The organism is Desulfitobacterium sp. (genome assembly GCF_035539115.1).
GTDB lineage: Bacteria > Bacillota > Desulfitobacteriia > Desulfitobacteriales > Desulfitobacteriaceae > Desulfitobacterium_A.
Window position 1 is genome coordinate 57,672 of sequence record NZ_DATLJA010000043.1, and the last position, 57,671, is coordinate 115,342.

The following is a 57,671-nucleotide window of genomic DNA, read 5'->3' on the forward strand; positions in this document are numbered from 1 at the left end:
AGGATTTTTTCGGGGAAAATAGAATAGTATAAGATTATGTGGGCTGGAAAATCTGGGATGGAGGAGATTTTGTGAATATATTTGATATTCTGATCCTCGGTTTTCTCATTCTAGGGGCTTTGCAAGGATATCGGAAAGGCTTGATTTCCGGACTTGTCAGTCTATTGGGGAGTCTTTTGGGTTTCTATATTGCGGTCAAAGAATACCTTAACGTGCTTGGATGGGTAGAACAGCATACACCTCTCAGGCAGTGGCTGGAACCTGTAGTCTATCGTTTTGTGCTTCCGTCGGTTCAATCTCAGGCCCAAACCACACAACAACAGGCGATAGATCGTATCTTTTCGATGATTCCTAAAGAACTTCAAGGCTTAATCGGGTCGGGTACCGTGCCGGACTTCCAATCGTATACTCAAAATATGGTGAAAACGATTACCCAGAATATGGCTGGAGTTTTGACGGATAATTTGATGCGGATCCTAGCCTTTTTCGTAACCTATTGCGCCGTGGTCCTTATCCTTCAAATCTTAGCGACCATTGTACTCACTCCTTTGGCTTTTTTTGGTGGTACAGTCAACCGCGGAGGAGGATTCCTATTCGGTGCCTTGGGTGCATTGGTGGGGATCGCCGTCATCGTTGGTTTAATTTCACCCTTTTTAACGATTTTCGGTGAAAATGGTTCTCTTGCTCTTTTGCAGCAAGCCTGGTTTTATCCTTACCTCGTTCAAATCTTTGAGGGATTAAAATCGATCTTCCGTTTAGAACTCACTCAGGTGAACTTGCCTTTGAATCTGATGCAAGGAATCGGAATCGCAAATTAGTTTTTAGGTTAATCTACTGAAAAGCGGAAGGGCGAGGTCTAGAATTACGATGAATTCACTGCTAGAAATCATAAACTTCAACTGGCAACAGACGGGTTCATTTTTGCTTCAAACTTTAATCTATATCATTGAAGTGCTTTTTGTCGCCCGAGTTAGCTATATGCTTGTCGTCTATTTTTTGCGTGGGGTGCTCCTCAAGAGAGAAAGAAAAGTTCTTTTCGATCAACGTAAAGCTAACACCTTATTCCCTCTTTTGCGAAGTATTGCCTTTTATGTGATAACGTTTACGGTCATAGTTCATATCTTGCAAAAAGTTTTTCCGAGTTTCGATACCGGAACCTTGCTTGCTTCTGCTGGCGTCCTAGGTGTCGCCTTGGGCTTTGGTTCGCAGAGCTTGGTGAAGGACATTATTGGTGGCTTTTTTATTCTTTTCGAAGACCAATTCTCCGTAGGTGATTTTATTAAAGTAGGTTTATTTTCCGGAACGGTTGAAGAGATCGGACTCCGCGCGACTCGCTTACGCGATTCGGGTGGCGAACTCCATATTATCCCTAATGGGGGTATTACTGCTGTAACGAACTATAACCGGGGGAAAATGAGGGCTTTGGTGGACATTCAGGTCCCCTATGCTGAGGATCTGGATCGGGCTATGGAGGTCATGCATAAAGTTTGCAAGGAGGTTCAGACTGAATATGGAGAAAAAATTATCGAACCTCCGGAGGTTCAAGGGGTAATTGAGTTCGGAGAACTGAATGTTGTTCTTCGTGTGATTGCATATACAGTAGCCGATGAGCAGTGGGGTCTGGAACGTGAACTTAGAAGAAGGATCCATAAAGCTTTTTTGGCGGAAGGAATTCGGATTCCACAATCGAACCTTGTCATCACCAAGAAAAATAGTGACGTTAGTTAGGAGGAGTGAAGAATGATCCCCTTACAAGTTGGAGATATCATTCGACTACGTAAACCGCACCCCTGTGGCAGCACAGACTGGAAAGTTATGCGTACGGGCATGGATTTTAGAATTCAATGTTTGGGTTGTCAGCACCAGGCCTGGATCCCACGGGTAAAACTTGAACGCCAAATTAAGGAGATATTGCAAAAGGTGGAGAAACCACCTGAAATTTAAGACAGACTAGATAAGATTCAAAGTGATGGAGGATATAATATGACATTACATGCAGGAATTGTGGGGTTACCCAATGTGGGAAAATCTACGTTATTTAATGCGATTACCCAAGCAGGTGCAGAGGCTGCCAATTATCCCTTCTGCACGATTGATCCGAATGTCGGAATTGTCCATGTTCCTGACTCCCGACTTGGGGTGTTAGCAGATATGGTTCATCCGGATCGCATTGTTCCGGCAACGGTTGAGTTTGTGGATATTGCGGGCTTAGTTAAAGGAGCAAGCAAAGGCGAAGGACTGGGCAATAAGTTTTTATCACATATTCGGGAAGTTGATGCCATCGTGCATGTCGTTCGTTGTTTTGATGACAGTAATGTCGTCCATGTTGAGGGGAGCGTTGATCCCGAACGAGATATCGAAACGATTCAACTGGAACTTATTTTTGCGGATATGGAGAGTGTAGAGAAGCGTTCCGAGCGAGCGACAAAGCTTCTTAAATCAGGGGATAAAAGGGCCCAGGCCGAAGTTGAGTTATTAACTAAGCTGAAAGAAGCTTTTGATGAGGGCCATGCAGCACGCAGCCTGAGCTATACGGATGAAGAAAAAGAAATACTTAAAACGTTTTCTCTTCTCTCGCTGAAACCCATATTGTATGTGGCAAATGTGAGTGAAGAGGAGCTAACCCACAACGAGGAAAATTCATATGTCCAAAAGGTGCGGGAAATTGCGACCAAGGAAGATTCGGAAGTGGTTGTGGTCTGTGCCAAAATTGAATCAGAAATTGCCGAGCTTGAGGAAGAAGAGAAAAAGATTTTCTTAGAAGATTTAGGATTGGATGAATCGGGCCTTGACCGCTTGATTCGGGTTGCTTTCCATCTTCTTGGGCTCATGACCTTTTTCACGGCAGGACCGATGGAGGTCAAAGCCTGGACAATTCACCAAGGGACAAAGGCTCCTCAAGCGGCAGGTACAATTCATACGGATTTTGAACGTGGGTTTATTCGGGCTGAAGTGGTTTCTTATGCGGATTTTGTTGAGCTGGGTGGCCAAAATGCTGCTAGGGATAAGGGCCTTGTCAGGCTGGAAGGTAAAGATTATGTCATGGCTAATGGGGATATTGTTCATTTCCGATTTAATGTGTAACTATTAAACAAGGGCGTCGTCAGTTTGCAAATCTTTGGCGATGATGCTATAATATTTAATCGGTAGTCTATTAAGACTATGTATCCCTGCCCCGTTCATGCGGGGCCGCTTAGTCCGAGGGGAGGTGCTATTATGAAAGCGTACGAATTACTTTACATCATCCGTCCTGATACGGATGATGAGGCTATTGCCGCTACAGTGGACAAGTATTCTGATGTTGTGATTAACAACGGAGGAGCAGATGTTGTTGTAGATAAATGGGGCAAACGCCGTCTAGCTTATGAAATTGATGATCTTCGGGAAGGATTTTACATCCTGATGAACTTCAATGGAGAAGGACGTACGGCACAAGAAGTTGAGCGGGTCATGAAGATATCCGACAATGTTGTGCGTTTCTTAACCACGAAAAAAGAAGAGTAGTATTGGAGGGGTTGCGAATGTTGAATCGCGTCGTTTTAATTGGCCGTTTAACGAAAGACCCCGAGTTACGTTATACCCCGAGTGGGGTTGCGGTGGCAACCTTCACTCTAGCCGTTGATCGCAATTTTAAGAATTCGAACGGTGAAAGGGAAACGGACTTTGTCCCGTGTGTCGTTTATCGACAACTGGCTGAGTTGTGTGCTAACTTTTTATCTAAAGGTAAATTGGCCTCTGCTGACGGACGTCTTCAAATCCGATCTTATGAGGGCCAAGATGGTCAACGTCGGTGGGTTACGGAAGTAATCGCTGAGAATGTCCAGTTCTTGAGTCCGAAGGAAAATGGGAACTCAGGGAGTGGGACAGTCGGAAATGCCAGCGATGTGGGAACTTATGGTCATGAAGTGAGTTTAGATGACGATATCCCATTCTAAACAGGAAGGGGAGTGAACGTATATGAAACGCGAACGCGGACGCCGTCCAAGAAGACGGGTATGCAGTTTCTGTGTAGATAAAGTTGAGTCTTTAGATTATAAAGAGACTCACAAATTGCGCAAGTATGTTACTGAGCGCGGCAAAATATTGCCTCGTCGTATTTCGGGTAACTGTGCAAAGCATCAACGCCAAGTTACGATTGCGATTAAAAGAGCCCGGCACATTGCGCTGTTGCCTTATATCGTAGATTAGCAAAAAAGGGAGCAGGAGCTCCCTTTTTTTATATTCTTTATCTATTAAGTGGGTTTGCCTTGCAGGAAATAGACTAAAGTCAGCGAACATTTCCTAGATACGGCTCAAACAGCTGTTTAATTAATTATTAGAGATACCGGAGGGCGTCCACGATGGAAGTTGACGTAGTTAGAGGGCTAAAAGCGATTGATGAATTAAAAGTTGAACTGTTAAAATCCTTATGGATTTTTGAGCGTGGAGCAATTGAGGGCTCAGATACGGCATTGATGCAGGGTTTAGCGGATATAGTCGGTATCAGTTATTTACTGACCCGTCGCTTAGGCTTTGATTATACGAGACTAGACCGAACTTTAATTCAGGGTTTGGTAGAATGGAAAGATAATGATACTATGAAGTTGGAAAGTCAGTGGGGGGATTTAAGCCTCTTGTTAAGCTATCTTGCCCCCGAAGAATAGATAGGAGCAGTTGAATGTACGTTAGTGACCAGAAAATGACTCATGGGTTAGCGATCTTTGTACTTTTAGCAGGCCCGTGGTTGGGGATCTCCAGAGGAATCGGAGGTTGGATGCTAGAGGTCGCACTGCTCATAGCAGCTCTCTGGGTAGGGCGTAGTATGGGCTTCAGGTTAACGACCTTATGCTTATTTTGGGGTTATGGTGCCGCACTTCTTGCCGGGGGTGGATTGGCTTCACTGGCCAATATCGGGTTCCTACCATGGGTCAGCTTGCTTATGGTATGGGGAACAGAGCATACTTGGCCACAAAAATCGAATTTTTTCTGGTGCTTAGTTTTGTCCGGAATCTTAGGTATTCTGCCGATTATCCCAACCCTTCAAAATGGAATGAGTTCAGATGTTATGCAAGAACTCATACGCTCGATGATGGATCAATACCGACAATCCGGTATGCTGGCAGATTTAACTCAGCGAGGGATTAGCGAAACAGATATCCAAAATTATTTACAACAATTCTTCCATTATCTCTTTCTAGTTGTTCCTGGATTAGCCGCCTTAGGGGCAATGATTAAATATAGCGTGGTTTACAATTTCTTTGCCCGCTGGCTGCCGCAAGAAGATCAACCTTTTCCCTTATTTAGTTCTTTCAGGTTGCCGTGGTTTGCAATCTGGGGAGTGAGTCTTGGAATTGCAAGTTATTTGGTTGGAGATCAATGGAATTATCTTGCATTGCGTGTCTTTGGGATTAATCTTATGTTCATTTATGCATGTTTGGCGCTTGTCTTAGGAAGCTCTATTTTCCTATACTATCTACGTTCTCCGCTTTTATCAGGATTTGTTAAATGGATTTTAATTGTTACGGGTTTTATTTATTTTCAAGTAATGATAATCGGTTTAATCTTACTTGGACTTTTTGATTTAGTCTTGAATATCCGCCGTATACCGGAGGATAACCAGTGAATTAGGGGGTATTTTCATGAAAGTAATTCTCACAATGGATGTGAAAAGTCTCGGTAATAAAGGTAAAGTCTGTGAAGTATCGGATGGTTATGCCCGAAATTTTCTTTTCCCTAAAGGGTTAGCGCTTGAGGCTACACCAGGAAATATGCATGATTTAGCATCTAAAAAGGCGAATGAAGACAGAAAGAAAGCTAAAGAAAAGGAAGAAGCACAATCATTAGCTGCAAAATTATCTTCAATCACGGTTGAAGTGCATACGAAAACTGGAGAAGGTGGACGGCTTTTTGGGTCTGTAACTAATAAAGAGATCGCCGAAGCGCTTAAAAGTAAGCATGGTATCGAAATTGATAAACGTAAATTGGATGTCAAGGAACCAATTAAAGCGTTAGGAACCTACACCATTCAGACCAAACTTCATCCTGAAGTTTCCGCGCAGCTCCAAGTCCAAGTCAAAGCAATCGAATGTTGATTTATTTTCTTAACGTTGAAAGGGGAGCCCGATGAAAGGGTTTTTAGCAAAGTGGCTGAAAGAGGATAAGACTCAAGATGCTAAAACGAGCGGGGAACAATTGAAACTTGAGATTGATGCCTACTATCATTTGTTATCGAATATCCATGGGTCTGATAAGCTGGTGCTTAAGGCCGTTCGCCTAGATGCTTTAAGCTTAATGCGATCCGAGAATCAGTTGGATCGTATCAAAGCTTTACAAAAAATCGTCTTTGAGGATCCAACTGATCCGCCTATCTCTTCTCCAGAGAAATTACCGCAGATTTTAGCTGAAATTGAAGAACAGCTTGTAGAACTTCAAGCTCGACGCATGGTTGAAGAGAAATTGGATAAAGCGGTTGCTGAAAAAATTCAAGAACATCATGAAGACTATGTGAAAGAAATAAAAAATCAGGTTCTAAGAGATTCTACGGGTCCAGATAATGCCCAAACTTTCAAAAAGCTGGCCCAGATCGAAAAAATGAACACTATCAAACTTGCTAATTCTGTGACTGAAGTACTTCGGCCTCAAACTGTGGAGGAGATCATCGGTCAAGAAAATGCATTCCAGTCTTTACTGGCTAAGCTGGCAACATCTTATCCCCAGCATCTCCTAATTTACGGACCTCCCGGAGTAGGGAAAACTTCTGCGGCACGAGTCGCTCTGGAAACCGTGAAACAGCATCCGCATTCACCATTCTCCCTAAATGCTCCCTTTATTGAAGTTGATGGAACAGCCTTACGTTGGGATCCACGGGACGTTACGAATCCTTTGATAGGATCAGTCCATGACCCAATTTATCAAGGCGCGAAACGGGAATTAGCGGATACAGGAGTTCCTGAGCCGAAGTTGGGATTAGTAAGTGATGCTCATGGCGGAATCTTGTTTATTGATGAGATAGGAGAAATGGATTCTCTCCTTTTAAATAAACTGCTAAAAGTTCTAGAGGACAAACGGGTTTATTTCGATTCATCTTATTTTGATTCTTCTGACCCGCAGGTTCCACTCTATATTAAAAAATTATTCGAAGAAGGCGCTCCTGCTGATTTCGTATTAATTGGAGCAACAACACGCGACCCAAGAGAAATTAATCCCGCTTTGCGGTCGCGCTGCGCCGAAATCTATTTCAGCCCTTTAGAACCCCAAGATATCCAGCAGATCATCCGACAAGCTGCCGAAAAATTGGATGCTGAGATCGAGGAAACTGTCCCGCAAATCATCAGTGAATATGTAACTGAAGGACGAAAAGCCAATAGTATTTTAACGGATGCCTATGGGTTGGCCCGCTTCCGCCATCCAGAGCAAAAGGAAACGAAAGTTGGTCCGGAAGAAGTCTATGAGGTCCTTCGTTCGGCCCGTTTGAGTCCTCCTGTTTCCCAAAAGGCTCAGGAGACTGTAGAAATCGGGCGTATTTTAGGTTTGGGTGTCCTCGGATTCGTCGGTTCTGTCCTGGAAATTGAAGCGATCGTTTTCCCTGGACAAAGTGGCAAAGGAACGATCCGTTTTAATGAAACGGCGGGTAGTATGGCTCGGGATGCGGTTTTTAATGCTGCTGCTGTGCTGCGCACGATTACAGGGGAAGATCTTCGAGATTACGATGTCCATGTCAATGTGGTTGGCGGTGGTAATATTGATGGCCCTTCAGCGGGGTTAGCGACCACTTTGGCGCTGTATAGTGCACTTAAGAACAAACCTCTCCACCAAGATGTTGCGGTTACCGGGGAAATTTCCATCCAGGGAAAAGTGCGACCAGTTGGGGGAATCGCCGAAAAGCTTTTTGGTGCAAAACAGGCAGGGGTTAGAACCGTTTTAATTCCTAGAGGTAATCTGGCAGATGTGCCGTCGGGATTACAGGGAATTGAAGTGCAAACTGTCGAGACGATTCAGGAGGCCTTAGATTATATTGGCTAGGAGGAGAAAGTAGATGGAACTCACCAAAGTTCCTCCCCAGAATCTAGAGGCAGAACAGGCTGTGCTTGGGGCCCTGATGCTTGACCCAGATACGGGGAGTTCCGTTTTTGAAATATTACAGCCTGAGGATTTTTATCGAGATAATCATCGTTTGATTTTCCTTGCCCTACGGGATTTATTTGAACGTGGGGATCCGGTTGATTTGGTGTCTGTGGCCGAAGTCTTACGTCAAAGCGGGCGGTTAGAGCAGGTCGGCGGAATCGCTACTGTCTCCCAAATTGCTCGCTCTGTGCCTTCGGCAGTCAATGCTGAATTTTACGCTAAGATTGTTGCTGAAAAGTCTATGCTTCGGCAATTGATACGCGTGGCTGGACGAATTGCTGAAAAGGGCTATGAACCTGGGGAAGAAGCGACAGCCCTCTTAGCAGAAGCAGAGAAGTTAATTCTTGACTTAACCCAACGGCAAGTCAAAGATGGGTTTGAGCCCATCCGCAATATTTTACTAAATACGTTTGAAAAGATTGAAACTCTTTATGCGCACAAGGGAAATCTGACAGGCGTTCCCACCTTCTTTACAGAATTGGATAGAATGACTTCAGGATGGCAACCTTCGGACTTGGTTATTATTGCGGCGCGTCCTTCGATGGGTAAAACTGCTTTGGTTTTAAATATGGCTCAAAATGCGGCAGTCCGCGGTAAAGTGCCTGTAGCCATTTTCAGTTTGGAAATGTCTAAGGAACAGCTTGTGCAAAGAATGCTTTGTTCTGAAGCCATGGTTGACCAGCAACGAGTCAGAACAGGTGACTTACTCGATACTGATTGGCCTAAACTCACACGTGCTGTAGGTCCACTCTCTGATGCACCCATTTATATCGATGATACGGTCGGTATTTCCTTAGTTGAGCTTCGTTCAAAGGCACGCCGCTTAAAGATGGAACAAGGTTTAGGACTGATCGTCATCGACTACCTACAATTGATGTCGTTAGGACGTCGCGTCGAGAGCCGGCAACAAGAGGTTGCTTCCATTTCCCGAGGGCTTAAAGGGATTGCGCGGGAACTGTGCATACCAGTGATTGCCCTTTCTCAGCTCAACCGAGGGGTTGAACAACGCCAGGATAAACATCCAGTGATGTCGGATCTTTTGGAATCTGGGGGAATTGAAGCGGATGCGGATCTTATTGCTTTTATCTATCGGGATGAATATTACAATCCTGAATCTGAGAAAAAAGGAATTGCGGAAATTGTTATTGCGAAACACCGAAATGGTCCGGTAGGGGCCCTGGAGCTCGGATATATAAAAGAGTTTACCAAATTTGTAAATTTGGATCGCCAACATATATAGGCATAGAAAGATGAACAATCTCCATCAAATGTCGAATATTAGATACTGTATACAAGATGAATGTTCGAAAAATCCGTTGACATTATGGGCGATGGTTGTTAATATAAAACTGTTTGTGAAGTGTATAATTCCTGAATGAAGGAATCCTTGTTATGGGATAATAGAAACTTGAAACGGAAAAAAATTGTTCGGATTCAACCTTAATTTTTTGGTAGAGATCTAGGGGGTATTTTGTTGATAGATCGCTATACCCATCCAGAAATGGGTAAACTATGGCGCGAAGGTTATGAGTATGATCGTTGGTTGGAGGTTGAGCTGGCTGTAGCCGAGGTCATGGCTGAGCGTGGGGAGCTTCCTGCTAAGGCATTGCTTGAAATTCGTGAAAAGGCTAAAGTTAACCCGACACGAATTGCAGAAATCGAGAAGACTGTACGGCATGACCTTATCGCTTTCTTGCAAGCCGTAGTTGAGGAAGTTGGGGAAGCTGGAAAGTATCTTCATCTGGGCTTAACCTCTTCGGATGTCAAGGATACGGCTTTGAGCCTTGTCCTCAGAGACTCTGGCGAGCTTTTGCTTAAGGATTTAGCTGATTTGAGGTCTGCTCTAGTTAAGCGGGCATTGGAGAGCAAAGATGTTGTTATGGTGGGTCGTACTCATGGGGTTCATGCTGAGCCGCTTACGTTTGGTTTGAAACTAGTCTTATGGATCGCTGAAATCGATCGCCAAAGCGAGCGTTTGCAACAGGCGATCGAGTCTATCCGGGTGGGAAAGATTTCAGGAGCTGTCGGAACCTATGCGAATGTTTCTCCCGAGATTGAGGAAGAAGTTTGCGAACATTTGGGCTTAAAGCCAGCTTATGTAAGTAATCAAATATTACAGAGGGATCGGCATGCCCATTACGTGACTACCCTTGCCTTAATCGGGTGTACGCTTGAAAAAATGACAACAGAAATTCGCAACTTGCAACGGACGGATATCTTAGAGGTTGAGGAACCGTTTGCCAAAGGACAAAAAGGCTCTTCGGCTATGCCTCACAAGAGAAACCCTATTATAAGTGAGCAGGTAGCTGGTATGTCACGTTTGCTCCGGGGAAATGCGTTAGCAGCTATGGAAAATGTTGCGCTCTGGCATGAACGGGATATGACGCATTCTTCGGTTGAACGGGTTATTCTTCCCGATAGTAATATTTTATTGGATCATATGCTGAGGCAAATGACCTGGATCATTAATGGTTTGAAGATTCATGCAGACAATATGAAAAGTAATCTTCTCAAGACCTATGGGTTTACATCTTCACAGAGAGTGTTACTCGCTTTAGTGGACAAGGGTTGTATGCGCGAAGACGCATACAGTTGGGTTCAACAGGCTGCTTTTAAAGCGTGGGAAGAGGGGAAGGAACTGCGTCATGTCCTCCTGGAAATACCGGAGGTTATGAACTATTTAACCCCTGAGGACCTCGAGACCTTGTCTGATTGGAGCTATCATCTTAAGCATACTGATGATGTATTTAAACGGTTAGGGTTGATCAAAGCTTAAGAGCTTGTCCATTCATCAGTTCGTAAATATGATTTGGGGGAATGAAAATGGCAGCAGTCGTTTTGCTTGGTGCGCAGTGGGGAGACGAAGGAAAAGGTAAGGTTACGGACTTTCTCGCCGAAAAGGCGAATCTCGTTGTTCGTTATCAAGGAGGTAATAATGCGGGTCATACCGTTGTTGCCCAGGGCGAAGAATTTAAACTTCATTTGATTCCATCAGGAATTCTCTATGCGGATAAAATCTGTATCATCGGCAACGGAGTTGTTGTTGATCCGAAAGTTCTCTTAGAGGAGCTCGCCTATTTAACAGAGCGTAAGGTTAAGATGGGGAAATTATTCATTAGCAGCAACGCTCATATCATTATGCCTTATCATCGTTTACTTGATGAATTAGAAGAAATAGCGCGTGGCGATCAGAAAATTGGTACGACCAAACGTGGAATTGGTCCGGCCTATATGGATAAAACTGCCCGGACGGGGATTCGGATGATGGACCTCCTAGATCCTGAGGAATTTGCTGCCAAATTAAAACGGAATCTTGCCGAGAAGAATAATTTTTTGGTTAAGCTCTATGGTAAGAAGCCTTTAGATTTTGAGAGCATTTATCAGGAATATAGGGGCTATGCCGAAAAACTACGTGCTTTTGTCACGGATAGTTCCCTGACTATTGATAGAGCAATTAAAGCAGGCGAGAGGGTTCTCTTTGAGGGTGCCCAAGGAACTCTCCTGGACTTGGACCATGGAACCTATCCTTTTGTGACTTCTTCTCACCCAACTGCTGGAGGAGCATGTATCGGGGCAGGTGTCGGTCCAACACAAATCAATAAGGTAGTCGGGGTGATTAAAGCCTATACAACACGGGTTGGGGAGGGACCGTTCCCCACGGAATTGCTCGATGAGATGGGAGATCAAATACGTGAAGCCGGTCATGAATTTGGGACAACGACAGGGCGAGCCCGCCGTTGTGGGTGGTTCGACGCAGTCATTGGCCGGTATGCGGTTCGCGTAAGTGGAATTTCCGACTTTGCATTAATGAAACTTGATGTCTTGTCTGGTCTTGAAAAAGTGAAGCTCTGTGTAGGGTATCGGGTAAATGGGGAAGTTATCGATGAATTTCCCCAAAGTCAGAAAGTATTCAGAGCGTGTGAGCCCGTTTATGAAGAAATGCCCGGCTGGCAAGAGGATATAACTTCGGCCCAGACCTTTGAAGACCTACCAGAGGCCGCCCAAGCTTATATACGCCGGATTGAGGAACTTACCGTAACGAAGGTAACCTTGATTGCGGTAGGGCCAAGTAGAGAGCAAACGATTGTTCGCGGCGAGATTTTTTAATACTAACAGAAAGTATAAATTTTTGGCAGATAAACTCTAAGTGCAACCAGCGGTTTTCGCTTTCCTACGATGAATGCGGTTAAGTTCGGCAGGATAAGGCGACTAAGGCCACCGCTTTGGCGCTGACCAAGTCTTCTATATCGCAAAGCTCGGCGAAAAGCCGGGTTTTCTTTATACTAACAGAAAGTATAAGTTTTGGGCAGATAGCATAAGTGCAACTAAGGCTTCCGCCTACGCTAGAGGCTTGGCGCAAGCCAAGTTTTCTTTACATTTGAAGTCTTAGGTAAATAAAAAAGTTGACAAGATCCGAGGATTGCTGTAATATTTTAATTCGTGAGCGAGTAATGAGCCATTAGCTCAGTTGGTAGAGCACCTGACTTTTAATCAGGGTGTCCCGCGTTCGAGTCGCGGATGGCTCACCACAATGGCCCGTTGGTCAAGCGGCTTAAGACACCGCCCTTTCACGGCGGCTACATGGGTTCGAATCCCATACGGGTCACCATTTATCCTTACGTGCCTCGGTAGCTCAGTCGGTAGAGCAGAGGACTGAAAATCCTCGTGTCGGCGGTTCGATTCCGTCCTGAGGCACCATTTTAATACTCTAAGTATATTAAACCTTCGCTGGTGCGGAGGTTTAATTTTTTGAAGATAGTGTAGACTAAATTCGTTTTGCGTTACAGCTTGTCAACGTGCTATAATCAAAAAGGATTTCGAAGTGTGAGAGGAGGATGTTTTAAATGGCTAAACACATCCAAACGATTGTTAAAGCTAACTTAAGTGAGACGGTCAAAACGGGTGGCTGCGGAGAATGCCAATCTTCTTGTCAATCCGCATGCAAGACGTCTTGCACAGTAGGTAACCAAGTTTGTGTTAAGTAAGTACTTAATTTCTGAAAAGAAAATCGCACATAGGTTATCAAGAACCCACCTGATTCAGGCGGGTTCTGTTTCTGTATACGAAGGAGAGGAATTCCATGTTGAATTTAGACAACTATAAAATCGCCAAGAATGTTCATGCCTATCACCAAGGGGATATCAATGTTGCGTATGATATTAATTCCGGCTCACTCCATGTTTTAGATGATCTGACGTTTGCTATTCTGCAAATCATGAAAAAGCTGCAGAGCAATGGGAAAGTTCTCAAGGTGCAAGAAATTTTCTCTTTGCTTCAGGGTGAAGGTCAAAATTGTTCTGAGGAGGAACTGCGCGAAGTTCTCGGCGAATTTGGAGAACTTCAGAAAGAGGGCATCCTTTTTTCGCCAGAGGCTGAAGAATGGAATCCGGTCTATCCCGAGCGCCCGATTATTAAGTCTATCTGCTTGCATGTAGCTCATGATTGTAATTTGCGGTGTAAGTATTGTTTTGCTGGAACGGGAGCTTTTGGCGGTGACCGGGGTTTAATGAATATTGAGACAGGTAAAAAAGGAATCGATTTTGTCCTGGATGCATCGGCCCACCGCAAACATTGTGAAGTCGATTTTTTTGGAGGAGAGCCGCTCCTTAATTTTCAAGTTGTTCTAGAGCTGGTTCATTATGGTCGGCAGGCGGCAGCAGAACGTGGCAAAACCATAAAATTTACCTTAACGACCAATGCAGTACTTCTCACAGAAGAGGTCCAGAACTTTTTGGAGCAAGAGGATATCAGCGTCGTACTGAGTATCGATGGTCGGCCAGAGGTTCAGGACCAGATGCGTCCCTACGCCAATGGAAAGGGAAGTTACGATCAAGTCGTTCCGCGTATCCAGCAGTTTGCAGCGAAACGTCCGGAATCTTCGCCACACGCTGTCGGAACGTATTACTACGCTCGGGGAACCTATACCCATTTTAATCTCGACTTTGACAAAGATGTGGACCATCTCCTTGAATTAGGAATCAAACAGATCTCGCTCGAACCAGTTGTGGCCAAGCCGGATGAATCCTATGCTTTTCAAAAGGCTGATTTACCTAAGATCCTGAAAAGTTATGATCGCCTTGGGGAGGATCTTTTAGCACGCAAAATGAAAGGTGAAGAATTTAGCTTTTTCCATTTTAACGTTGCGCTGGAACAAGGCCCATGTTTGCCTAAACGGATATCTGGCTGTGGAGCGGGTCATGAATATGTCGCCATCTCTCCGGAGGGAGATCTTTACCCCTGCCATCAATTTGTGGGGCAAGAGGAGTTTAAGATGGGTTCTCTTTGGGATGAGCCAATAGAACTGAATCCCCATTTAATTCAAGCTTTCCGAAATGCTCATATTTATAAGAAAGCGTCTTGCCGAGATTGCTGGGCAAGGTATTCCTGTAGTGGGGGCTGCCACGCGGCAAACCATGCCTTTAGCGGTAAACTAGATGAAGTGTATACTTTAGGCTGCGAATTCCAAAGGAAGCGCTTAGAAGTCGCGCTTTATTTGCAAATCAAAGAGAAAAGTTTAAACTCTAGCTATGAAAAAGATTCGGCAACGAAATGAGTTAGGGCGTTAAAAGGGTCATCACTGTCTTAAGGGTCATTAGAAAAACTAAACGCAGAGCGGAGAGGATAAAATATGGCACTCAAGCGATCGGCTTGTCCGTTGAATTGTCCAGATAGTTGTGCCTTTCTGATAAATTATTCGGAAGAACAGGGACTGCAAGTCAGGGGGGAAAAAGAGAATCCAGTGACTCAGGGTTTTATCTGCTCGAAGGGGCAAGCCTTAGCTAAGCTGGTTTTCTCGCCGGATCGCCTAAAGTTTCCCTTGCTCAAGGATAAGCATAAAGGTAATTTCCAAAGAATCTCTTGGGATGAGGCTTATGAACTTTTGGCGCAAAAGATCCAGGAGACTCTGGATCAGACGGGTCCCTTAGGAATTCTTCACCATTATGATTATGCTCACAGTGGGGCATTACGAGCTTTGGATCAGCGTTTCTTTCAGGCTCTTGGGGGAATGACGGAGCCGGAGGGTAGTATGTGCTGGGGTGCCGGATATCGAGCTCAAGAGATTGATTTTGGCGGAGTGTATGAGAATGACTGGACAGAGCTCGTCCATGCCAAAGCCATAATCCTTTGGGGTAGGGATCCTGCCGTTACCAATATCCATCTTGTTCCGCATTTGTTGGCGGCCAAGCAAGAGGGTGCGCATCTCCTGGTGATTAATCCGACCCGGGTGAAAAGTGCTGACTTGGCTCAAGAATATCTCCGCGTTAATCCAGGTAGCGATGGGGTTTTGGCCTTAGGACTTGCGCATATAATTCTGCGTGAGGGCTGGCTTGATTGGGACTTTGTGCGGAATTACGTTCACGGCTTCGAAGAGTTTGCGCTTAAGGTTAAGGAATATGAGCCTGCGCAAGTAGCAGAGATAACCGGGATAAACGTGGAAAAACTGGAGGAGTTGGCTCGTTGGATTAGTCATTCAGGCCCGGTGAGTTTTATCCCAGGCTATGGCTTACAGCGTTATGTCCAAGGTGGGAATACGCTACGTGCGATTAATGCGTTAGCAGCACTGACCGGAAATATTGGGAAGCCGGGTGCAGGGGTTTATTACGCTCATCAGTATCACAAGGGGCAGCTCAATACGGTTACTTTGCCTGAGGAGCGGTATCGTGTACGAAGATTTCCTCATCCATTTTTCGCGGAGAGTATCCAAAAAGCCGAGCCCCCGATTCAAATGGCGGTGGTGACTCGTTCCAACCCCTTGCTTCAACAACCGAATTCCCTTCTCTGGAAGGAGGTCTGGAGCAGGATTCCTTTTAAAGTAACTTTGGACCTGGTTATGTCGGAGACGGCACGCCAATCCGATTTAGTGTTGCCTGTGACGACAATATTTGAAGAAGAAGATTTGATTGCGACTTCCTGGAGTCCGATGCTTCAAGTTACCGAAGAGATTGTTCCGCCTCAAGGTGAGGCTAAACCTGAACCCATGATCTTTAGTGAATTAGCTGAGCGTCTAGGTATTGGGCAGGAATTCCGCTTGACTCCGGCTGAATGGATTAGGGAGATTATCTCCCCCTTGCGTGAATACGGGATTACCCTGGAATCCTTGCGTCAAGGTCCTGTGCGAGCTCCCTATATTCCGAAGGTAGCCTGGGAGAATTTAAACTTTGCAACCCCAAGTGGGAAAATTGAATTGGCTTCGGATTTGGCACTGAAGGAAGCAGGGGAACGAGTCGCTTCGCCTCGGATTCGGCAGGCTGGGAAGAATACGACTCTTTCAGTAGACTATCCCTATCATTTGCTGACTCCGCATCCCCAACAGGCCATTCATTCTCAGTTCCAAGCGGATGAGGGATTCCAGATGCTTATCCACCCAGATTTAGCGGCGAAGTTCTATCTTTTCCCGGGTGACCAGGCCCTCGTGGAAACGCAATATGGTCAGCTCTTGGCTCGAGTTTATGTTTCCGAGGACATTCATCCACAAACCGTTGTGATTCCTGAAGGGAGTACGAATAGCGGTTTAGGGGTAAATCAAATGATTCAAGGCCAGTGCTCAGATCTCGGCAAATCGACTTCGTACTATGAGGTCGGTTGTCAAATCCGCAAATGGCTTGTGGACTAAATAAACTTGAGATGTTAAAATAAGGAAGAACAGAAAGACCAATTGTTCAGGAGGGATTAAGAGTGCATAAAAAGCATCGGACTACGGCAATCATTATTGTTGCTTTGGTTAGCCTAAGCATGATAGGGTCATCTTTCGCTCTTTTTTTCAGTGATACACCCGGGACTCCGACTGCAACAGCAGCAAATTCTAAGAATTCTGCAGATTCCCAAGTACAAAGCTTGCAGAGCCAGGTTGACGGTCTTAATCAAGCCGTTAAGGCGAATCCGCAAGATCCCAATCTTCACCTCAGTCTAGCAAATTCTTACTATGACTTGGGCATAGCTCAATTGAATAGTAAGCAAGATCAAGCGGCTACAGCCAGTTTGAAGCAGGCGACAAATGAGTACCAAGAGGTGCTCAAGAGTAAAAAGGATGATGTCAATATCATGGTGGATATGGCAACAGCAGCTTTTTATGGCGGGGATAATACTTTAGCCGAGACAACCTTTAAGCAGGCCTTAGCGATCAAACCAGACTTTTTAAATGCTTTACTTAATTACGGGATTTTTCTAATGGAGGCTAAAGGAGATTATTTGGGGGCTATTGCCGAGTTTAATCAAGCCTTAAGCACGAATCCCTCATCGACAGATGCAGATCGCATTAAAGGCTTAATCAGTACGGCGCAAGCTAAGCTTAACGGGAACGCTGGAAAATAAGGAAAGTCCTTTACTTTCACCTTTCAGATCCAATAAATTATTAGAGGCTGTTCACAAAATCTCCATTTCTTTGGAGATTTTCTTTTGCTATAATAGAAGTTACTGGGAAGAAGGTAAAGAATAGTGCATTTTGCGACGCTAGTGAGTGGTAGTTCCGGCAACGCAACTGTCGTCGGGCATAAAAATCGAAACTTTCTTATTGACTGTGGTGTTTCCCTTAAAGCCTTGCTTAATAATCTTGCTCTTTTAAATATTCCTGCCACGGAAATTGAGGGCATCATTGTGACGCATGAACATACCGATCATATTAAAGGAATTGGCCCTGTCGCGCGTAAACTTAAGATCCCGATTTTTGCGACAGCGGGAATTTGGGAGGAGATGACTCCTTCTCTCGGGAAAATTGATGAACAGCAAAGGATTATTATCAAAGATTCTTTTTCATGTGCTGGACTAAAGGTTCAAGTTTTTCCGACCTCACATGATAGTAGGGAAAGTTACGGATTTAGAATTCAAGGCCCTGTTATGGGATCTGCTAGGGAAAAAACGCTTGGCATAGCAACAGATACCGGGATAATTACTGAGGAAATGAATCATTATCTCAAGGGGTGTGATGCCCTCATTGTCGAGGCCAATCATGATGAAGAAAGATTATGGAATGGAAGGTATCCCTGGTATCTAAAAAAACGAATTAGTGGAAATCGGGGGCACCTTGAAAATAAACAACTGGCTGAGGGACTTTTGGAATGGATTCAAGGGAATACCGAACGTGTTGTCCTAGCCCACTTAAGTGAAGAAAATAATACTCCGGAACTGGCCCTTTCGACCGTTCTCAAAATTCTTAAGGATTCACACGTGGCGAAGGATAATCCAGACTTGCGTTTAAGAGTTGCACCACGTTATACGCCGCATGAACTTATTATTTTGGGAGAAGACTAAATTCAGAAATTGAGGAGGTCGAGGATTATGAGTTATTATAATAATCCCGGGAAATACCCCGAGTATTCACCCGGTTCTTCCAGACGTAGACCCGGAATTTTCTTTATCGTGGTCTTAGCCTTAGTTAGTGCGCTTGTGGGTGGACTGATTTCAGCTGCCATCGTCATCCCAAATGTCTATGGTAATCAAGTCGCTACCAATCAAGTGGTTTTAGGTCAAGGAACAACTACCCCGCCCGTTAATGTTACAAACCCTACCGGTTTTCCAATTGCTGAGGTTTCGAAGGCTGTAGGGCCAGCTGTAGTTGGGGTGGGTAACTTCCAGCAAAAAGGGCGTTTATTTGGGAATAGCGGCATGGCTGAAGTGGGAAGTGGTTCCGGTTTTATTATCGATGCTAAAAATGGCTACATCGCAACCAATAATCATGTTATTGAAGGGGCTAAAAAAATCGTTGTTAGTTTGGCTGATGGACGAAATGTCGATGCAACGCTTGTTGGAGCCGATACCCGTACGGATTTGGCAGTCATCAAAATTTCTGAAGTTAATAATTTAACGGGTGCTCAATTTGGCGACTCGGAGAAACTTCAAGTTGGAGAGCCTGTCGTAGCTATCGGTAATCCGGGAGGCCAGGAATTTGCCCGTTCGGTAACGGCAGGGGTGGTTTCGGCCAAAAACCGTGTTTTGGAGATTCAGGGGGAATCAAGTTTTAACCTGATCCAGACCGATGCGGCAATCAACCCAGGAAATAGCGGTGGGCCATTGGTTAATTATCAAGGACAAGTGATTGGCATTAATTCGGCTAAAAATGCTGAACCGGGCTATGAAGGAATGGGTTTTGCGATTCCCATCACTGATGCCCTACCCTTCATTCAACAGATGATTGAAAAGGGCTATGCTAGCCATCCTGGTCTGAACGTTTCAATCGATGAGCGTTATACAGAAGAATGGGCAGCTCAGCAAGGTTGGCCAGCTGGGGCTTATGTTGCCCAGGTAGCTACCGGTGGTCCGGCAGATAAAGCAGGAATTAAAGCAGGGGATGTTGTGACGAAGGTTAATGAGGCCACGATTAAGAATGCTTTAAATCTCACTCGTCAACTCTTTCGATTTAAGCCTGGGGATAAAATAACGGTCACATATTATCGGAATGGCGCGACCCAAGATGTATCGGTGACCTTGGCTGAGCTGAAGCAGTAATAAGGAACTAGGAACTTAGTGGCGGTTTGCCATCGGACAATGACTTAAGTGAGAGAAAGAAGTTAAATTAAGATACATGAAGAAGGGGAGAATACAAAGCAATTGTATCCTCCCCTTCTTAGAATTTGAGGTGAGAATATGTTGCAGGCTAAGGTCGTGGCCGTGGGTAAGGTGAAAGAAAAATTTTTACAGGAAGGGATAAGAGAGTACTCGAAAAGACTGAGTTCCTATCTGCGATTAGATATCGTCGAGGTTACGGATGAGCCTTGTCCGGAGAAGCTCTCCGAGGCGGAGGAAGATCGCGTTCGGGAGAAGGAAGGAGAGCGAATTCTTAAAGCTCTGAATTCCCAAGACTATGTTGTGTTGCTTGATCTTAAGGGTAAGGAATTGACATCACCGGAACTCGCCAATTTTATAGATGATTTGGCATTGTATGGACGAAGTAATATCGCCTGGGTGATTGGTGGATCACTAGGAGTTGCGGATTCGGTTCGCGAGCGCTCAGATTTTTGCTGGTCGTTTTCAAAATTAACTTTTCCCCATCTACTGATGCGGGTTATGCTTTTGGAGCAGATATATCGGGCTATGAAAATAAGTAAGGGAGAGCCGTATCATAAGTAGAGGCGGATCAAGGCTTCTTAACTTTTAAACTTCATTCCAATGGAGTAGGCTCGGTCCTAGTTACGATTTCACCGATGAACTGGGTGTGCAGACCAATATCGACCGTATGTATTAGTCGACATTCCAAAATCAGGGGGAATTCTCTAACATAAGGGGCATCAACAATTTCACTCTTAACTGCGGTTAAAAGTAATTATATTATGATAGCCGGGCTGCCATAAGACAAAAAATATTATGCTTGTGGCTGTTGTATTTTACAAACTATAATAAAAGAGAAAATTAACTACTTAGAGGGAATGCAAGCATGGAAAACCATACGTTTCGAGATTTGAATCCAAGAAATATTGTGGCCGGGATTGTAGCTGCCTTATTAGCGATTACAGGTCCACCTGCTCTGATTTTAGAAGCAGCTGCCAAAGGAAATTTCACGACAACACAAACAATTGCTTGGATGTTTTCTGTTTATGTATTCGGCGGGGTTTTTAGCATCCTCATGCCCTTACGTTATCGGATGCCGATCGTGGGGGCCCATTCGATTACTGGGGTAGCCTTTCTTGCCACAGTTACCGCGCAATTTACCTATCATGAACTCATCGGTTCTTATCTTTTGGCCGCTTTGCTGATGCTACTAATTGGGGTTCTGGGTATTTTTTCAAAGTTAATGGATTATGTACCCAAGGAAATTATCGCAGCAATGCTCGCGGGCATGATCACAAAATATATGGTTAATTTTGTGGTTTCGATAAGTCAGCTAGTATTCGTGGGTGGCTCTGCACTTCTTGCCTATCTCTTTTTTAGTAAAGGAAAGAAGCGGATTCCGCCTATGGTTGCTGGGGTTCTAACAGGAACTGTCCTCTTACTTTTAACCTATCCCCTGAGTAGTAAGGGGATGAAGGTCCCTTTTGTTTTTCCACACGTTCAAGTTCCTGAGTTTAGCTCCATAAGCTTCCTCTCAGTTTCCATTCCTCTTGCCCTGCTTATTTTAAGCAATGATGCGGCGGTCGGGATTGGGGCTTTAGAACAAAATGATTTTCATCCACCTGTCAATCGGGTCGTTACCTTGAGTGGTATTTTTTCGATCATTACGAGTTTCTTCGGCGGACAATCCGCAAATATTGCGGGAATGATGTCGGCGATTTGTGCAGGTGAAGAGGCTGGCCCGAAGGAAAAGAGGTATATGGGAGCTGTTGTTTCGGGAGTCATTATTCTGTTCTTTGGATTATTTTCCTGGAAGCTGGTTCCCTGGATTCAGGCTTTACCACCAGCATTTATTTCGATCCTTGTTGGCTTTGCCCTTCTTGGTGTGTTTGGCAACAGTCTACAGATTAGTTTTTCCCGACCGACGATGAAACTAAGTGTGGCTTTTGCTTTTGTGATCGCTTTATCGAATATTACGATCTTAAGTATAAGTGCCCCCGTATGGTCCTTATTAGTCGGGACATTGATTGCCCGCTACATTGAAGAGCAGACGAGTATTCCCAGTTGAGGAGAAGTTTAGCTGTTGCCCTTGATGGGTAATTTCAATGACTTTTGTGGGGGAATCCGTCATTTTCTGGGCAAAGGTTTTGGAGACCTGAAGATCATCGGCGAAATGCATGGGAATCAAGAACTGAGGATGAATTTCCTGAATAAAATGTTCGGCACCGGCCGAATAATTTTCCTCTAATCTTGGATCGACGGGAAAAAAGGCAATATCGATTTGTTCTCCCTTGAGTTTCTTGATTTCATCTTTAAACCCCTTTTCGGCTTTAACCATTTCTTCTGGAGTATCTCGCCAGTACCACCAATTTAGGTCACCGGCATGGAAGAGACGTAGGCCCTCACATTCGACGAGGAAGGAAACACCGATATCGGTAGAGTTATAGGCTTTAACTTTAAGGCCATCGACCGTGATCACTTCATTAGGAGCCAAGGAATGAACATGGTTGACCGTGGGGGGGACAGGAATATCGCTACTTAATATGTACTGGGTGGCAGGTCTCCTTTTCTGCCATTCGAAGATGACAGGATTAAAATGGTCAGGATGGCTATGCGAGGAAAAAATAAAAGTCACTTTGTCGTTGAGCTGGATTGGACCTCGATAATAATCAAAGACCAGAACATGATGCTCGGTTTCGACACTAAAACCACTATGATATAAATAATTAATTTTGATATTCAAATTCTCCATTGTTATCACCTCTTAATGATTATACAATAATTATGGATAATCCTAACGATTTTATGATCGAGATTTATTGATGATTTTGGGATATACTAATACAATAGATTGAAGAGGAAGGGATTCGAGATGAAATTTAAGTTTAACCATAACAATATCAATGTCTTTAATCTAGAGAAAAGCTTGGATTTCTATAAAGAAGCGTTGAAATTAGTCGAAATCAGTAGAATTGAACCGAAAGATGGGGATTTTGTTTTAGTTTACCTTGGAGACGGCGCTACGCAACATAAGTTAGAGCTGACTTGGTTAAAGAATAGAACAGAAACTTATAATTTAGGGGATAATGAATTCCACGTTGCCTTGACCGTGGATGATTTTGCAGCTGCTTATGAACATCATCAAAGGATGGGGTGTATTTGTTTCGAAAATAAAGAGATGGGAATCTATTTTATTAATGATCCCGATGATTATTGGGTAGAAATTTTACCCGCTCATTAAACTACTCTCAGAAATGGACGAAAATAATTAATAATAGCGAGGTAATCTCAAGAAGAGGAGATTACCTTTTATTTGAATAGGTGAAAACAATGATAAAATTTAAACCCTTGAGCTTAGAAAACCGAGATTTACTGCTAAAATATCTTAAAAATTATTCCTTTAAGACGTATGAATATTCCTTTTTAACTCTTTATCTCTGGAGAAAATATTGTAATGTTGAGTACGCAATTTTTCAAGATGGGCTGCTTCTGAAGAAAAACGAGGAAAAAATCGGGAGCTTTTTTATGCAACCGCTTGGCTTCCCCAAAGAAACTTTACCCGACGTTATTCAGGAACTTAATCAGCTAAAGCAAGAAGATATGGCTTTTAAGTATCTTTTCCGAGATATCGAAGAACCGTTCTTGAACCAGCTGCAAGAGATTTATGGAATCGATGTTCTTTATCTCGAGGATACGAAGGATTTTGATTATATCTACGAAACCGAGAAATTAATTAATTTGCCAGGTACTAAACTGCATAAAAGAAAAAATCTATACAATCAGTTTATCAAAGCTTATCAGTTTGAAATCAAAGATATTCATGATCAGTTGGTCCTTGAAGATTGTCTCGATTTCTCAAGAACGTGGTTCGAGAATCAGAGTGTTAAAACCAAGCAGATTACTTGTGAACTTGAAGGAATTCGCGAGGTCTTAACTCATTTAGAGCTGCTTAATGCCATGGGTATGGCGGTCTATGTTGATCATAAAATAGTAGGTTTTACAATTGGTGAAAAGGTTAATTCGCAAATGGGCGTGATTCATATTGAAAAAGGGGATACAAGGTATAAAGGAATCTATGCTTTCATTAATCGAACATTTGCCAAGAGATATCTTAGTGATACGATGTATATCAATCGGGAAGAGGATCTCGGAATTGAGGGGTTAAGAAAAGCCAAACTTGCCTATGACCCGATCAAACTTGAAAAGAAGTTTATTATCCAATCGATTTACAGTGAGGCGGATGCACAGAAAAAATTTGTGGCCAGGGGATAAGTGGGTCTCGAACATTCGGGAAATGGTAACACTAGGGAGCAATTAAAGAAGGAAACTCTAATTTGGCGTAGAATTTTATCATTTTAGGGTTGATGGGGATAGAAAGGTTGATATTAGTGGAAAACACGTCTTCAAATTTTTTACGCAATATTATCATTGAGGATTTAAAGACCGGTAAAGAGGATCATATTTTGACTCGTTTCCCACCCGAACCCAATGGTTATTTACATATTGGGCACGCAAAATCCATCTGCCTAAATTTTGATTTAGCGGATGAATTTAAGGGAAAAACCAATCTTCGCTTCGATGATACCAATCCAGTCAAAGAAGATACCGAATATGTGGAGTCGATTAAGGAAGATGTAAAATGGCTGGGGTATGAATGGGATCACCTTTTCTTCGCTTCAAATTATTTTGAGGAAATTTATAAACGGGCTGTTTTATTGATTCAAAAAGGGAAAGCATACGTTTGTGACCTTTCCGCTGAGGAAATCCGTAAATCACGGGGAACGTTAACTGAACCAGGCAGGGAAAGTGTTGATCGCAATCGGTCGATTTTGGAGAACCTGGATCTATTTGAACGGATGCGTAAAGGTGAATTTAAGGATGGGGAGAAGGTACTCCGGGCTAAGATTGATATGTCTTCCCCCAATATTAATCTGCGCGATCCGATCCTCTACCGGATTGCCCATACGACTCACCATAATACGGATGATCTCTGGTGTATCTATCCGATGTATGATTTTGCCCATCCGTTAGAGGATGCAATTGAAGGTGTGACCCACTCTATTTGCACCTTGGAATTTGAAGACCACCGTCCTCTTTATGATTGGGTGGTTCGTGAGTGTGAAATGGTTAATGTACCCCACCAATATGAGTTCGCACGTTTAAATATCACCAATACCGTCATGAGTAAGCGAAAACTCAAACTTTTAGTTGAGGAAAAGGTTGTTGACGGTTGGGATGATCCAAGAATGATGACGATTTCCGGACTTCGCCGGAAGGGTTATACGCCTGAATCGATCCGCAATTTTGCCCGGGAAATCGGTGTCGCTAAAGCGGATAGTATCGTCGATGAAAAGATGCTGGAGCATTTTATCCGGGAAGATTTAAAACTAAAAGCTCCCCGAACGATGGCTATTCTTCAGCCGTTAAAAGTAGTGATTACAAACTATCCAGAGGGGCAAGTGGAAATGCTTGAGGCTGAGAATAATCCCGAGAATCCAGAAATGGGAGTCCGGCAAATCCCGTTCTCTCGGGAAATCTATATTGAACAGGATGATTTTAGGGAGACACCGCCGCCAAAATATTTTAGACTTTTCCCTGGAAATGAAGTTCGGTTAAAGCACGCGTACTTTATTAAATGCCAAGAGGTTATTAAAGATGAATACGGAAACGTCATTGAGATTCACTGTACGTATGATCCGGAGACGAAAAGTGGCTCTGGATTTACGGGCCGAAAGGTGAAAGGGACGATTCACTGGGTCGAAGCGAGTCAAGCCCTTCCCGCGGAGTTCCGTCTTTATGAGCCGTTAATTCTTGATGAACAAATGAAAGAGAAAGAAGAGGAAGGGAAGACGTTCCTCGATTATATCAATCCGAACTCGCTCGAAGTTCAAGCAGGCTTTGTTGAGCGGAATATGGCAGAGGCTAAGATTCAGGATAAATTTCAGTTTTACCGCCATGGGTACTTTAATGTCGATCCGAAATATACGACTTCCGAGAAGCCGGTATTTAATCGGATTGTCTCATTGAAAAGTTCATTTAAAATCGACTAAAAAACAGTGGATGTGATTTAGAAACGAAAAAGAAGAAGGCTGTGGGGATTATTAAAAAATCCTTACAGTCTTCTTCGTGTTTTGATTTAGAAGGTGAGGCCTGTCAAAACGACCCCGTTTAACCTAAACTGTACATAATAAGAAAAATGCGACATAGCTAAGGATGTAGATTTTTTATACAATTTACCTTTCTGAAATTTACGCTTTATTTATCGTCATCAAATTCTTTTTCATACTTTTGACCTCTGCGCTGATTAAACTTATTTGCGATTAAAAAGATTGCTACATATAAAACTAAAAATATGAATAGGAAAACTACTGGGTTTTTCCAGTCATACACTGCTGACTTCTTCATCGAATCATAAATAAACACCGCTGATGCAACCACTAGGACTGCAATTGTTATAATCAGATTCTTTACCGATTGCTTATTCCCATGCTCACTGTAAATACTTATCTTCATCATGTGCATTCTTATAAACTGATACAGCGGGGAAAATATCAAAATTAAATATTCCGTAATACATTCCTTTAAATCCATTTTAAATACTAAAATTTTAACTGAAAATGATAGAGCTACGCCAAGTAAAATTATAATTGCTAGTTCACTCCATATTTTATTTTTTGCTTGTTCAATTCTTTCATCTTTCATTATCATCATCCTTCCAAAAAATATCATTCAATGTTTTACCTAACGTTTTGCATATAGCCATACACAAGTGTAATGATGGATTAAATTTACCCGCTTCAATCATTCCGATGGTTTGTCTTGTTACACCAACCGCTTCTGCCAATTGCTCTTGAGACATATCCAAAATAGCTCTTGCTGCTTTCAATTTAAGGTTCTTCAAATATCGCCCCTCCTTACATTACATATTATACATTTTGATATGCAATATGTAAATTATATATTACATTAATATTGTAAAAAAAGCACTATCTTAGTCATTTGTTGTAAGACATTGATAATGCTAATAATTATTCCTTGCTTCGTAATATCCTACAATTATACAGTTAACACCAATAGCCCCTATTTTGAATTAAGATTTTGGGTATAAAAAACAGTTGCGATTTTCACTGATATTTTTGGTTTTTACACCTCAAGAACTGAACCCGTTATGCTAAACGACCTTATCTTTTTTATCATAAGATAATGAAACTAAGCAGTGATTGCCCCTGTTTTCGCTTCTGTGACCTGGAGGAGATCTTCGGGTGCGATGAAGATCTGTAAGCCGCGCATTCCGGCGCTGATGGACAGGCCGTCAACTAAGTCTACTGTCTCGTCGAAAAATACAGGATATTTTTTCTTTGTACCGAGTGGGGACACTCCACCGCGGATATATCCAGTTAGGGGTTGAACCTCTTTTAAGTGGACGACTTCGACTTTTTTATTGCCACTGAGTTGGGCCAAGGATTTAAGGTTAAGCTCTTTATCTGCAGGGATGCAAGCAATGATAACTCCCGTTTTATCTCCGCGCGCAACGATAGTCTTAAAGATCTGTTCGGGCGGGATTCCGACTTTTCGGGCTACGGTAACGGCAGATAAGTCAGATTCATCGACTTCGTAAGGAATTATTTTATAGGAAATTCCCGCTTGATCGAGGATCCGTGCAGCATTTGTTTTTTGAGACATGATCAGACCTCCACGTGAATTAAGTTAGAAGTTAATAATTACAATATAAGGATTGAATGGGCTTACGTCAAGACTTCACCGGAGGTAAGATGTGATCAAACTTTATTTAAAAAACATTTTTCTAAAGCATTTGGGCATTCTAAAAGTGGTTTAGTTTAAAGGAGGAATGTTAAAATGAATGAGGAAAAAAGTAAGCCAGAGGAACTCAAACGTCAACTATGGGAACCTGCTGGTGTTATCAGTGTTAGTGACCAACCGGGGAAGGATTATGGAGTTGAACCTCACGAGAGCAAAAAAAGAGGCCAAATAAAGTTAGAGGTCGAGGAGGCTTTTCATAATAAAGGCTTAATGGAGAATCTTTCAGAAAACACCTCGAAGCCGGGCCAGATCCAACCTTAAGCAGGATCGGTGTTGGGTTGACATAGTTTTTGATCTGTTGCATAATAGTACAATACTAAAAAAGTGAATGATAGAGGTGCGGTGAATTAAGAGTACGTATTGTGAGGCAGCCGAACAATGATCAATACGGAAAGGAATTCTCGCCGAAGCCTAGGTTCAAGGCTAAGAATCTCAGGCTGGGCTTGCAGTGAAAAAGTGCAAGACTGTCACCGGAAATTGGTGGAGTGCTATCTCGTCCATTGAAGGTGGAGAATTATTCTCCTGCCTTTAAAGCGGTTGTGAGTGTACTCGTAACCGCTTTTTATGATGGGGATTTGAATCGACCATTCACCGAAAAAAGGGAGGATTGGATCGTGGCAAATAAAACATTACCATTTAACCAAGAGAAGTTAGAAGCAATTGTAGCTCAATATGGAACCCCTTTTCACATTTATGATGAGAAAGCAATTCGGGAGAATGCTCGACGCTTAACTCAGGCCTTTGCTTGGGTACCAGAATTCCAAGAGTATTTTGCCGTGAAGGCGACGCCCAATCCTTATCTTTTAAAGATTTTGCGGGAAGAAGGTTTTGGCGCAGATTGCAGCTCACTGGCGGAGTTGGTTTTGGCAGAGAAGAGCAGAATTACCGGAGAAAATATCATGTTTACTTCGAATGACACACCCGCTGTAGAGTTTGAGAAAGCGAGAGAGCTTGGCGCAGTCATCAACCTTGACGATATCACTCATATTGACTTTCTGGAAAGAATTGTGGGTATACCTGATTTAATTTCTTTCCGCTATAATCCTGGACCCTTAAGAGCGGGTGGAAATTCCATTATCGGAAATCCGCAAGAATCAAAGTATGGTTTAACGAAAGAACAACTTTTTCATGCCTACGAAATCGTGAGGGATAAAGGCGCTACTCGCTTTGGTCTGCACACGATGGTGATCTCGAATGAGCTTAACCCCAATTACTTCATCGAGACTGCAGAGATGATGTTTGACCTCGTTGTCGAACTTAAAGAAAAGTTAGGAATTAGAATTGAACTCGTCAATTTCGGGGGTGGAATCGGAATTCCTTATCATCCGGACGAAGAGCCGGTTAAATTAGAATATGTTGGCGAGGGAGTTCGTAAAGCCTATGAGGAACGGATTATCCCGAGGAATTTACATCCTCTTAAGTTGGCGCTGGAATGTGGGCGGGTGATTACAGGCCCTTATGGTTACCTAGTTACGCAGGCTCTGCACAAGAAAGAAATTTATAAAAACTACATCGGCTTGGACACATGTATGGCTGATTTAATGCGGCCAGGTATTTACGGAGCGTATCATTATGTGACGGTGGTGGGAAAAGAAACGTGGCCGAAGGATCATATCTATGATATAACCGGCAGTTTATGCGAAAATAATGATAAGTTTGCCATCGATCGGGAACTTCCTCGTATCGACCTAGGAGATCTCATCGTGCTTCATGATACGGGTGCGCATGGGCACGCCATGGGTTTCAACTATAATGGTAAGCTTCGCTCAGCTGAACTCCTCTTAAAAGAGGATGGAACAGTCGAAATGATCCGGCGGGCTGAGACCCTTGAGGATTATTTTGCTACCCTGGATTTTTCTAGATTAGGGTAAGCAGAAAAGACCTTAACAATTGATCCCCTCATACCACTTGAGCTTGAGCCGTGGTCTGGGGGGTCAATTTATAGTTACGCGCGAAGGCTATATCGACGACCTTTTCGCCACGTGCCGAGAGCATGCCCGCATATTCGTTAGCTTATCGATGATATATTCAGCGACTCCATTCCGTGTATCTTCGACGTTCACTTCCATTTGTTAACAATTACATTCTATATAAATTATCAATAATTCAATCTGATATATTACAATACGGCTTTAAAAGATTAATTTAGGAGGATGCAGGAGTTTTACGGCTTGAGGTGGAAATTATTCTCTGCCTAGATTAAGTAGGAACGCACTGAAGGGAGACTCACTCATGAAGAGCACTTTAATTAGAAATATTTTCCGCAATCCTGATCCGTATTTCAATCAAGAAATTGAGGTTTCAGGATGGATTCGGACGCTTCGGGCTTCGAAAGCCTTTGGTTTCATCGAATTAAATGATGGGACTTTTTTCAAGAATCTCCAAGTTGTTTTTGAAGAAGGTTTGGAGAATTATGCGGAAACCGCGAAATTGGCAACGGGAACTTCGATTATCGTTAAGGGTATTTTAGCTGAATCACCAGGTGCAAAACAGCCGTTTGAACTTAAAGCGCAAACGATTGTTGTTGAGGGTGAGTGTGCCTCGGATTATCCCCTGCAAAAGAAACGCCATTCTTTCGAATATTTGCGGACAATTGCCCATTTGCGTCCTCGAGCCAATACGTTTTCTGCCGTCTTTCGGGTGCGCTCCTTAGTGGCCTTCGCGATTCATCAATTTTTTCAGGAGCGTGGCTTTGTGTATGTCCAGACCCCGCTTATTACGGGCAGTGACGCTGAAGGAGCTGGCGAAATGTTTCGCGTGACTACCTTAGATTTAAATGCGCTGCCTCGGACGGAAGAAGGGAAGATTGATTACAGCAAGGACTTTTTTGGACGGGAGACAAATCTGACAGTGAGTGGGCAGCTCAATGTCGAGGCCTATTGTATGGCTTTTCGGAATGTCTATACCTTTGGACCTACTTTTCGAGCAGAGAATTCCAACACCGCTCGGCATGCAGCAGAGTTCTGGATGATTGAGCCTGAGATTGCCTTTGCCGATTTGGAGGATGACATGGAGTTAGCTGAAGACATGATTAAATACATAATTAATCATGTTCTCGAAAAGGCTCCGGAAGAAATGGCGTTCTTTAATGAATTTGTCGATAAAAATTTATTGGAAAGACTCAATAATATCGTCCAATCCGATTTTGAGCGGGTCACGTATACTCGGGCGATCGAGCTGTTAGAGAAGGTTAAGGATCAGTTTGAGTATCCTGTGGAATGGGGGATAGATTTGCAAACCGAACATGAACGTTATCTGACGGAACAAGTCTTCAAGAAACCCATTTTTGTTACGGATTATCCCAAAGAAATCAAAGCGTTTTATATGAGGATGAATGAAGATCAAAAGACGGTTGCAGCGATGGATCTTCTTGTTCCTGGAATCGGCGAAATTATTGGTGGAAGCCAACGTGAAGAACGTTTGGATGCCTTGGAAAAAAGGATGGATGATCTCGGCCTCAAAAAAGAAGATTACGACTGGTATCTTGACTTGCGTAAATATGGGGGGACCCGTCACGCGGGCTATGGTTTGGGTTTTGAGAGAATGATCATGTATTTGACAGGAATTTCTAATATCCGGGATGTTATTGCATTCCCGAGGACGGTTAAGAACGCGGAATTTTAATCTAATCCGAAATAAAATAGACCGGGGCAACCCGGTCTATTTTTTATGCAGGTTTGGATAGCCTGGACAGGTAAGCGAGGATGTGGTAATTTTAAGAATGGGGAGGAATACTATGAATCTACTGGTTACAACCGAGGCTCAACACTATATTTTTTTAAAGGGTGGAAATGCACGAGCTAAGCTGGAGCATCCGTCCCTGCAACTGGGTCGTCCGAAAGAATCTGAAGTTAAAGAGTATAAGGAAGTTCAACTGAATGACCATGTTAAAATTTATGTTCATTTATCGTTATTAAGCCTAGATGATAGTTATCAACTTAAAATAGATTTAAAGAGGGGCCTTTTGGGCAAGAGATTAGTATTAACAGGAATATAAAATAATGCTTGCAATCTAAGGAGGAAAAGTTTATGCCTAATCGAGAATTATTACTCATTCCTGGTCCGACACCGGTTCACGACGACATCTATGAAGCTTTGGCAGGGGAGACCATGGCTCATACCGATTCACGGTTTGTCAAGATTTTCGAACACAGTTTGGAAATGACCCGACAACTGTTTAACACAGATGGCGAGGTTTTTGTTGTAGCTGGCTCAGGGACTTTGTCGATGGAACTCGCCATCATGAACACGGTGGCTCCTGGCGAAAAATTATTAGTGATCAGTCATGGCTTTTTTGGAGACCGCTTTACACCTTTAGCTAAAGCGTTTGGGATTCAAGTAGATACGATTCAGGCTGAATGGGGCCAGCATGTTGATGCGGCTGAAGTTGAGAAAAAATGTGCCGAAGGACATTATAAAGCGGTAACCGTAACGCATGTTGATACTTCGACAGGTGTCATGGCTAACCTGGAGGAGTTAGTACCGGCTGTGAAGAAAAGCGGTGCGCTTTTCATTTTGGATGGAGTCTGTGCTGCAGCTGCAATTGAAGAAGATATGAAGAAGGAATATGGGAATCCTGAATACCGGATTGATGTGGTCTTAACAGGGTCCCAAAAAGCAATCGGGGTTCCTCCGGGATTGGCGATTGTTGCCTTTGGGCCGAAGGCTCTTGCTGCCCGCGAAGCGCGGGAGGGTGTTTTGGGGTATTATGCGGATATTAAAAACTGGCTGCCGATTATGCAGGATCCAGGGAAGTATTATGCGACCCCACCGGTCAACATGATCTATGCTTTCGAGAAGGGTATGGAGATGGTTATTTCTGAAGGCCTAAACACGCGTTATCGGCGTCATGCTGCGTTGGGCAAAGCCGTTCGGGCAGGTTTAGCAGTCTATGGCATGAAAGCTCTAGCTCCTGAAGCGATCGCGGCGCCGACCTTAAGCTGCATCCTCTATCCGCAAGGTGTTAATGACGCGGAATTCCGTTCGAAACTGGCAGCGAAAGGGATGATCATTGCGGGTTCGCTAGCTTCGTTGGCTGGTAAGGCATTCCGGATTGGGCATATGGGTAATGTCACCAAGGATATGTTTGTCAAAGCGATGGAACTTGTTGGGGAAACCTTGCAAGAGATGGGACAGAAAGCCGATACTCAAGGCGCGGTGAACGAGTTTAAACGGGTTTACGAAGCGAATCTATAAGTCTAGAAACGAGGGGACAGGTTCCTCGTTTCACCCTCATAGCACGACTTTGGAATCCTAGCTTAGAAGGCTGCGAACACGGGTCAGCGCCTGGGAAGAGAAATTTATCTTGAATGACAACAACGAAGACAAGGGGATGATTCCCTTGTCTTTTTTTTACAGACCCGTAAACGTAGCTTCTCGCACAGGAGTGAACGATTTCATCGGAGGGGCGTTAAAGCAAACGAAGCTTTCAAGACGAAAGCCCGGAAGGGGTTTCGCGCTTTAGCTTTAGCGGCGCCGTGGACTTGGCCAAACAAGTGCGATACTCTACACAGGAGACTATCGGGAAACAAGTGCGAACATCCCACTGGGACTTTCGGGCCTGATGTCGCGGGCGCAACCTTCGGGCGAACAGAGCTAAAGCGCGAAACAGTCCACCGGACTATTTCGTCACTGGACTGTTCGGGACGCGTAGGAGCGACGCACTTGCAGAAAGCAGAAGGGTTGGCAGAGCTGCCTCGGAAGCGAGTGACGACGGCACATGGACGTGCCTAGTGCAAGCGACTCCAAACAAGTGTGGACAGTCTCACCGGGACTATCGGGATGGGAAAAGGCGCTGTACAGCCCCGGAGATGTAAGTGAACGGATGCGCGAAAAGCTACACTGTATAAAAAACAAGACTATTCTAGAGTTCTACTCCAGAGTAGAATTTTTCGGTTACTAGTATTGGATAATTGAGCAAAACTTTAGCCACACTAAAGAAGAAATCTTTAAGTGAGGTGAGGAAGCATGACACGCAGGAAACTTTGGGCCGGAGGGCTTGCCTTAATTCTAGCCTTGGTTTTGACGAGTGTGGCGTATGGAGCTTTGGGTGATCGCTTGTTAAGCAAAGGATCAAATGGGCCAGAGGTCACTGAGTTGCAAAAACGACTAGCTCAATTGGGCTATACAGTCGGTACGCTGGATGGAAAATATGGGTCGAAGACTCAGACGGCGGTGCGTCGATTCCAACAAGAACATGGGTTAAAAGTGGACGGCTTGGCTGGAACGGCCACGATCAAAGAATTGAAACGTTTAACTGGTGAGAGCACAACATCCTCAGGTAAACCTGTCGGAACAAAGAACGTGGATGTCAATCTTTTGGCCCGATTAGTCAATGCGGAGGCTCGGGGAGAACCTTACCAGGGACAGGTGGCTGTCGCGGCTGTCGTCTTGAACCGGATTAAAGATCCTGCTTTTCCGAAAACGGTAGCCGATATCGTTTATCAACCGGGGGCTTTTTCCAGTGTGAGTGATGGACAAATCAATTTAGCACCTCAGTCTTCAGCCCTGAAAGCGGCTCAAGCAGCGGCAAATGGGTCTGATCCCTCTCAGGGTGCAGTCTTTTTCTTCAATCCCGCTAAAACTTCCAACAAATATATCTGGTCGCGACCGCAAATTCTTCAAATCGGAAATCATATCTTCACGCGCTAAGGAGGGAAAATGTATGCATAGAAAATTTTGGTATGGTGTTTTAGGGATTGCTCTTGTCCTTTCTTTAGGCTGGGGATTTAATGAATACCGGCAAGCCGAGAATTTACGGCTATCATCAAATAATCAAAATCAGCGCGCCTTTCGAGATTTAGCCAGCCACATGGATCAACTGGAAACTAGTTTAGCGAAAGGTCGGGTGGCTTCAACTACAAATCAAAAAGTGCTTCAATTAAGTCAGGCCGGAAGTAATAGCGAGGCTGCCATGAAGGACTTAGCCCAACTTCCAGCAGAGGACACAGGGTTAAGTTATGTGGGACAGTTCTTGAATCAGGTGGGAGAATTCTCACGAAATGCAGCTCAGAAGGTTGCGAATGGAACGAATCTAACCAGCGATGAGGAGAAGACGTTAGCCGATGTGCATGATCGTCTGATTACGACGAACCGAAAGGTTCAAGATTTATTGGTGCGCGTCGATACAGAAAACTTAGCGTGGACTAGTCCTCAATCTAATGTGTTTCAAAGGTTGAGCTTCGGCAAGGCACAGATTGCGGAAGCTTCAGCCGAAGGTCAGGATGTTCAACCGAACTCAGTGCGCGCTGGGTTGGATCAACTGAATGCCAGCCTGCAAAAGCTGCCGCCCTTCTCCTATACTGGAGAATTTGCCACCCGCTCTGTGGCAGAGCCGCTAGGGCTACCCACTCAAGAGGTGACTAAAGATAAGGCGCAGGAGGTAGCGAACGACTTCCTAGCAAAGGTAGGTTCCCCGGGTGTTAGTCTGGAATTTGCGGGGGTAAGCTCAGGACCGATGGGAGGGTATCTTTGGAAGCAAGGCGATATTAGCCTAACCGTCAGCAAACGGGGTGGGGTAGTTACTGAATTCTGGAATCAAAGGTCACTTCAGGAGCGGACGTTAACGACAGATCAAGCGAAGAGTAAAGCGCTGATGACGTTAACAAGCTTGGGCTGGTCGTTGGTGCCAACTTCGGTTGAGGATTATGGTGGATATATTCGGCTTGAAGTTATCGATGAAAAGGATAAGGTTCGCTACTATCCAGACAAAATCCGCTTAACGGTTGCTTTAGATAATGGACAGATCACAGCATATGATGCAACACCGTATTGGGCTTATCATCATCCGCGGAAACTTTCTTCCAAAATAACAGCGGACCAAGCAAGGGCCAAGTTGCAGAGCAGTTTTCAAACAAAGGAAACTGGTTTGGCTGTCATTCCGGTCTTAGGTAATCGCGAAGTTTTGGCTTATGAATTCCGTGGCACGTATCAGGGAGAAGAATATTTAGTTTATGTCAATGCGGAAAACGGCCTTGAGGAGAAGATCCAACGAATTATCAAGACCCCACGCGGAGAATACCTGCAGTAGAGAATAAACTTAAGCCCATGGTTAATTGCTTAGTCAAGTTTTCTTTAACCATTCTGAATGCGATGTTCAAAAGAATTTCTGACAGAGACAGATGATTTTATTTATCCAAACTGCCGTCTAAAGGAGGTTCAGATCCTTGATTCAACTGGATTTCTGTTTTTGGTTCAGTCTCTACAACCTCTTATGGACCAATTAATGATCGCGTTTTAGTAAGTCTTTAACTTTTAGCAGTTGGTAGATCTCGGGTTCGACAGTCAAACCCTATTTTAGGCACATGGTAAAATCTGATACCAGCTAATCATGCGGGTTACAGGGGTTATCCACAGGAAAACAGCTCAAAATCCCGTAGACACAAGATTCTGTGGATAACATCTGTCACCTGAAGAATACTTATTGATTATGTAGGTATTGAGTGGTAAAATATTTTATATGTTTTTCGATTCCCTAATAGGTATGTTTTAATATCATCAAGTAAATCAAGTTTGCTATTGAGCATTTGTATTATTCCGATAGCCTAAGCTTCAAATAACCTGACAAAAGGCAATATAACCTTTGATTTTCTTGGGTAAAAGAGAGTATTCTTTTTAAGTACGAAACCCATGAAAATACTGGCTTTTTTCTTCAGAAGTGGTTAGAAAACGTAGATACACGACAAGTTATTCACAGGTGCCTTAAACTCTTGTGCTCCAAGGATTTGAGGCATTTTTCGTGCCTACTGACTGTCGAACCCGAGTCAATATTTGTTCCCTTTCCTATTTATATTTCCTTACAGGCAGAACCAAAGCAGTAAACTTTGGGGATGTTGGGTGCAGAGCCCCCACTTATAATACATTAAGTCGGTCTTCAAATTGAACAAAAATGCATGAAAGGCTTTAGGCCTTTGTCTCACTGCCTAGTTGGAAACGCCCTGTTTCCAACTCGTCTCCGTTGCGTACTTTTCGCGAGTTTAGTATCCGCTCGCTTAGAAGAAGCGCGCCTTCTTATTAAATACGGAAGGCTAACAGATCCATTTCGCCATGCTGTCAGTAGCAGTCAATATTAACTGCCATGCGGCATGGCATAAAGAGATCTGCTTAAGGGGAGCGAAACGGATGGTTTCCACTGAAGTGATCGCTTACCCAGAGCTTGGTCCGGAGATGGTACGTCGGCTTGAAGTCAAGAATTTTCCGGTGATGGTTATTATCGATCAAGAGTGGAATAACCTCTATGAGACGGGGAAGGCACAGTATCGGAGGTTTTAACGTCGTGGTATGGATAAGGATTATCTAAAGTACTTAATAAAAAGCTCTAACCTTCAATATGTGAAAATTAAAGCTTTTTAACTGATGCGATTAATTAACTTTGGACGATAGAATGCCTTTTAACTTGATCGAAAATCACTTAGGAATCTTTTAAGATCATGCCTTTAGTTTCAATTCCAAGTGCAGCCATGAGAAAACCACCTAGGACAAATGCTCCTGCCACAATGGCGAAAACGCCAGTAATACCGATGGAGGATAGACCTGCACCGATGACGATGGGAGCAAGAAATGATCCAATGCGCGAGCATGCCGACGCAGCACTAACTCCGGTAGCTCGAACTCTTGTCGGGTAAAGTTCTGGAGTATAGGTATAGGTAATCCCCCAAATAGCAGAGACAAAAAACGAGGTTATAACACCAAGCAAAACAACAATACCAGTTGTAACATTATTACCTAATGCCCACCCATAAACTACTGCTGCAACACCAGCCAGTAAGAGGTTAGTTACTAACAGCCACTTGCGCCCAAACTTATCCATTAGATAGGCACATAGAATCTGGTTGGGTACATAGGCGATTTGCATAATTAAAACATAGAGGAAAGACTTGACCATTGTGTGACCAGCTTTGACGAAAAGCGTAGGCAGCCACGAAAATAAACCATAATATCCAAACATACCTAAGAACCATAATCCCCATAACATAATCGTACGCTTTATATATTTATTGGAGAAGAGCAAGCCCATAGTGACCTTCTCCTGGGTAGCGACGACTTCAGTTGCAATGTCATCTAAGACTACTGGTGGAAGAGTATGCGTTTTGGACGTAATCTTTTCAATCTTATCAATAATTTTCTCAGCATCATCATTGCGTCCTTGAGCGATTAACCAACGTGGCGACTCCGGTAAGTGACGGCGAACAAAGAAAATATAGAATGCGGGTAGGGCACCAGCTACAAAGGCCCACCGCCATCCAAATGTCGGAATAATAAAATAGGCAATGAGTGCGGCCAAAACCCAGCCCACTGCCCAGAAGGTATTAAGTAGCCCTTGTACTTTTCCACGGTGAGCTGCAGGAATAAATTCACCAAGAAGTGAAGTTACTACTGGTGTTTCGCCACCGAGTCCAACTCCTACAAGAAATCTAAAAACTAAGAGGTATGTGAAATTTGGGGCTACAGCACAGAGTAAAGAAAAGACTGCGAAGAGAAGCATTGTGATTTGAAATACTGCTTTTCTTCCCCAGCGGTCAGCAATGGGCCCGGAAAGCAAAGCACCAACGAACATGCCGACTAATCCAATACTTAATAAATATGGCTCCGACTTGAGTAGTGGTGAGATTCCACGCTTGGGTAAGAGCGGTAACCACAAATGTGACTAGGCCGACGTCAAAGGCGTCAAAGGCGTCAAAGGCCCATGCACAACCGTTGATCACCAACATTCGGTAATGAAATGAGCCTAAGGGTAATCGCTCCATTCGTGCAATAAGCATTTCTCTTGAATTATCAGACATTTAGTTTTCCCCCTTTACAGATTTTTAGGTCTAGTATTGAACGCGCTGTATTGATGTTCTATGCAGCATTACTCACCTCCTCTCATATAGTTTCTACTAAAGCTTAAAGCAAAAATTGTACAAGTTAGAGTTGTTGTGAAATCGAGTTTTCGTTGGGATAGTCAATTCGCAGATGACTTCCTCGGGTTTCGCGACGCACTAGGGCAGACTCCACAACCGATTTTGATATTTGCAGCATATTTTTTGCTTCAAACCAATGTTGATAGCTTGAAGGTTGAAGATGTGTAAGCATTTCTGATAACCCAATTAATTCACTTTGGCATTGAAGCAAATCCCCTTCTGAGCGTTGGACTCCTGCCTTAGTCCACATAAGTGGGCGTAGTAATAAAACCAAAGTACGGATATTATCGTTGCCTAAAAGGGGCAGGTTTAGGGTGGGGGGAGTAATTGTTTGAGTTGCGTTTTCTGTTGCATAGGTTGCCGCAGATCTTCCTGCACGGGGCCCAAAGACTGCGCATTCCACTAAGGCAGAACCGGCCAGACGGTTGGCGCCATGAATACCCCCTGTGCATTCTCCACAGGCAAATAATCCTGGAATATCCGTTTCGCCTTCCGAATTGATCTGAATGCCACCCATTGAAAAATGGGCAGTAACTTGCATTTTTAGATGGGAGCCATAGCCTTGTTTCACTAAGTCTGCAAGAATGGGGTGTTTCTCTAAATCTTTTTGGCTCATTCCAGATAAATCAAGGAAAACCTCACGTTGCTTGAACATTTCCTGGGCCAATTTATCACGGTTTTCCTGCTCGGCTTTAGGGAAATTTCGCATAAAACGCTCTTTTTTTTCGTTAATAAATAGTGCACCTTGGTCAAAAATCGCAGGATTTAAATCAAATATCTTTGGCCAACGTAGTCTGTAAGGGTAAAACTGAATAAATTCAAGTCCAGTAAGTCTCGCACCTGCCCGAGCCGCTATCGCTTGACCATCTCCGGTTATACCTATTGGATTGGAGGTCTCACTAAAAATCCTACCGAAGCCCCCAGTTGCCAAAATAACGGCTTTAGCGAAAACTAAAAGTATTTTATTTTTACAAAGACAAACCAGTCCGTTTATTTCCCCAGCTTGAAAGATTACATCAATGACCATCGTGTTTTCGAGCATACTTATTCCTGATTTTCTAACTTGTTCAGCGACTGGGGTAGTCAGTAGTTTCCCTTTTCTCGGTTCGCATGAATAACGGGTTATTTCTCCACCATTGGGTAGAGTTTCGACACCTTTTTCAAAGTGAACTCCGAGTGACATCACATGATTTACGGCCCTTGGCCCTTCAGAGATAAGAGTTTTAATCAATTCAGGATTCCCCATAAAACGTCCAGATTGCCAAAAAAAATTAAAATAGAGCTCTTGGTTCAGGGTATTCTGTTCTGCCACTCGGTGAACGGTTTGGGCAACCACTGATGAACCCGAACGACCAATTTTGTTTTTACAAACCATAAGAACCTTACAACCCTGTTGTTCTGCGGTAAGTGCAGCATACATACCAGCTAGACCACCGCCAACGACCACAACATCAGATATTATTTTTTGCATATGCGCTCTCCCCAAGTATCAAATATAAATTAATTATTTTCTCGAGTTTACTTTCAATATTGTTTATTGCAATAATGATGCCAATTTAAAAATAGGGTAACGAGAAATTAAAGGAGATATTGTGTATCATCTCGAATTTCAATTAATTAAAAATCTTTTATCAAGTTCAAACATAAAAATACCTTTATTCCGGAGGAGAAAAACATGCAACTTGAATCATTTCTGAAGTTATTACCCATTTTGGCGAAGACCACTGGCGGCTATGCAACGATCACAGACCGCGAGGGTCGTAGGCTTCGTACGTTTGATTTTAACGGCAATGAGGTGATAAAATTACGGGGGGAAATCTATGAATTAGCTCTACAGGCTGTAGCGAAAGGAGAGCCTCTGGTGGGTTATTCGCAGATTGTCGAACAAGCGAATGCTTGGGCTTTGCCCCTAGGGGGTTATGTCTTGAGCTGCAGCAACGTTGAGCGTTTAAAGAGAGAACAAAATTTTCAGGAGGCACTTCAACGGGCCCTACCCATGATCGCCCAAGTGGCTGGGGGAGAGGCTGTTTTATTTAACGATCTCGGTGAGCGTTGGATTAGTTATAATTCCGATGGAACAGAAAGGAAGCAATTCAAAGGGAAGATCAGCAATCAAGCACGCAAGGCGATGGAAATGCAAGAACCTGTTGTTGGAAAATCGTTTTCCGTGAACGGCGCTATGGCCGTTCGTATTCCGATTAATGAGAAGTTTGGATTTGGGTTTAACAATGAAAATGTCGCTCGCCAACATCAAAAACTATATGATGAAGTTAAGAAGTTTAACCAAACCCATTATACTTTTGAAGATATTCTTGGGGAGAGTGAGGCTTTAAATAAAACGAAAAGCATGGCCAAGTTTGTAGCCAACGGAATATCGTCGATCCTAATTTATGGTGAAACTGGAACTGGTAAGGAATTGTTCGCCCAGTCGATCCATAATGCCAGCAATCGGCGAAATAAGCCGTTTGTCGCGCTTAACTGCGGAGCCTTGCCGGCTACGTTAATTGAAAGTAATCTGTTTGGTTATGAGGAAGGGGCATTTACGGGGGCCAAAAAGGGTGGAAGCCCGGGAGCTTTCGAGCAGGCCAATGGGGGTACTTTTTTTCTGGATGAAGTTAGCGAGATGGAATTAAGCCTGCAGACGAAACTGCTCCGTGTTTTGCAAGAACGGGAAGTTGTTCGCATCGGAGGATTTAAGCCTCTGAAAGTAGATGTCCGGGTTATTGCCTCAACAAATAAGGATCTCAACGAATTAATTTCTGAAGGGAAATTCCGGCAGGATCTCTATTATCGATTAAATGTCGTTCAGATTAAGATTCCGGAGCTAAGGGAGAGACAAGGGGATATTTCTTTATTGGCAAGGTATTTTATTAAAAAATATAATAATTTCTTTGGAAAATCTATAGAAGATATTGATCACGAAACACTAAAAGTCCTCCAAAACCATACTTGGCCAGGTAATGTCCGCGAACTTCAGAATTGCATCGAACACGCTATGAATATGGTTGAGCGAGATGATTCCATCCTCTTAGTTCAGCATTTGCCTTCCTATCTTCACCAAAGGGTAGCTCAGGTTTATGATCCTTTGGTTGTCGAAATTCAGCCAGGAGGATTAAACTTAAGTGACGCTCTCAAAGTAACGGAAAGAACCATTATTAAAAAGGCTCTTCAAGTCTGTAAATATAAAAAAGTTAAGGCAGCGCAACTTTTAGGGATTAGCACGACCACATTATGGAGACGCTTAACCGAATTAGGACTTGAAAAGGAAGTTGACTAGGTTTACGTCTTAATTATATTACAATTCTGGAAACAAACATTTCAAAGCTGCAATTATAGCGACTTATTAATGCAATTAATGGTCAAAAACCCCCTTATTCATTTCAAAAATGAAATAGAGTAGAGGTGTTTTTTTTATATAATTCTATGAATTGTTACATAGATGTTTAAATTTATAGTCAAGCGATTAGGGTGATGCAAGCCTTAAATAACCGAGAACATTGCGAACAGCTTATGATTTAAGTGACATACCGGGTTTGGTATGATTCTTGCAATGTAAAAAGATTAGAAAATTTTAATATAAGGTGAGTCGTTTGACGTATTAACGAGCTGCCAATCACCCTTGAAAGGGTGTTATTTAAAAAAGGCAAAAAAATAATAGGGAGGAATCGTCTATGTCAATTCTTGCACTAACAAACATCGGGAAATTGGTTACGGGAGATATTCAGAATCCACTTTGTGATTCTAATACCATTGTGGTGAAAGATGGGAAAATAGCTAAAGTTGGTAACGCAGATATCTTGAAAGATTTCGAGGTAGAGAAAACAGTTGACGTAGCGGGTATGACCGTTGCTCCAGGCTTTATTGATTCTCATGTGCATACGGTCCTCGGTGATTATGCGCCACGTCAAAAAACACATGATTATCTTGAGGGAGCGGTTCACGGTGGAGTTACCACTTTTATCTCGGCTGGCGAATGTCATACACCTGGACGTCCGAAAGATCCGGCGGGGACGAAAGCCTTGGCTATCCTCGCACATAAATCTTTTAATAATCTACGCTCTACTGGACTCAAGGTTCACGGGGGCGCTGTGATCTTGGAAAAAGGTTTGGTTGAAGCTGACTTTGCAGAAATGGCCAAAGAAGGTGTTTGGCTCGTAGGTGAAATCGGACTGGGGAGTATTAAAAAGCCTGCAGAGGCTAAACCCATGGTCGAATGGGCTAAGAAATATGGGATGAAAGTGGCCATGCATACGGGCGGAACTTCGATCCCCGGTAGTTCTACCGTAACAGCTGATGAAGTGATAGCTGTTCAGCCAACTGTGGTCTCGCATATCAACGGTGGACCAACAGCGATTCCGCCTCAAGAAGTGGAAAAGTTGATTAACACTACAGATTTGACTTTAGAAATCGTGCAATGCGGTAACCCGAAAATCGCAGATTTAGTGGCTCGTAAGTTAAACGAAAAAGGAGCTCTGCAGCGGGTCATCTTTGGTAACGACTCACCCTCGGGTACGGGGATTATTCCCTTGGGAATTCTGCGCACAATGAGCTTGATTGCTTCGATGTCTGGAATTCCGGCCGAAAAAGTCGTCGCTATGGCTACAGGAAATACTGCCAGAGTCTTTGGCTTAAATACGGGTTTAATTGAAGAAGGTAAAGATGCGGATTTAGTAGTGATGGACGCGCCAATGGGCTCAGTTGCTCCAGATGCCCTGACTGCTCTTGAAGCAGGGGATCTACCGGGTGTAGCTATGGTCATCGTCGATGGGGTGATCAAAGTGAGTAAGAGCCGCAACACCCCTCCAGCAGCTCATAACTACGCCATTCTTTAAGCTTTCGAAAGATGCTTCACGAAGGGAATGATCATTAAATGGCAGTCGGCATAGATCTAGAGCTATGTACAGGATGTGGTATGTGTGCTCGAGAATGCCCCAATAAAGCGATTGTGATCCAAGAGAAAAAAGCCATTATCCAGGAAAATTGTGCAAGTTGTGGAATCTGCACTCGAGTTTGTAAATTCAAGGCAGCGAGGCAAACCCCTAAAATCAAGGAGGGAGCTGTTAAATGCTCTTCTTGTCCAGTGCAATGCGAGATTATTGAAGGTTTCACAGGAGCTTGCCAGCGATATCAAAACCGGGGAGGGACATTGGTCCGTAATCGTCAATTGGTGACGGAACTCCCGAACGGTGGACCTCTCATTTCAGCAGTCGGAGCGGGAACTGATTATCCGTGCTGTCGTCCCGCGCCTCATATTGTTCAGGATACTGTAAACGGAATTGAAACGGTGACGGTCGTGACGGAAGCCCCGTTAAGTTATAGCGGGGTTAAGGTCAAGATTGATACGAATTTATTTATCGGGGAAGAAACAGCTAAAGTTAAGCGAAACGGCAAAGTTGTTGGCTTAGTCGATACTGAAGAATATGGTTCAAAAATGCTCTCGATCGGCGGGGCGAACCTCCTAACCGGTAAAGACGGATTCATCGTCGCGCGGACGATCGTGGAATTTGCCAATTGCGAGCGAGTGACTCTAAAAGTTGAAAACGGAAGCACTCTTGAATTACAGGTCGGTTATCCTCCGATCATTGATGGGGTACAGGATCTGAAAATGCGCGTTGGGTGCGGGAGTGCCACAATTGGCATGTTCGCAGGAATTTTAAAAGAGGTTGTGGACGAAGCCATCATCCTTGACTATCATGTCGTTGGGCTATTATCAGAGCATTTAGCTGGCGAATACGTCGGTATGACGTGGAGTGGTGTGATCCCGAATGCGCGTAAAAGTACCCGCGGCCGTTATTTTGGGGAGCAGGGTAAAGGCTGGGGTGGTACGAATATCGAGAATCCCCGAGATGCCCTTAAAGACGTAGATATGTCAATTGCCAAACCCGGGATCAAGATTCTGGTCACAGAAACTACTGGGCAGAAGTGTGCACTCTTCCAAGTGAATGAAAAGGGCAACATTTCCGAAATTCCTGTAACCAAAGAAATCCAAAAGGCTGTTGATACCATTTCAGCTAACTGCGAGGAATCTAGGGTTTCGGTACTCTATACCGGTGGCACAGGGGGAAGCGCTCGTGCGGGGGTTGCCGTGAATCCGCTTAAAGTAACGCAGGCTGTGCACAAGGGGGACGCTAAACTGACAATCGGCGGAGCCGAAACTTACGTTTTGCCAGGTGGCGGGATCAACTTTATGGTTGATGTGGAGAAAGTTATTCCCAAAGCGTTTACTTGGGTGCCTGCGCCGGCAACTATCGCACCTGTTGAATACACCATGCCACTCGAAAAGTATAAAGAAATGGGTGGTCATATTCAATATATTAAGCCGCTCAAAGATTTTCTTAAAGATCTTAAAGATCAGTCGAAACAATGATCAGTGTTCTTGCTAAGGACCGCGTCTTTCTCGACTATGGACCGATTGAAATGATGTTGATGGCCACATCACCGCAGATGAGCATGATTTCGCAAATGCAAGAAGCAGCGCAGGAAGCCATTATCTGGTTAAATCGATTATCGCAGGTTCTGGACCAGGCGAAGGATGTCCGCACCTTGAACCATCCCCGTCTGACCGAACTCCCACTCCCCCTGCGTTGGATGGTTGAAGCGGTACTTGCTACAGGCGATCGAAGTCTTACGCCAATGGCTGCCGTAGCAGGAACATTTTCAGATCTTGTCGCTGATCGCTTGGTTGAAGCTGGCGCTCATAAAGTCATTATCAATAATGGCGGGGATATTGCGATTCGTCTCATTGGCTCTGAGCAAACAAAAGTTGGTGTAACTCCGAGTATAGGGGCCAATCAATTCACCCATGTGATTGAGCTATCCAGCTCCAAAGGTATCGGGGGAGTTGCCACAAGCGGAAGGGGCGGAAGAAGCTTTACTAAAGGGATCGCGAGTTCGGCAACAGTTTTAGCTGAGACAGCACGTGTTGCGGATAGTTGTGCGACTCTAGTTGCCAATCATTGTTTTGCTCCAGATCCCAATATCTTTCAATTACCAGCTGAGAAACTCGACCCTCAGACAGATATTCCGGGACACTACGTTACGGTTAAAGTCGGAGAGCTGAATCAGGAGGTCAAACGTAAAGCGTTGGAAAATGCTTTAGTGAAGGTTAAGGAGTTAGAGAACAAAGGAATTATTCAAGGCGCAGTGGTTTTCTTAGATGAGCTAGTCGGTATGATACCAGATGACTTATGTTATCCGGTCAAATAATAAGGAGGAAGAAAAAAATGGAGATTCGTAAAATCGTGACTGTCGTTGAAGAAACGCGTAAAGACGGAGAAAAGATGGTTACCCCCCCCACACGAAAAGCTTCGGTCGCAGCCGTCATCAAAAATCCATTTGCTGGGAAGTATGTTGAAGATTTAACAGAACTTATGGAAGTTGGCGAACAACTGGGTGAAATCTTGGCTAAACAAGCTGTGAAATCTTTAGGTATTACTAAAGAAGAGGTGCAGAGCTATGGCAAAGGTGCCATTGTAGGCGAAAAAGGAGAACTTGAACATGCTGCAGCCATTCTTCACCCGCGTCTAGGCAAACCGTTCCGTGAGCAAGTCGGGGGAGGAAAAGCGATTATCCCTTCCGCTAAAAAGCTTGGTGGAGTGGGAACGGGGTTAGATGTTCCAGTCCATTACAAAGATGCAGCTTTTGTGCGTTCACACTATGATGCGATGGAAGTTAGAGTTCCGGATGCTCCGCGGGCGGATGAAATTGTTGTTGCCGTGGTAGTCACTGCGTCGGGTCGTCCTCATGCGCGAATCGGTGGGTTACAAAGAAACGAGATTAAGGGAGAAGATGGCTTAAGATAACTCACTTTGAAATTTAACTTTAGGGTAGCGGGGCAACCGCTACCCGCCCTGTAGGGTGCAGTGAGGAAAGAAAAATGGAGGTTAGAGAGATGAAGGTAGGATTTATCGGTATCGGTACCATGGGTAAGCCAATGGCGATCAATATTATCCGTGCAGGATATTCGCTAATTGTGAATGATGTAAATGAGCAGGCTGTTCAAGAGTTAGTTAAACTCGGGGCTAAAAAGGCTCAGAACCAGTGCGAATTGGCACAACAGTCAGACGTTATTATTACCATGCTTCCGAATGGTGCAATTGTAGAGCAAGTTCTTATGGGTGAAAAAGGAATCTTTGCAGGAGCTAAAGCGGGAGTTTGTCTGATCGATATGTCAAGCGTTGCCCCTAGTTTTACGCAAAAGATGGCCAAACTCGCTACGGAGAAAGGCTTAGGATATATTGATGCTCCAGTCAGTGGCGGAGTCAAAGGGGCTACGGAAGGCACACTGACCATTATGGTGGGTGGTGAGACTGAACTCGTCAATCAAATTCATCCTTTGTTAGAAGTTCTGGGGAAGAAAATTTACCATGTCGGTGCAGTCGGTTCTGGCGATGCAGTTAAGGTTGTTAACAATCTTCTTTTAGGCGTGAATATGGCGGCAGCCTCTGAGGCATTTGTTTTGGGGACAAAAATTGGTATCAATCCTCAAACGTTATTTGAGATCATCAGTGCCAGCTCGGGTAATAGCTATGCTTTATCAGCCAAGATGCCAAACTTTGTGTTTAAGAATAAATTCGCTGCTGGATTTTCAATTGATCTTCAATATAAGGATTTGGAATTAGCCGTGCAAACCGCTAAAGAGTTAAAGGTTCCAATGATGTTAACGAATGTTGCCCAACAACTCTTTGAGCAGGCGAGGGCTAATGGTCTGGGGAAGGAAGACATTTCCGCAATCATTAAACCCCTGGAAGAATTAATGGGGATCAAAGTAAGAATTTAAAGAAAATAGCCGGAGGTGAACAAAAGGTGAAGCAAATTTCTGAACGTGTTAAGCAAAAAGGGTATATTTTCGGCGACTTAACCCTTGGCGAAACCATTGAAATTGCTGCTGAACTCAATTTAAGGGTCAGTGACGTCATTATTGCTGAAGCAATGGATCAAAATATTATGACTCAAGAAGAAGTGATGGATGCGGTGCTTAACGCATTTGCCCATAACTTATATGCCGCTGAGGTAGGAATCACCACCGGGTCGAGTTTTCTTTTAGGAAGAATTCCCCAGGAGCTGGCTGTCGATCATGGCGCAAAACGCCTAATTGAAGATGACTTTATTAATAAAATCTTAGTCTATACCTTAGCGGCGCAAGTTGGCAATCATACATGTGGGTTACAGCCTTGTGCTGGAACCGGTGATTCTTGCACCTATACTGGGTTGTATCGAGCTCTCCAAGAAACTGTAGAGGATAAGGAAGAACTCGCAAGGGCGGTCGCTGTCATGCTCAAAGTGGGGACCATTTTTCGAGCGGGCAAGTCTTGGACGGGCTGCAATATGGAAGGCTTTGGCGCAGGATCCGCGGCTACAGCAGCAACTCTCGTCGAATTTCGTCACGGTAGTCCGGAAGCAATGTCCAAAGCAGTCGTTTTAGCACTCTCACCGACGATTGGCACTCCCTGTACGCCTCGAGTTATGGTGCCCGGGCTTTGCGCCACGCATATTGGAGGGGGAGTGTTGATCGGTAATTTAGCTGCGAATTTAGCGATGAAGACCTCTATTCCTGTGAATGTACCAGTAGATGTCATGATTGCGATGGCAGCAGCAGTCCATCCGGTTTCAGCCCAAAGTATTGTTCCGATTGTCATCCAATACATGCAACCGTTTTTTAAGACGAATTTTGAAGTGGAACATTTTATTGAGGAAAAAGTAAAGGAACAAGAAAAGGCAATGATCGACCAGACAATGGCTTCAGCTTTAGAGGAAGCCCGAATCATAGCCAAGAAAGCAAATTCCATTGTTAAACCTTTTGGGGAAGCGGTCGTGGGAGGAAGCAGTCAAGCGGTGGGTTCGCCCACAAATACCGCACGGATTGCTCATGCTTTAGTTAAAGGGGAAATAACGGGAGTTAAAATAGAACTTTACCCAGAGCTGTTTGTTCGCCGAGGGATTAACGTACCGGGTATCCTCATGGCGGCAGTTTTCGGGTCAAGTACTGATGATGGTAAAGCCTACAAGGAAATTATGAATAGGGTTCTTGAACAGAAAATTAAAATTGAAATCGTCCAGGTCGAAGAGCCGCAAATGCAAAGAATCACAATTTATGCAACAGAACAAAATGCTATGGTCGAGGCCCTAAATCGAGGGGGAGCACGATTAGTGCTTAAAAAAGCTAGTCCTTCCCTGGAGGAAGCTGGTCTTGTAGCTCAGCGTTTAGGGATTATTCTCGTTGATTAATAAGAGTTGATACGGTTACCAAGAATTCTTGGTTTAGGGGGAGTGAGAGCATGAATCCAATTGAAAAGTACCTGGCCAAGGCCGCTGACCGGGAAGAGGTACAGGTGGGTGAGGACATCACTGTAAAAGTGGATTTAGCCATTGCGCATGATGTCACGGGTCCCATGGCTGTTGAACAGTTTCGAAAAATAGGAATAGATCATGCTTTTGATCCCCAAAAAGTTATCTTTGTTATTGACCATATTATTCCTGCCGCGACCATCGACGCAAAAGTTGGTCAAAATGTACTGAAAGCATTTGCACGGGAATTTGGTGTTAAAATCTACGATCGCGGTGAGGGGGTTATTCATCAAATTATTGCGGAGAAGCATCGTTTAGAACGTGGATCCATTCTTGTGGGGGCAGACTCGCACACGTGTACCGCTGGAGCGTATGGTGCTCTAGCCATACCCGTCGGTTCAACTGAACTCGCCGCAACTATGGCAACGGGTACGCTTGATTTAGAAGTTCCAGAAACCTATGAAATCCGTTTAGAAGGTAAACTTCAACCGGGGGTATATGCCAAAGATGTCATCCTCCACTTGATTGGCTATTTTGGAACGAATGGTTTTACCGATCAAGCGGTGGTTTACACCGGCAGTCTCTTGGAACAACTGAGCCTAGATGATAAAATGACCATTTCCAATATGGGAATTGAAATGGGAACGATGATTAGTTATTTTGCCGATCCGAAGGAATCGATCGGTTCCGTTAAGGGCGTACATGTTTTTCAAGCAGAAGAAATACCGGTCAGTGTCGCCTGTTCGCCGAATCCGGGTAATGTTGTGAAGGCAGTGGACGTCGCAGGAACGAAAATTACGCAGGCTGTCATTGGAAGTTGTACCAATGGTCGTCTGAGTGATATGAAGATCGCTGCTGAAGTTCTAAAAGGGCGTAAAGTAGCCGAGTGGGTCCTACTCCTGGTTATTCCAGCATCGAAGGAAATCGCTCAAGAGATGGAAGATCAAGGGCTAACCCGGATCTTCCGCGAAGCCGGCGGGGTGGTCACGAGCCCCGGTTGTGGACCCTGTTTTGGCGCCCACATGGGATTATTAGCAGCCGAAGATGTCGCCGTTTCCACGACCAATCGCAATTTCCCTGGAAGGATGGGGCACCGTGAGGCGAAGGTATTCCTGGCCTCTCCGCGTTTGGCAGCAGAGAGTGCTGTGGCTGGTGAGATAGTATCTCCTGGGACGGTAGCGCCCTTAGGAGGTGTATGAGATGACTTGGAACAGTAAATTACGAGGACGGGTTTGGAAGTTTGGAGCGAATGTAGATACCGATCAAATCCTGCCAGGCTATGCCATGGCAGCACCTGAGGAAAAGCTTAAAGAGTATGCTTTAGCCGGGAGTGCAATTCCTGACTTCGCTCAAAAGGTACATCCTGGAGATGTCGTCGTAGCAGGGGATAATTTCGGATGCGGTTCGAGCCGAGAGCAAGCGCCGGTGGCCTTAAAGGAAGCAGGAGTCAGTCTGATCATAGCCAAGTCCTTGGCTCGGATTTTTAGGCGTAATTCGATCAATATCGGGATACCTGTTTTAGTTGCTGATCTTGTGGATATGGTCGAAAATGGCCAGGAAATCGAAGTGGACTTAGTCACAGGGGAGATCACGCTTTTGCTTACAGGAGACAAGGTGCAGGGTCAAGTTCTGGCTCCTAACGTCTTAGCAACGTTGGAAGCGGGCGGGCTCATTGCCAAAGTAAGGCATCAATTAAATCTTGGTAATTGAGTAAGTAAGTTAGGAGGCTTTTTGATGCAAGAAAAGACGAAACAGATTATCATAGATGACTATGATCGAATTCAGGCTTATGAAAAGGTTTTTAGCGTGGAGATGCCTAAAGTGGGGCCGGATGGTTCCATCAGTGGTTTGCCTGCTCCTTTTCCCCGGATGGTTCATGGGGTCGAGCGGAGCGGCTATCGGATCACGGAATTAGGCCGCCAAGCGGCTCAGTCCGATATTCCGGTACAAAACCCAATTTTGGGTCGTAATAGTGGTGAAGAGACCTATCAAGAGTCTTGCGAAATGTATAAAGTAGCTGAAGAACTGGGCATCAAATTGTTTCATTTCGTGCACTCGGAAGCCACGCGCCACATCGATCCGCTTGATGGTGCAGAGCTCATTGAGCAGTCCCGAGGAAAAGGCGGAATTACCCCGATGGGGGAGAGAAAGTTCATCGAAATCGGGGGCGGAATCAAGCATCCTGTAAGAATTAATGCGACCGGTGATACGCCGCACCTGTCCATTATCAATTCCTTGATCGCGGGTTTTGATGGTACGGATATCGGTCCAGTGATTCACGTGCACTTCGGCGGCCGGGGTATCCATGACTATAAGACCAAAGTTCTGAATGGATATAAGGCTTTGCAGGTGTGCGCGGACAATAACATTTTCGTGCAAACTGATTCCCACAAACACTTGAATAATATTGGCGGGACAGACGGCATGGCTTTAGCGATGTGCTTGATGGCAGAAGGTCTGGCCATTCATGCTGGTTTGCCGAAAGCCTTAAGCGGACTACAAATGAATGTTGCTGGAATTAATCTTTTAGCCGATTTGGCTTTGATGAGAGCGTTCAAACAAATGATGTGGAGTGAGTTTTTGATCGTTGTACCGGAAACGTTCCAAAACCCGCCAGCCGACTTAATTGCCGAACAAGCCCACTTTGCTCGAATGGCCATGAGCGCAAAATTAGGTGGCGCGAACTTCTATCGTCCGAAAGCTGCTGAAAATGTTGGGATTCCGACGGGCGTATCGATGGCTAAAGCGATCTGGGCGACCCAAAATGTCTTTGAAAACATGGCTCAATATGAAATCCATGATCCCGCGATTGATCGCCGCCAAGAAGAAATTATCCGGGAAGCGATGGCAGTACTTGGCGCAACCTTTGAACTTAAGAGCGAACTGACTCCGGATGAAGTGGGCCCTGACTTTTGGCTGAAATATAGTGCTGAGGAACTCATTGAGCGTGTGGTTACCGCCGGTAAAAGCGGGATCCTTGATGCTCCAAGAGCAGGAGGTTGGGATCTGAAACGGGGCGTGAAAACGCATCGCGATCGGGATGGGATTCGGCGGTATGTACCCGGATACGGACCCGTGGGTGTTTCCCCGCAGAAATTAGCGTTCACAACCGAAGAAGTAAAAGTGAATCAAAAGGTACCGATCACGCAGAAAGAGAAGATTTTGTTAGCTACTATCGGGGCCGATGCTCACGTCATGGGCATCAATATGATCCGGGAAGCCTTTGAGCAGGCCGGGTATGAGGTGATCTTCCTCCGGGGTATGAATTTACCAGAGACGGTGGCTGAAGTGGCTGCGGAAGCCAAAGTTGATGTGGTAGGAGTGAGTAATCTTCTGGGTCTGGGTCTAACCTTGTTTCCACGAGTTGGGCAGCACCTTCAAGAACTTGGCATTAGAGATAACGTTTTGTACATTGCCGGTGGGCGGATTGCGGAAAAAGAAGAAGAACATGCTCAGGTTGAAGAAAAGATAAAGAAGGAAGGAACCGGCTTCTTAGGAGTAGATGGTTTCTTCGGACCGGGGACCAACCCTGCTGATGCTATTCAATGGGTAAGAGATAACATCCATAAAGGGGAGAAATGAAATGGAAGAGCAAAGCCGAATTCGTACCGCCATACTCAGGGCGGGAACCAGTAAGGGAATTTTCTTAATGGAAAATGATCTCTCGTCAGATCAAGTCGAGAGAGATCGTGAAATTCTTGCTATTTTTGGAAGTCCAGATGTTCGTCAAATTGACGGACTCGGGGGTGCTGATCCCTTGACCAGTAAGGTCGCAATTATTGGCCCAACTTCTCGTGAAGATGCGGATGTCGATTATACCTTTGGGCAAGTCAGCTATACGGCAGCTATGATCGATTATTCGGGCAACTGCGGGAATATTTCCTCGGGTGTAGGTCCTTTTGCTGTGGATGAGGGTCTGGTTCGGGCAGTTGAGCCGATAACTAAAGTCCGCATCCATAATACGAACACGGACAAGATTTTAGTTGCCGAAGTTCCCGTAAAAAATGGCAAAGCGCAGGTTGTTGGAGATTACAAAGTAGCGGGTGTGCCGGGGACTGGGGCTATGATCATGCTCGATTTTGCGGGCACGGCGGGCGCAGCAACGAATAAGGTATTGCCGACCGGTAAGACCGTTGATGTGCTTGATGTTGATGGATTCGGTAAGATTCAAGCTTCAATTGTTGATGTAGCTAATCCCATGGTGTTTGTTCGGGCCAAAGATCTTGGCTTAACTGGAATTGAAACCCCTGCCGAAATTAGCGGCAACAAGAAAATGCTCGCCATTCTCGAGCAGATTCGGGGTCAAGCAGCTGCCATGATCGGCATGGCCAAGGATCCGGCTGATGCCTTGCAAAATAGCCCGGCCTTTCCGATGGTAGCCTTTGTGAGCGAACCCCAAGACTATACTGATTTTACGACCGGAAAGAAGATTTCCCAGGAACACGTCGATTTGGTCTCGAGATTGATGTATATGCAAGTGATGCACAAAACCTATGCTGGAACAGGGACAACCTGTACGGGAGCAGCGGCGAAGATCCCGGGAACCCTTGTGCATGAAGTTTGCTATTCCCAAAATTCCTGGGTGCGGATTGGCCATCCGGCTGGCGTGATTAATATCGAAGTTGAAGTGGAGAGCCAGGGAGATAAGGTTGAGATTAAAAGAGCTGCTTTTGGACGGACAGCCCGCCGCATTATGGATGGATATAGTTACATTGTGAGATGAACTTCCAGTGATTAAAGAATGCTAGGGGGCGAGGAAATAAAGCACGTCGATTTATTGGTCTATGACGTGGGGAGTACGTACACCAAAGTGACCGCTTTTGCCAAAGAAGCACAGGAACTCGAATTCATCGGTCGGTCAGAAGCCCCAACTACGGTGGAAAATATTGAGATCGGATGGGTGGAAGCGAGACAAAACTTGGCACGCAGCATCGGTCTAGAAGATATTGATCCGCAACGGGTCTTGGCCACAAGTTCTGCAGCGGGTGGGCTTCGCATGGTCGCTATGGGTTATATGCCGAGAGTTACCGCCAAAGCGGCCAAGGAAGTCGCAATGAGCGCAGGTGCACGGGTACTCGAAATCATTTCCCATGAAACGCCACTTGATTTTCGCATCCAGGTTCTCCAGGAAATAAAGCCGGATATCATCCTTTTAGCCGGGGGAACAGATGGGGGTGATGAGGATTCGCTTTTAGAAAATGCTCAAGTCATTGTTGATAGTAAGAGTAGTGCGGTTGTGATTATTGCCGGTAATATTCATGTTCAGGCGCGAGTAGAAGAAATTCTGGAGGCCAAGGGAGTCCGAACCATTCGGGTTCCGAATGTGATGCCGACAATCCATGAACTTAGGGTCAAACCGGCCCGGAAAGCGATCCATCAGGAGTTTATCCGCCAAATCACACGTGCTAAAGGATTGGGATGTTTGCTGGCGATAGTTTCTAACGGACGGGTCATCCCGACTCCAGGAGCCGTTTTAATGGGTACAGAACTCCTAGCCTTAGGTACTCCGGAAAATGAAGGCCTCGGCAATATGATGGTTATTGATATCGGGGGAGCGACCACAGATGTTCACTCTGTCTTACCTGACTTGGAGCAAATAAGTAATGAAGAAAAAGGTTTAGTGGTTTCCAATGAAAAACAAGTTTCATACCGAACGGTCGAAGGAAATTTGGGTTTAAGGGTAAGTGCTACAGGAATCGTCGAAACAGCTGGAGCGAATGGTGTCTTAACCAAGGTTGCACTCCAAGGAGAAGACCTGGCTCAAGAATTGCAAGCTTACGCTAATTTTTTGGAGAAACAGCCTGAGTATATTAGTACGACTGAGAAAGAAAAGTTATTTGACCAAGGTATGGCGATTGCTGCCATCGAAATTGCGACTAAACGTCATGCAGGGTATATATCCCAGTCCTTTGATCCAGTGATGGGGATTGTGCCGGGAACTCCTGTCGGACGCGATCTGCGTAAGGTTCGCAAAGTTGTTGCTGTCGGGGGGATCTTCGCGCACTCCAGTGAAGAACTGAGTCGTGAAATTCTGACGAAGGCCTTTGCCAATCGGGGGATATCCCTTTTACCCGAAGTTCCGGAATTTATTATCGATAAGTCCTATTTGCTTTACTCTATTGGCGCCTTAGTCCCGGAATACCCTAATGAAGCCTTGAATCTTGGTTTACACAATATTTACGGACAACCCTAATTGAGTAGAGATTTAAAATAAGTATAACAAGGGAGAAATAACATGCATAATCAAGGGAAAAAACTCAGGGAATTGTTATCTTCGAAGGAAATTCTCGTCGCTCCTGGGGCCCACGACGCCTTGACGGCCAAGATAATTGAAAAATCCGGTTTCAATGCTGTTTATATGACAGGATACGGACAAGCAGCGAGCCATTTAGGAATGCCTGATGTGGGGCTGCTAAGCATGAGTGAGATGCTCGCACGGGCTAATAACTTCGCAAGCGCTGTTGAGATTCCCGTGATTGCGGACGGCGATACTGGCTTTGGTAATGCAATTAATGTGATGAGAACGGTGCGCCAATATGAACTGGCGGGAGTCGCGGCGATCCAACTGGAGGATCAAGTGGCCCCGAAGAAATGCGGGCATATGACCGGACGACAAGTGATTACGATTGAAGAAATGGTCGGTAAGGTCAAAGCAGCGGTCGAAACACGGCAAAACCCTGATTTAGTTATTATCGCGCGTACAGATGCGAGGACAGTTCATGGCATTGAAGAAGCGATCAGGCGGGGTAAAGCATACGAAGAAGCTGGGGCAGACGTTATTTTTATCGAGTCTCCAGAGTCTGTCGAAGAGATGAAAATCATTACTTCGAGCTTTAAGGTTCCTGTCTTAGCGAATATGGTCGAGGGAGGACGCAGTCCTCAACTCTCTGCGCCGGAACTCCAAGCCTTAGGCTACGATATTGTTATTTTCCCAACCGCTTCGACCTATATAACGGCACAGAGTATGAAAAACTTAATGGAAGAGCTCAAGAAAACGGGCACGACTAAAGGCTTAATTGATCAAATGATTCCATTTGCAGAATTTAACGCGTTAATTGGATTAAACGAGATTCGGGAATTAGAAAACAAATTTGTACTCGGTGAATAATATGACGAAATCATTTCACAGAGCTGGATTTATTGCCTAATCGAATTTGGTTATCCATGAAAAGTGAAAAATAAAAAGAAGTTTTCCTGTAATCCATTAAAATGACCGTTAAAAAAAAGTACCCTCCTGTACTATTACGAGGTGTCGTCGCCCGTTCAAGCCGATCCTTAATTATACGTACAGGAGGTACTCCAAAATGAATAGTTAGCAAAAACAATGAATTCAGCAACTCTCAGAAACAACGCGTTGGTGCAGACAGAGCTAAAGAGAAGCACGTTGCGAGGGCTCAGAATTTCCGAGAAATTGAGTTTGAGAAACGGATTTCTTTCACATCGTTAATAGTGGTCTGCAAGATATTCTCAAATTAAAGCTCGAAGAAATTGTGAGTGGAAAGAAGATATTTAGTTTAATTCAAACTCATTCTTTATACTTGAGGACAATGGTAGCACGGAGAAGCCGGGGCAATTATACCATAAGGGCATTTGACTCAGCAAAAAGATTACCTCGCCTTTACTCCTTGAAAGGTAGAACAAAGGATGAGAGGACCGTTAACGGACCGCTCAAGACATGGGAGAGTAAACTGCAAGGGAAGTTTTGGAGACCCATTTGGGTGATCATATATTAAAGTAAAAGGCACGAGCCCGTGTTTGAAATACAACCTGGCCATCCAAATAATCACATTATCTAAATATCAAACCATTAAATCAGCGTGTCCTATAAGTGAAATTCTAAGAAAGAGTGAGAATTTAAGATAAAATCTTAAATTAAAGAGGGAGGTAAATTATGTTCAACATTGCTTCGCGTATTGACAGATTACCTAGTACTCCGATGCTTAGGAAAATCCTCGCTTTGTGTGGTATTGGCTGGTTGTTTGATGCTATGGACCAAGGCATGGTGTCTGGAGTTATGGCGGCAATTGGTAAGGACTGGGCGCTGAGCACGAGTCAATTGGGAATGTTTGGAAGCTCAGCAATGCTAGGTATGATTTTAGGAGCTGCTTTGTCAGGGATGGCCGCGGACAGATGGGGCAGAAGATCAGTCATCACGGTGACCTTAGTCATTTATGGAATAGCTAGCGCTCTTTCCGGTTTTTCTGTTAATTTTCCCATGCTTCTGATATTGAGATTCTTGACGGGCTTCGGACTGGGCGGTGAATTACCTGCCGCTTCTACTTTAGTTAGTGAATATTCACCCACTAAAATACGCGGTCGTAATGTTATTATTTTAGAAAGCTTCTGGGCTTGGGGCTGGATTGCAGCTGCACTCGTCGCGTATTTGCTCATTCCAGTTTATGGCTGGAGAATCGGCTTTTGGGTTGGTGCAGTACCTGCACTTTTTGCCGCTTACTTGAGAAAAGCTGTTCCAGAATCCCCTCGTTATCTGGAGTTAAAAGGAAAAGATAAAGAAGCCGACGCACTTGTAAGCAAAATGGAGAAAGAGGCCGGCATTACGTATAACCACGAAAGCTCAGACACTGAAATGCAAATGAGCAAGGAGCATGTATCCTTCCTGGATCTGTGGTCAAAAAAATACAGGAGAAGTACAATTGTATTGTGGGTAATTTGGTTTGGTCTTAACTTTGGTTATTATGGCTTTGTCTTATGGACCCCAAGCCTGTTGGTAGGTAAGGGTTTTGCACTGGTAAAAAGCTTCGAATTCACGTTAATTATGTGTTTAGCACAGCTGCCGGGATATTTCAGCGCAGCTTATCTTGTTGAAAAGATTGGACGGAAGAAGGTTCTGGTGGTGTATTTACTGGGCACTGCCTTAGCAGCCTGGTTGTTTGGACATGCTGGAAGTACAAACGAAGTCTTAGCATATGGCTGCTTACTTTACTTCTTTAGTTTGGGTGCCTGGGGATGCACTTATGCCTATACGCCGGAAGTATATCCGACCGTTGCCAGAGCCAGCGGTTCAGGTTGGGCTTCTGCCTTTGGTCGTATTGGTGCGTTCATAGCGCCGATGATCGT

General features: G+C 44.4%; 52 protein-coding genes, 3 tRNA genes, 2 pseudogenes and 1 riboswitch (1 of these 58 only partly in view). Of the genes and pseudogenes, 50 read left to right on the plus strand and 7 right to left on the minus strand.

The annotated features are described in order from the left end of the window. The first annotated feature begins 71 nt into the window (after positions 1-71). The 24 genes from VM640_RS08370 (at position 72) to rlmH (ending at position 20,166) form a co-directional block, all read left to right on the plus strand. Complete coding sequence (locus tag VM640_RS08370) at positions 72-818, plus strand: CvpA family protein (RefSeq protein ID WP_325391164.1); 747 nt, start codon at positions 72-74, stop codon at positions 816-818. A 49-nt stretch (positions 819-867) separates the two neighbouring features. Next, on the plus strand, positions 868-1,728 hold the full coding sequence (locus VM640_RS08375) for a mechanosensitive ion channel family protein (protein WP_325391166.1): 861 nt from the start codon (positions 868-870) through the stop codon (positions 1,726-1,728). Between the two features lie 12 nt (positions 1,729-1,740). Next, on the plus strand, positions 1,741-1,944 hold the full coding sequence (locus VM640_RS08380; RefSeq protein WP_325391168.1) for a DUF951 domain-containing protein: 204 nt from the start codon (positions 1,741-1,743) through the stop codon (positions 1,942-1,944). Positions 1,945-1,983: 39 nt separating this feature from the next. After that, positions 1,984-3,084: a redox-regulated ATPase YchF gene (ychF, locus tag VM640_RS08385; protein WP_325391170.1), complete on the plus strand. Its 1,101-nt coding sequence runs from the start codon at positions 1,984-1,986 to the stop codon at positions 3,082-3,084. 132 nt (positions 3,085-3,216) lie between these two features. Beyond that, complete coding sequence (gene rpsF, locus VM640_RS08390; RefSeq protein ID WP_325391172.1) at positions 3,217-3,504, plus strand: 30S ribosomal protein S6; 288 nt, start codon at positions 3,217-3,219, stop codon at positions 3,502-3,504. Between the two features lie 17 nt (positions 3,505-3,521). Next, positions 3,522-3,935, plus strand: a complete 414-nt coding sequence (locus tag VM640_RS08395) for a single-stranded DNA-binding protein (RefSeq protein ID WP_325391174.1) — start codon at positions 3,522-3,524, stop codon at positions 3,933-3,935. Between the two features lie 22 nt (positions 3,936-3,957). Continuing rightward, positions 3,958-4,188, plus strand: coding sequence for a 30S ribosomal protein S18 (gene rpsR / locus VM640_RS08400; RefSeq protein ID WP_325391176.1), 231 nt, complete (start codon positions 3,958-3,960; stop codon positions 4,186-4,188). A 152-nt stretch (positions 4,189-4,340) separates the two neighbouring features. Beyond that, positions 4,341-4,643 carry a MazG-like family protein gene (locus VM640_RS08405; protein WP_325391178.1) on the plus strand — a complete coding sequence of 101 codons (303 nt, stop codon included), beginning with the start codon at positions 4,341-4,343 and terminating at the stop codon, positions 4,641-4,643. 14 nt (positions 4,644-4,657) lie between these two features. Further along, positions 4,658-5,602: a DUF2232 domain-containing protein gene (locus VM640_RS08410; protein ID WP_325391180.1), complete on the plus strand. Its 945-nt coding sequence runs from the start codon at positions 4,658-4,660 to the stop codon at positions 5,600-5,602. Positions 5,603-5,618: 16 nt separating this feature from the next. Continuing rightward, complete coding sequence (rplI, locus tag VM640_RS08415; protein WP_325391182.1) at positions 5,619-6,071, plus strand: 50S ribosomal protein L9; 453 nt, start codon at positions 5,619-5,621, stop codon at positions 6,069-6,071. Between the two features lie 31 nt (positions 6,072-6,102). Next, positions 6,103-8,001 carry a Lon family ATP-dependent protease gene (gene lonC / locus VM640_RS08420; RefSeq protein ID WP_325391184.1) on the plus strand — a complete coding sequence of 633 codons (1,899 nt, stop codon included), beginning with the start codon at positions 6,103-6,105 and terminating at the stop codon, positions 7,999-8,001. Between the two features lie 13 nt (positions 8,002-8,014). Then, entirely contained in the window at positions 8,015-9,343 is a 1,329-nt protein-coding gene (gene dnaB, locus VM640_RS08425) for a replicative DNA helicase (RefSeq protein ID WP_325391186.1), read from the plus strand. A 234-nt stretch (positions 9,344-9,577) separates the two neighbouring features. Further along, positions 9,578-10,879: an adenylosuccinate lyase gene (purB, locus tag VM640_RS08430; protein WP_475394579.1), complete on the plus strand. Its 1,302-nt coding sequence runs from the start codon at positions 9,578-9,580 to the stop codon at positions 10,877-10,879. A 47-nt stretch (positions 10,880-10,926) separates the two neighbouring features. Then, complete coding sequence (locus VM640_RS08435) at positions 10,927-12,210, plus strand: adenylosuccinate synthase (RefSeq protein WP_325391190.1); 1,284 nt, start codon at positions 10,927-10,929, stop codon at positions 12,208-12,210. A 346-nt stretch (positions 12,211-12,556) separates the two neighbouring features. Then, positions 12,557-12,632 (plus strand) — tRNA-Lys (locus VM640_RS08440). Between the two features lie 4 nt (positions 12,633-12,636). After that, positions 12,637-12,712 (plus strand) — tRNA-Glu (locus tag VM640_RS08445). Between the two features lie 13 nt (positions 12,713-12,725). Continuing rightward, positions 12,726-12,801, plus strand: a tRNA-Phe gene (locus VM640_RS08450). Between the two features lie 146 nt (positions 12,802-12,947). Continuing rightward, positions 12,948-13,088: a six-cysteine ranthipeptide SCIFF gene (scfA, locus tag VM640_RS08455; protein ID WP_006716734.1), complete on the plus strand. Its 141-nt coding sequence runs from the start codon at positions 12,948-12,950 to the stop codon at positions 13,086-13,088. Between the two features lie 95 nt (positions 13,089-13,183). Further along, positions 13,184-14,656 (plus strand): thioether cross-link-forming SCIFF peptide maturase, encoded by a 1,473-nt coding sequence (gene scfB / locus VM640_RS08460; RefSeq protein WP_325391195.1) that lies wholly within the window; start codon positions 13,184-13,186, stop codon positions 14,654-14,656. A gap of 75 nt (positions 14,657-14,731) precedes the next feature. Continuing rightward, positions 14,732-16,717: a molybdopterin-containing oxidoreductase family protein gene (locus tag VM640_RS08465; protein ID WP_325391197.1), complete on the plus strand. Its 1,986-nt coding sequence runs from the start codon at positions 14,732-14,734 to the stop codon at positions 16,715-16,717. A gap of 62 nt (positions 16,718-16,779) precedes the next feature. After that, entirely contained in the window at positions 16,780-17,415 is a 636-nt protein-coding gene (locus tag VM640_RS08470; protein ID WP_325391199.1) for a tetratricopeptide repeat protein, read from the plus strand. A gap of 123 nt (positions 17,416-17,538) precedes the next feature. Beyond that, the gene (locus VM640_RS08475) at positions 17,539-18,351 is read left to right on the plus strand and encodes an MBL fold metallo-hydrolase (protein WP_325391201.1); all 813 of its coding nucleotides are present in this window, start codon (positions 17,539-17,541) and stop codon (positions 18,349-18,351) included. A 27-nt stretch (positions 18,352-18,378) separates the two neighbouring features. Further along, positions 18,379-19,545: a S1C family serine protease gene (locus VM640_RS08480; RefSeq protein ID WP_325391203.1), complete on the plus strand. Its 1,167-nt coding sequence runs from the start codon at positions 18,379-18,381 to the stop codon at positions 19,543-19,545. Between the two features lie 141 nt (positions 19,546-19,686). Then, complete coding sequence (gene rlmH, locus VM640_RS08485; protein ID WP_325391341.1) at positions 19,687-20,166, plus strand: 23S rRNA (pseudouridine(1915)-N(3))-methyltransferase RlmH; 480 nt, start codon at positions 19,687-19,689, stop codon at positions 20,164-20,166. Between the two features lie 31 nt (positions 20,167-20,197). Here rlmH and VM640_RS08490 read toward each other — a convergent pair whose 3' ends face one another. Beyond that, positions 20,198-20,332: a flavin reductase gene (locus tag VM640_RS08490; RefSeq protein WP_325391343.1), complete on the minus strand. Its 135-nt coding sequence runs from the start codon at positions 20,330-20,332 to the stop codon at positions 20,198-20,200. A 138-nt stretch (positions 20,333-20,470) separates the two neighbouring features. Between VM640_RS08490 and VM640_RS08495 the strand changes: the two genes are divergently transcribed. Continuing rightward, positions 20,471-21,652: a benzoate/H(+) symporter BenE family transporter gene (locus VM640_RS08495; RefSeq protein WP_325391205.1), complete on the plus strand. Its 1,182-nt coding sequence runs from the start codon at positions 20,471-20,473 to the stop codon at positions 21,650-21,652. Here VM640_RS08495 and VM640_RS08500 read toward each other — a convergent pair. Beyond that, entirely contained in the window at positions 21,596-22,336 is a 741-nt protein-coding gene (locus VM640_RS08500; protein WP_325391207.1) for an MBL fold metallo-hydrolase, read from the minus strand. The genes VM640_RS08495 and VM640_RS08500 overlap by 57 nt on opposite strands. A 120-nt stretch (positions 22,337-22,456) precedes the next feature. Between VM640_RS08500 and VM640_RS08505 the strand changes: the two genes are divergently transcribed. From VM640_RS08505 to VM640_RS08515, 3 genes are all read left to right on the plus strand, one after another. Next, positions 22,457-22,825: a VOC family protein gene (locus VM640_RS08505; RefSeq protein ID WP_325391209.1), complete on the plus strand. Its 369-nt coding sequence runs from the start codon at positions 22,457-22,459 to the stop codon at positions 22,823-22,825. Between the two features lie 89 nt (positions 22,826-22,914). Continuing rightward, positions 22,915-23,856: a DUF2156 domain-containing protein gene (locus VM640_RS08510; protein ID WP_325391211.1), complete on the plus strand. Its 942-nt coding sequence runs from the start codon at positions 22,915-22,917 to the stop codon at positions 23,854-23,856. Positions 23,857-23,972: 116 nt separating this feature from the next. Further along, positions 23,973-25,634, plus strand: a complete 1,662-nt coding sequence (locus VM640_RS08515; protein ID WP_414647942.1) for a glutamine--tRNA ligase/YqeY domain fusion protein — start codon at positions 23,973-23,975, stop codon at positions 25,632-25,634. 205 nt (positions 25,635-25,839) lie between these two features. Here the strand turns inward: VM640_RS08515 and VM640_RS08520 are convergent, their stop codons facing one another. The 3 genes from VM640_RS08520 to ybaK all read right to left on the minus strand — a co-directional run bounded on the left by VM640_RS08520 (position 25,840) and on the right by ybaK (position 27,267). Beyond that, positions 25,840-26,286: a DUF6773 family protein gene (locus VM640_RS08520; RefSeq protein WP_325391213.1), complete on the minus strand. Its 447-nt coding sequence runs from the start codon at positions 26,284-26,286 to the stop codon at positions 25,840-25,842. Continuing rightward, positions 26,276-26,485, minus strand: a complete 210-nt coding sequence (locus tag VM640_RS08525) for a helix-turn-helix transcriptional regulator (protein WP_325391215.1) — start codon at positions 26,483-26,485, stop codon at positions 26,276-26,278. The genes VM640_RS08520 and VM640_RS08525 overlap by 11 nt, the downstream gene beginning before the upstream one ends. A 308-nt stretch (positions 26,486-26,793) precedes the next feature. Then, positions 26,794-27,267 carry a Cys-tRNA(Pro) deacylase gene (gene ybaK / locus VM640_RS08530; RefSeq protein WP_325391217.1) on the minus strand — a complete coding sequence of 158 codons (474 nt, stop codon included), beginning with the start codon at positions 27,265-27,267 and terminating at the stop codon, positions 26,794-26,796. A 174-nt stretch (positions 27,268-27,441) separates the two neighbouring features. Between ybaK and VM640_RS08535 the strand changes: the two genes are divergently transcribed. The 8 genes and pseudogenes from VM640_RS08535 to VM640_RS08570 all read left to right on the plus strand — a co-directional run. Further along, positions 27,442-27,666 (plus strand): hypothetical protein, encoded by a 225-nt coding sequence (locus tag VM640_RS08535; RefSeq protein ID WP_325391219.1) that lies wholly within the window; start codon positions 27,442-27,444, stop codon positions 27,664-27,666. Positions 27,667-27,729: 63 nt separating this feature from the next. Beyond that, positions 27,730-27,904: riboswitch (Lysine riboswitch) on the plus strand. A gap of 115 nt (positions 27,905-28,019) precedes the next feature. Beyond that, positions 28,020-29,276, plus strand: a complete 1,257-nt coding sequence (locus VM640_RS08540; protein ID WP_325391347.1) for a diaminopimelate decarboxylase family protein — start codon at positions 28,020-28,022, stop codon at positions 29,274-29,276. Between the two features lie 361 nt (positions 29,277-29,637). Next, positions 29,638-31,029 carry an asparagine--tRNA ligase gene (gene asnS / locus VM640_RS08545; RefSeq protein WP_325391221.1) on the plus strand — a complete coding sequence of 464 codons (1,392 nt, stop codon included), beginning with the start codon at positions 29,638-29,640 and terminating at the stop codon, positions 31,027-31,029. 112 nt (positions 31,030-31,141) lie between these two features. Next, positions 31,142-31,402 (plus strand): hypothetical protein, encoded by a 261-nt coding sequence (locus VM640_RS08550; RefSeq protein ID WP_325391223.1) that lies wholly within the window; start codon positions 31,142-31,144, stop codon positions 31,400-31,402. Positions 31,403-31,434: 32 nt separating this feature from the next. Further along, positions 31,435-32,601, plus strand: coding sequence for a pyridoxal-phosphate-dependent aminotransferase family protein (locus VM640_RS08555; protein ID WP_325391225.1), 1,167 nt, complete (start codon positions 31,435-31,437; stop codon positions 32,599-32,601). Positions 32,602-33,372: 771 nt separating this feature from the next. Beyond that, positions 33,373-34,056, plus strand: coding sequence for a spore cortex-lytic enzyme (gene sleB / locus VM640_RS08560; protein WP_325391227.1), 684 nt, complete (start codon positions 33,373-33,375; stop codon positions 34,054-34,056). Between the two features lie 13 nt (positions 34,057-34,069). Further along, positions 34,070-35,434, plus strand: coding sequence for a PepSY1/2 domain-containing protein (locus VM640_RS08565; protein WP_325391229.1), 1,365 nt, complete (start codon positions 34,070-34,072; stop codon positions 35,432-35,434). Between the two features lie 1,082 nt (positions 35,435-36,516). Beyond that, a pseudogene (locus VM640_RS08570) lies at positions 36,517-36,675 on the plus strand (fumarate hydratase C-terminal domain-containing protein); the annotation flags it as partial. 139 nt (positions 36,676-36,814) lie between these two features. On the opposite strand, the pseudogene VM640_RS08575 reads toward VM640_RS08570, so the two are convergent. Both VM640_RS08575 and VM640_RS08585 read right to left on the minus strand, forming a co-directional pair. Continuing rightward, positions 36,815-38,186: pseudogene (locus VM640_RS08575) on the minus strand (MFS transporter). A gap of 124 nt (positions 38,187-38,310) precedes the next feature. Further along, complete coding sequence (locus tag VM640_RS08585) at positions 38,311-39,777, minus strand: FAD-binding protein (RefSeq protein WP_325391234.1); 1,467 nt, start codon at positions 39,775-39,777, stop codon at positions 38,311-38,313. Positions 39,778-39,981: 204 nt separating this feature from the next. On the opposite strand from VM640_RS08585, the gene VM640_RS08590 reads away from it, so the two are divergent. The 14 genes from VM640_RS08590 to VM640_RS08655 all read left to right on the plus strand — a co-directional run. Beyond that, entirely contained in the window at positions 39,982-41,583 is a 1,602-nt protein-coding gene (locus VM640_RS08590) for a sigma-54 interaction domain-containing protein (RefSeq protein ID WP_325391235.1), read from the plus strand. Positions 41,584-41,977: 394 nt separating this feature from the next. Next, the gene (locus VM640_RS08595; RefSeq protein WP_325391236.1) at positions 41,978-43,138 is read left to right on the plus strand and encodes an amidohydrolase family protein; all 1,161 of its coding nucleotides are present in this window, start codon (positions 41,978-41,980) and stop codon (positions 43,136-43,138) included. Between the two features lie 38 nt (positions 43,139-43,176). Continuing rightward, complete coding sequence (locus tag VM640_RS08600; RefSeq protein ID WP_325391237.1) at positions 43,177-44,673, plus strand: 4Fe-4S binding protein; 1,497 nt, start codon at positions 43,177-43,179, stop codon at positions 44,671-44,673. Beyond that, positions 44,670-45,512 (plus strand): UPF0280 family protein, encoded by an 843-nt coding sequence (locus VM640_RS08605; RefSeq protein ID WP_325391238.1) that lies wholly within the window; start codon positions 44,670-44,672, stop codon positions 45,510-45,512. Before VM640_RS08600 ends, VM640_RS08605 begins: the two co-directional genes overlap by 4 nt. A 17-nt stretch (positions 45,513-45,529) precedes the next feature. Beyond that, positions 45,530-46,108: an amino acid synthesis family protein gene (locus tag VM640_RS08610; RefSeq protein ID WP_325391239.1), complete on the plus strand. Its 579-nt coding sequence runs from the start codon at positions 45,530-45,532 to the stop codon at positions 46,106-46,108. A 74-nt stretch (positions 46,109-46,182) separates the two neighbouring features. Next, positions 46,183-47,085, plus strand: coding sequence for an NAD(P)-dependent oxidoreductase (locus VM640_RS08615; protein ID WP_325391240.1), 903 nt, complete (start codon positions 46,183-46,185; stop codon positions 47,083-47,085). A 26-nt stretch (positions 47,086-47,111) separates the two neighbouring features. Continuing rightward, positions 47,112-48,533 (plus strand): L-serine ammonia-lyase, iron-sulfur-dependent, subunit alpha, encoded by a 1,422-nt coding sequence (locus tag VM640_RS08620; protein WP_325391242.1) that lies wholly within the window; start codon positions 47,112-47,114, stop codon positions 48,531-48,533. Between the two features lie 50 nt (positions 48,534-48,583). Beyond that, the gene (locus tag VM640_RS08625; protein ID WP_325391244.1) at positions 48,584-49,792 is read left to right on the plus strand and encodes a 3-isopropylmalate dehydratase large subunit; all 1,209 of its coding nucleotides are present in this window, start codon (positions 48,584-48,586) and stop codon (positions 49,790-49,792) included. Position 49,793: 1 nt separating this feature from the next. Then, positions 49,794-50,303, plus strand: a complete 510-nt coding sequence (locus VM640_RS08630; protein WP_325391246.1) for a LeuD/DmdB family oxidoreductase small subunit — start codon at positions 49,794-49,796, stop codon at positions 50,301-50,303. A 24-nt stretch (positions 50,304-50,327) separates the two neighbouring features. Next, the gene (locus VM640_RS08635) at positions 50,328-52,175 is read left to right on the plus strand and encodes a cobalamin-dependent protein (RefSeq protein ID WP_325391248.1); all 1,848 of its coding nucleotides are present in this window, start codon (positions 50,328-50,330) and stop codon (positions 52,173-52,175) included. A 1-nt stretch (position 52,176) separates the two neighbouring features. After that, positions 52,177-53,316, plus strand: coding sequence for a 2-methylaconitate cis-trans isomerase PrpF family protein (locus VM640_RS08640; protein ID WP_325391250.1), 1,140 nt, complete (start codon positions 52,177-52,179; stop codon positions 53,314-53,316). An 18-nt stretch (positions 53,317-53,334) separates the two neighbouring features. Further along, complete coding sequence (locus tag VM640_RS08645; RefSeq protein ID WP_325391252.1) at positions 53,335-54,786, plus strand: glutamate mutase L; 1,452 nt, start codon at positions 53,335-53,337, stop codon at positions 54,784-54,786. Positions 54,787-54,828: 42 nt separating this feature from the next. Then, complete coding sequence (locus tag VM640_RS08650) at positions 54,829-55,701, plus strand: isocitrate lyase/PEP mutase family protein (RefSeq protein WP_325391254.1); 873 nt, start codon at positions 54,829-54,831, stop codon at positions 55,699-55,701. Positions 55,702-56,484: 783 nt separating this feature from the next. Further along, positions 56,485-57,671, plus strand: the 5' portion of a protein-coding gene (locus tag VM640_RS08655; protein WP_325391256.1) for an MFS transporter. 148 nt of this gene lie beyond the right edge of the window; only the first 1,187 of its 1,335 coding nucleotides appear in the window; its start codon is at positions 56,485-56,487; its stop codon lies beyond the right edge, outside the window.

Coding starts and splice junctions, on each gene's coding strand:
- sleB (WP_325391227.1), top strand. CDS start 33,373: ATGACACGCAGGAAACTTTGGGCCGGAGGGCTTGCCTTAATTCTAGCC.
- VM640_RS08395 (WP_325391174.1), top strand. CDS start 3,522: ATGTTGAATCGCGTCGTTTTAATTGGCCGTTTAACGAAAGACCCCGAG.
- ychF (WP_325391170.1), top strand. CDS start 1,984: ATGACATTACATGCAGGAATTGTGGGGTTACCCAATGTGGGAAAATCT.
- VM640_RS08585 (WP_325391234.1), bottom strand. CDS start 39,777: ATGCAAAAAATAATATCTGATGTTGTGGTCGTTGGCGGTGGTCTAGCT.
- VM640_RS08375 (WP_325391166.1), top strand. CDS start 868: ATGAATTCACTGCTAGAAATCATAAACTTCAACTGGCAACAGACGGGT.
- VM640_RS08550 (WP_325391223.1), top strand. CDS start 31,142: ATGAATCTACTGGTTACAACCGAGGCTCAACACTATATTTTTTTAAAG.
- VM640_RS08635 (WP_325391248.1), top strand. CDS start 50,328: ATGCAAGAAAAGACGAAACAGATTATCATAGATGACTATGATCGAATT.
- VM640_RS08590 (WP_325391235.1), top strand. CDS start 39,982: ATGCAACTTGAATCATTTCTGAAGTTATTACCCATTTTGGCGAAGACC.
- VM640_RS08535 (WP_325391219.1), top strand. CDS start 27,442: ATGAATGAGGAAAAAAGTAAGCCAGAGGAACTCAAACGTCAACTATGG.
- VM640_RS08605 (WP_325391238.1), top strand. CDS start 44,670: ATGATCAGTGTTCTTGCTAAGGACCGCGTCTTTCTCGACTATGGACCG.
- VM640_RS08380 (WP_325391168.1), top strand. CDS start 1,741: ATGATCCCCTTACAAGTTGGAGATATCATTCGACTACGTAAACCGCAC.
- VM640_RS08410 (WP_325391180.1), top strand. CDS start 4,658: ATGTACGTTAGTGACCAGAAAATGACTCATGGGTTAGCGATCTTTGTA.
- rpsR (WP_325391176.1), top strand. CDS start 3,958: ATGAAACGCGAACGCGGACGCCGTCCAAGAAGACGGGTATGCAGTTTC.
- VM640_RS08405 (WP_325391178.1), top strand. CDS start 4,341: ATGGAAGTTGACGTAGTTAGAGGGCTAAAAGCGATTGATGAATTAAAA.
- dnaB (WP_325391186.1), top strand. CDS start 8,015: ATGGAACTCACCAAAGTTCCTCCCCAGAATCTAGAGGCAGAACAGGCT.
- VM640_RS08510 (WP_325391211.1), top strand. CDS start 22,915: ATGATAAAATTTAAACCCTTGAGCTTAGAAAACCGAGATTTACTGCTA.
- VM640_RS08520 (WP_325391213.1), bottom strand. CDS start 26,286: ATGAAAGATGAAAGAATTGAACAAGCAAAAAATAAAATATGGAGTGAA.
- VM640_RS08650 (WP_325391254.1), top strand. CDS start 54,829: ATGCATAATCAAGGGAAAAAACTCAGGGAATTGTTATCTTCGAAGGAA.
- VM640_RS08565 (WP_325391229.1), top strand. CDS start 34,070: ATGCATAGAAAATTTTGGTATGGTGTTTTAGGGATTGCTCTTGTCCTT.
- VM640_RS08480 (WP_325391203.1), top strand. CDS start 18,379: ATGAGTTATTATAATAATCCCGGGAAATACCCCGAGTATTCACCCGGT.
- rplI (WP_325391182.1), top strand. CDS start 5,619: ATGAAAGTAATTCTCACAATGGATGTGAAAAGTCTCGGTAATAAAGGT.
- asnS (WP_325391221.1), top strand. CDS start 29,638: ATGAAGAGCACTTTAATTAGAAATATTTTCCGCAATCCTGATCCGTAT.
- VM640_RS08495 (WP_325391205.1), top strand. CDS start 20,471: ATGGAAAACCATACGTTTCGAGATTTGAATCCAAGAAATATTGTGGCC.
- VM640_RS08555 (WP_325391225.1), top strand. CDS start 31,435: ATGCCTAATCGAGAATTATTACTCATTCCTGGTCCGACACCGGTTCAC.
- VM640_RS08600 (WP_325391237.1), top strand. CDS start 43,177: ATGGCAGTCGGCATAGATCTAGAGCTATGTACAGGATGTGGTATGTGT.
- VM640_RS08640 (WP_325391250.1), top strand. CDS start 52,177: ATGGAAGAGCAAAGCCGAATTCGTACCGCCATACTCAGGGCGGGAACC.
- VM640_RS08595 (WP_325391236.1), top strand. CDS start 41,978: ATGTCAATTCTTGCACTAACAAACATCGGGAAATTGGTTACGGGAGAT.
- VM640_RS08625 (WP_325391244.1), top strand. CDS start 48,584: ATGAATCCAATTGAAAAGTACCTGGCCAAGGCCGCTGACCGGGAAGAG.
- VM640_RS08465 (WP_325391197.1), top strand. CDS start 14,732: ATGGCACTCAAGCGATCGGCTTGTCCGTTGAATTGTCCAGATAGTTGT.
- VM640_RS08645 (WP_325391252.1), top strand. CDS start 53,335: ATGCTAGGGGGCGAGGAAATAAAGCACGTCGATTTATTGGTCTATGAC.
- VM640_RS08505 (WP_325391209.1), top strand. CDS start 22,457: ATGAAATTTAAGTTTAACCATAACAATATCAATGTCTTTAATCTAGAG.
- VM640_RS08435 (WP_325391190.1), top strand. CDS start 10,927: ATGGCAGCAGTCGTTTTGCTTGGTGCGCAGTGGGGAGACGAAGGAAAA.
- scfA (WP_006716734.1), top strand. CDS start 12,948: ATGGCTAAACACATCCAAACGATTGTTAAAGCTAACTTAAGTGAGACG.
- ybaK (WP_325391217.1), bottom strand. CDS start 27,267: ATGTCTCAAAAAACAAATGCTGCACGGATCCTCGATCAAGCGGGAATT.
- VM640_RS08500 (WP_325391207.1), bottom strand. CDS start 22,336: ATGGAGAATTTGAATATCAAAATTAATTATTTATATCATAGTGGTTTT.
- VM640_RS08610 (WP_325391239.1), top strand. CDS start 45,530: ATGGAGATTCGTAAAATCGTGACTGTCGTTGAAGAAACGCGTAAAGAC.
- scfB (WP_325391195.1), top strand. CDS start 13,184: ATGTTGAATTTAGACAACTATAAAATCGCCAAGAATGTTCATGCCTAT.
- lonC (WP_325391184.1), top strand. CDS start 6,103: ATGAAAGGGTTTTTAGCAAAGTGGCTGAAAGAGGATAAGACTCAAGAT.
- rpsF (WP_325391172.1), top strand. CDS start 3,217: ATGAAAGCGTACGAATTACTTTACATCATCCGTCCTGATACGGATGAT.
- VM640_RS08630 (WP_325391246.1), top strand. CDS start 49,794: ATGACTTGGAACAGTAAATTACGAGGACGGGTTTGGAAGTTTGGAGCG.
- VM640_RS08615 (WP_325391240.1), top strand. CDS start 46,183: ATGGAGGTTAGAGAGATGAAGGTAGGATTTATCGGTATCGGTACCATG.